The following is a 55448-nucleotide window of genomic DNA, read 5'->3' on the forward strand; positions in this document are numbered from 1 at the left end:
CCCAACGACTGGCTCGGCGTGCGTGCGGCGCGGCCAAGCGGGCCGCCGCTGCAAGCGGCGCCGGCCAGGGCCGCCAGGACGCCCAGCGCGCCTGCGCCGGCGATCCTCAGCGTCGCCGACCTGACCTTCGATTTCGAGGACTGACCATGACCGTCCACGCCCCCGAAACCCAGGCGCGCAAGGCCCAGGCCCTGGCGCACGCCTTGGGACCGGTCATCGCCGAGGCCCTGGCCGCCCCCGACGTGGTCGAGGTGATCGTCAACGCCGACGGGGCGATCTGGATCGAACGGGCCGGTGCGGGACGGGTCCATAGCGGTCAGATAATCGCTCGAGCTGACGCCGAACGGGTGCTGCGCCTGGTGGCTGACCATGCCGGCGATGTGGTCAATCACGACAACCCCCTGCCCAGCGCCACCCTGCCGGGCGGCGAGCGCTTCCAGGGCGTCTATGCGCCGGTGTCGGCGGGCCCCGGCTTCGTGATCCGCAAACGCCCGCAGACCATCTTCACCCTGGCGGACTATGTCGACCAGGCGGTGATGAGCAGCGCCCAGGCCATGGTCCTGGAAGCGGCCGCCCAGGCGCGGGAGAATATCCTGATCGTCGGCGGGACGGGCACGGGCAAGACCACCCTGGCCAACGCAATCCTGGCCCTTCCAGCCTTCGCCCAGGATCGCGTCATCCTGATCGAGGACACCGCCGAACTGCAGTGCGCGGCGCCCGATCAGCTGGCGCTGCTGACCCGCCGCGCCGACCCTCCGATCAGCATGGCGGACCTGGTGCGCACCGCGCTTCGTCTGCGGCCCGACCGGATCGTCATCGGCGAGGTTCGCGACGGCAGCGCGCTGGACCTGCTCAAGGCCTGGAACACCGGCCACCCTGGGGGCTTGGCGACCCTCCACGCCAACAGCGCCCCAGAGGCGCTCGACCGACTGGAGGACCTGATCGGAGAGGTGAGCCAGGCCATCCCCCGCCGCGCGATTGGCCAGGCCATCGGCCTGATCGTCTTTCTGCGACGCACGCCGGGCGGCCGACGACTGGAAAGCCTGGTGCGGGTCGACGGTTGGACGGTGGAGGCCGGCTACCGGTTGACGCTGATCTGACCCCTGCCAGGCGCCTGAGGTTGCTCAGGCGCGCGCGAGCAGCAGGTCGATCATGGCCTGGAACCGAAAGATCCGGGGCGTCCGTCGCGATTCATGTCGTTCTACCGAGCGGGCGCCCAATGGCCTCGCCTGGCTTCGCGGGCCTGGGCTTCTTCCTTGGCGTACGCGCCCTTGCTGTAGCGCCGGTACTCGGTCGCCAAGCCCGAGCGGATAAGCGCGGCGTTCACGTCGGGGGTCACCTCCGACCAGCAGCGGCCCACGAAGCGGCCATACCGATCCCGATCGACAAAACGGCAGCCGACCCGCCCGCGGGTGAGGCGAACGAGTTCGTCGCGAGCCGCGTAGGCAAGCGGTTCGGCTGGCGTTTTCCCGCGCCGAACTTCTGGCGCATCGACCCCGAAGAGCCGAACGCGCTCGGGCCCGCACCGCAGCGTATCGCCGTCATGAACGGTGGGCGCGGTGCAGGCGATGACGGCGGCGGCGAGCGAAGCAAGCATAGGGCGCTTGTCGCTGCAGCTAGCCTGTGGCGCAAGCTGTAGAGGGCGATGCTCGGGCCAGGCGGTTTGTTCGGGCCTACACGCGGGACGCTGCCTGGCCGCACGCTTGGCCTTCCTGCGGGTAGATCACCCCTGCCGCGGTCCGTTTTCCCGAGACCCGAAGGCCCCAGCAACACCAGGGTCTCGCCCCGTCCGATCTTCAGATCCACGTCCCGCAGCGCGTGTACGTCGCCAGCGCCGGTGGGATAGGTCTTGCAAAGGCCCCTAAGCTCGAATCCGGACCCCGGCGACGGCGACGGCGACGGGTCACTGACAGGCATGGTCGACCTCCACGCAATCGATCACCTGCTCTCACTTTCCGGCCAAGGACGGCTGTGATCGTGATCCGCCGCAAGTCCGCGCCGTGTCGCGCGAGCGCAGCGCTCCTCAGCTCAAAGATCGGCTTCGTGCCGCCCTAGAAATGCTCGCAATGGGGGTGTGAAAATAAATACATCTCAAGGGTGCGTGGTGTTGTGTTTTCCGGCTCAGGCAAGCGGTCGTGTGGGCGATCGCGAATGGGGACACATCATGCGCGCATCGATCCTCGGCAAGTTGGGCGCCGCCGTAGCCTTCACCCTCGGCGTGGGTTCGGCCGTGCCGGGCGGGGCCTTCACCCAGAGTGTCAGCCTGGGGCCCGTCAACGCCGTGCCGATGGGGCACGAATGGCTGACCCGCATGTCGGCCATCGAGCTGCTGGGTTATTCGCCGGCCAGCGCCCCCGACCTGCCCGACCCCAACGACCCGCGGCGCGGCTGGACCGTGGGCGGCGGCAGGGCCTGGAACACCGTCCTGAACGGTCCTGGCCAGGCCGAGGCCCAGCGCATCCGCAGCCAGCGATGGAACGACACCCGCTACGCCTCGCGCTACAAGGCCGTCTACGACGCCATCATCGGCGAACGCTGGGTCGATCTGGCCGGCTACAGCGTCGCCGAATCGAAGAAGTGCTGGGACGCCGTGGCCCAGGAGCCGGCCGAGGTGCAGTACGATCACTTCATGCGCCGCTACGACGACAACGGCCCGGACGGCGGCGTGCGCGCGGCCAAAACCTCGCAACAGCGCTTCGTCGATTACTTCGTCGCCGCCGCCACTGCGCCCAAGTCGAACATCGCGGTCTATGACGGCGGGGTGACCTCGTCGCTGGTGACGGTCGACCGCAACTACTTCCTGTTCGGCCGGGCGGTGCACCTGTTCCAGGATTCGTTCAGCTCCGAGCACACGGTGCGGACCGCCAGCGACAACTACATCAAGGTGCGCGAGGTGAAGAGCTACCTGTGCGCGCTGGGCTCCGAGCAGCACAGCCACTCGAACTGGGCCGTGGCCGTCGACTATTCCAGCGGCGACGTGATCTGGAAGGCCACGGTCGACGGCCGGCTAAACCCCAGCTGGGACGCCTACAAGGCCAGCAACATGAAGCCGACGGCCCTGGTCGCGACCGAAGCCAGCAAGGACCTTTGGGCCGCCTTCATCCGCACCATGGGCCTGCCGCCGGCCCAGCGCGCCGCCGCCGCCCGGGCCGAGGCCAACACCCTGGTCAAGAACTGGCTGAGCTACGACGAGACCGAAATGCGCGGCTGGTACGCCAACGCCGCCAACCGTGGCGACACCTATGTGCTGGCCGCCGGACAGAGCGGCAAGGGCATGACCCAGGCCCAGTGCATGAGCAAGCTGGACTTCGGAACCACCGACCAGGCCGCGGCGGTCCGCCAGCTGCAGGACACCCAGCGCCAGTGCCTCTACAACGCCCTGCCCAACCCCGGCTATGAGGACCAGTTCGATCCGCAGACCCGGATCTGGTACAACTGGCGCTGGCGCAACGGGCCGATCGCGCCCATGAGCCCCACGCCCGCCGGCTGGCAGATCCCGACCCAACCGGCCAGCACCAGCACGGTGGTGCGGATCCAGAGCGTGGCCAACGGCAAGTACATGATCGCCCCGGACGGGGTGGTCCCCGACTCGCTGATCTACAATCGCGACGGAACGCCGCTGGACTTCGCCCGGATCGGGCCCAACACCAGCACGATGTTCCGATCCGCCCAGGACCCGATGCTGTTCCTCGACTACCGGGCTGTGACCGGCGCGGTGAAGCTGTTCGCGCCCGGCAACGGGACCCAGCCGGCCACCTACGACCTGCAGAGCGCCGGCCAGGGCACGTCGATCCGCAACACCTACTGGAACCAGTACATCTGGCTGTCGGGCGACGAGCCCTACCTGACGCGCACGGGCAACCCGAAGAACGCCAACGCCCAGTGGCGCATCCAAGCCCAGCCTTAAGGGCTGGCATGACGTGCGTTTGGCCCATCGCGATAAAGCCGTGCGGCGAGGTCGTGTCGGCGACCACGGCTCTACCACGCACCGCCGCGCGCATGACCTGGCGTCCACGGCGGCTGTCGGCGGTGCGGGGTCCGCCGTTCTGCCCTTTTTGCTGGTTCTCGGCGAAGAACCATGTCCAGGCGGGCGGAACGCGAGGAGCGCGCCTGGAGAGCCTTGTGGACGTCCGCTATGTGGGGCTTGATGATCCCTGCAACACCGGCTCGATCGCGGGCGAACTGCGTCGCGCCCTTGACGGAGGCGGCTTTGGGCGTGGTCGGTCGATACGCCTGAAGAGCGTACGGCGGGGACGTTGCGCAGACGCGTAGTAACGGGGGCTAGAATCTCAGCAGCGCGAGGTCCGTCCGGGGGAGCTCGCCGACCGCCTGCAGGTCTAGGGCGCCTGTGTTTACAGTCGGCGTTTACGGTGCGATGTCACAGGAGGGACTATGGCTCGCATTCTGATAGTCGATGACGACGAACTGCTGCGTCAGGTCTATGCCAGCGCACTCGATGGGGCGGGACACTACACCGAAGAAGCCGAGCACGGCGGTCGCGCCATAGAGAAGCTGGAGCGTATCGCCTTCGATTTGGTCCTAATCGACCTGCTGATGCCTGTCCGCGAGGGCATCGAGACCATAATGGAGGTGAAGCGGCGCTGGCCGAGCGTGAAGGTCATCGCCGTGAGCGCAGGCGCGGGCCGACTTCACCCAGGAACCCTTTTGGATCTGGCCTCGGGTCTGGGGGCCGATGAAACGCTGATGAAGCCGGCAAGCCGGGACATGCTTTTGACAAGCGTTGCGCGCCAGTTGCGTGAGTAAATCTTAACCGGAACCGCCGCCGGGGTCGTGGTCGGCCTGCCCGGCATAATCACTGTGGGCGGCGAGTGAGGCCTCCGACTGGTGAGCATGTGGACGATGCCCGAGACCACGCGACGATCGTCCACGCGATGCGCGCCCTTGCGTCCGCGCGGCAGCAGCGGCTCGATCCGAGCCCACTCCTCGTCGCTAGGCCACTGAACCTGCTTGGCCATCTCAAGGCTCCCTTTCAGAAGCCTTGAATCGGCAACCCCCGATTACCGCCAGCGCTTATTGAGTACCGACCCTAGGCGTCCGCGGCGCTGATGGGCGAGCATGCGAGCCTGAAAATCGAGCTGGATCTGACTGAGCGGCTGGCCGATCCGGTGCAGGACCGGCTGGACGCGGTCATCCGCATCGGCCAACTGACCGATATCGCCCTGATCGCCAACAAGCTGGCGGACCAGATGCGATTGGTGGTCGCCGCGCCGGACTACCTGGCCCGCAGCGGAACACCGGGTTGCATCCAAGACCTCCGCGGCCACCGCTTGCTCGACAAGATGCATGGCGCGGACCATCCGGGGATGGGCCGACCTCCTGGGCGGCCCGGCTGGTCATTCTAGGCTGCAAGGTCGCGCCTAACCCGGCGCCAAGAGAGCGGCATTAGCCACGCACGGTTGAGACTTGTTCGTCCCAGCGTCGGATGTGATAGGCAGGGCTGGGTGGTCAGCCGTGTTGGTTGATCAGGGCTTACGTTGGTCGGGCCGCCAGCGCGGAGACCCGCGCCATGCTTGAGCGCCCCCGCAAGCTGTCCGTCTTACGAGAACTTCTGGACAGCGGAGCCGCCGGCGGGCTCCTCCTCATGGCCGCCGCCGTGCTCGCGCTTTTCGTCGCCAATTCACCGTTGGCGGACAACTACTTCAGCGCGCTTCACACGTCGTTCGCCGGTCTCGACCTTCTCCATTGGATCAACGATGGCCTGATGGCGATCTTCTTCCTGTTCGTTGGGCTTGAGATCAAGCGCGAGTTCCTGGACGGGCAGTTGGCCACCTGGTCAAACCGGGCGCTGCCGTGCATCGCCGCGGCCGGCGGCGTCGTCGTTCCCGCACTCATCTATGCCGGTTTGAACGCAGCAAGCGGCGACACACTTCGCGGCTGGGCCATCCCGACCGCCACGGACATCGCCTTCGCGCTCGGCGTTCTCTCGCTCCTGGGTCCGCGAGTTCCGACGAGCCTCAAGGTCTTTCTGGCGACGCTCGCCATTGTTGACGACCTCGCGGCGGTGCTGATCATCGCCGTGTTCCACACCGCCGAGCTCAATGTCGCGGCGCTTGCGGGGGCAGTGATCGCAAGCCTGTTGCTGGTAGGCCTTAATCGGCTAAAGGTAACGAGGCTCGCGCCCTATCTGGTGCTCGGCCTGGCCCTTTGGTGGCTCGTCCTGCTGTCGGGCGTCCACGCCACGATCGCCGGCGTGATCCTGGCCATGACCATTCCCTTGCACGCCTCAAAGGCCGCGCCGGACGATGCGACCTCGCCGCTCCATCGCCTGGAACACGGGCTGGCGCCCTGGGTGGCGTTCCTGGTCGTCCCGATCTTCGGCTTCGCCAATGCCGGCGTCTCCTTCGCCGGCATGACGGCTGCGGTGCTTTTCCAGCCTGTCACGCTGGGCGTGGCCTTGGGTCTGTTCCTGGGCAAGCAGGCCGGCGTCTTCTTGGCGGCATGGCTAGCGATCCGCTTGCGGATCGCGTGCTTGCCAGTCGCGGCCTCCTGGCTCCAACTCTACGGTGTCAGCCTGCTGTGCGGGATTGGTTTCACAATGAGCCTCTTCATCGGACTCCTGGCATTCAAGGATGCCGCGCTTCAAGACGAGGTGAAGGTGGGGGTTCTTGTCGGCTCGCTTGTTTCAGCGTGGCTTGGAGCCGCCCTCTTGAGCCGTTCCAAGAAGCGCCTGCCAGTTGCGGCTGAAACGCCTCAAGCGCGATAGCCGAGCGTTTCGTGGCCGGTGATCACTCGATGAATCTGCCCCGCGAAGGTCGTGTTCCTGGAGCCGGCCCAACGGCGGCTACTGGCGCGCAGCGGCGCGGCGTCGGTGATACGGCGCGGTTCTTCTTCCGCTGACGCGAAGCTTGGCCCGCGCGCCGGCCGTTCAGGCGTCGGCGCGTTCCCCGCGCCGCAGATCGAGCTTGCAGCGATCTGAACAGGTCTTCACCAACGCCTAGTCGCGGGCCCACTTCCTTCGCCATGAGAATGGCCGGCCACACACCAGGCACACCTTGTCTGGCGTGGTCGATTTGGGTCGGCGAGACGTCTTCACCGGGTCCTGCCAGGCAGGCTCACCACCACGGGGCGGCCCGATCAGCTGGCGTCGCGGGTTTGGCGCTCCATAGGAATACGAAATTGCGGTGCTCGGCCCAGGTCTGCCCTTCCACTGCGCCGCCCCTCAGGCAGGCGGTCGTATGATAGGGCCCTTTGCCGTCGCTGGTTCGAAAGCTTACGCAAATGCGGCTCCGCGCCGTCCGCCACCGGCCCGCCTCGATCGCGCTGTCGTAGAAGCTGCCCGTCACCCGTCCGTCATCCTCCAAGACTAGGCTCATGCCCTTGAAGTAGGGCGCGCTGTCGCTCGCCGAGAGGTCGACGACCCAATCTCCCGCAAGGGACGTGGGTTGGAGCGCCGACGGGGGCGAGGGCGTGGCGGCCAGGAGTAGGGCGAGGGCGACCGAGAGCATCGAAACCTCCTTTATGCGAAGTCGACCTAGCTACGCGCCAATCGCCGGGCCGGACGCGTGGCCGGGCGCTTGCGCCCGCATCCTCTCGCATCCGATCCCACATCCCGCCGCCTCAATGCCTCGTATCTTAGGGCGGAGGACAGACATCATGCGCAAGCACATGCTCATCGGCCTTTCAGCGCTGGCCATCGCCTCTGGCGCCCGGGCCCAAGACGACCGGCCGATCGATCCAGCCGAGCACTATTCCGGTGTCTGGCTGGAGGTCGGCCGCACGCCGATGCGCCTTACCGACGGCTGCGTGGCGGGGACCACGCGCTATGTCCTCAAGGATCCGACCCATGTCGAGGTGGTCGACGACTGCCGACAGGGCGGTGTCGACGGCAAGCGGCGCGCCATTTCTGGCCGTGGACGAATAGAGGACCCAGGCGTCAACCGGCGGCTGAAGGTCGCCTACGCGCCGTTCGTCACCTGGCGCTACGTCGTCATGGACCGAGATCCCGAGGGGGAATGGTTCATCGCGGCAAATCCCAAGCTCAGCAAGGTCTTCCTCTACACCCGCGCGTCGCCGTCCAATGAAACGCTCGGCGCGCTCGAGGCGAGGGTCCGTCGTCTCGGCTACGCGGGCGCGCTAGAATTTCCCGCGAACGCGGTCGCACCGTCGGGCGAGCCCGTTGCACAGAAGCGATGAACGCGGCCTGGAGGAGGGCGAGCCGTGAAAACCTTGCGCCTGGTTCTTGGCGATCAACTTTCCAGCGGGCTCTCGGCGCTCGAGGACGCCGAACCGGGCCGGGACGTGGTCCTGATGATCGAGAGTCGGGCCGAGGCCACCGCCTGGAAACACCACAAGCAAAAGCTCGTCCTGGTCTGGTCGGCCATGCGGCAGTTCGCCGAGCGCTTGCGGCGGGAGGGTTTGGACGTCCGCTACGTGGGCCTCGACGATCCCGGCAACCGCGGTTCGATCGCGGGCGAACTGTGTCGCGTCCTTGACGAAGGCGGCTTCAGGCGTGTGATCCGTACGGCCTGCGGCAAGTGGGGTCTGGAGCAAGCGCTGCTAAACCTCGATCTGCCCGTGCCCGTCGAGACCCGGGAGGACAGCCGCTTCCTTTGCTCGAGATCCGAATTCGCGGGCTGGGCCGAAGGCCGCCGTGAGCTGCGGATGGAGTATTTTTATCGCGAGATGCGGCGGAAGACGGGCCTCCTGATGGACGGCGGCGAACCGGCCGGCGGCCGCTGGAACCTCGACGCCGATAACCGCCGCAAGTTACCCGCGGGGCTCGCGCCGCCTGAGCGCCTGCGCGTAACGCCCAACCCCACGACCAGGCGCATGATCGACCGGGTCGCCCACGGCTTCGACGATCATTTCGGGGCGATCGAGCCGTTCGGCTGGCCGACCAATTCACAGGAGGCGGAAGCCGTCTTCCAGCACTTCCTGGACGATCTCCTGCCATCCTTCGGCGACTGGCAGGACGCCATGGCTTGGGAGCGCCCTTTTCTGTGGCATAGCCTGATCTCACCTGCTCTCAATATCGGCCTCCTGGACCCCCTGGACATCTGTCGGCGCGCCGAAGCGGCCTATCGCCAGGGACGCGCGCCGCTCAACGCCGTCGAAGGCTTCATTCGCCAGATCATAGGCTGGCGCGAGTTCGTGCGCGGCGTCTACTGGCTGAAGATGCCGGAATATGGGCGGCGCAACGCTCTGGACGCGCACGGCGCGCTGCCGTGGTTCTACTGGTCGGGCGAGACCGACATGGCCTGTGTGGCCGACACCGTGCGAGCGGCGCGTGACCACGCCTACGCCCATCACATCCAGCGGCTGATGATCACCGGAAACCTCGCCATGCTCCTTGGGGTGGATCCGGATGCTGTCGACGACTGGTACATGGTCGTGTTCGCCGACGCCTACGAGTGGGTGGAGATGCCCAACACGCGCGGCATGGCGACCTTCGCCGATGGTGGCATCGTTGGCTCCAAGCCCTACGCGGCCAGCGGGGCCTACATCGACCGGATGAGTAATTACTGCCGCGGCTGTCGCTACGATGTCAAAGATCGGCTTGGCGACAACGCCTGTCCGTTCAACGCGCTCTATTGGGATTTTCTCGACCGCAATCTCGGTCGATTGCGAGGACAAGGGCGCATGATGATGCCGCTGCGCGCTCTTGAGAGGATGGGGGAAGGCGATCGTCGCGCCCTCCGCGCAAAGGCGAGCGCGCTGCGCGAAAGCATGGGCGTTTTCTCCCGCTGATCGTCTACGACTGATGGAAGGATAAGTCGCGACAGCCACGGCAATCAGCTTTACGACCATCGGTGTGGGCTGACTACGCGCCGCGATCCATCGCGCGACGACAGCTACCAGGCCTGGCTCGACCGGTTGCATCCGGACGATCGCGATGAGACGGTGGCGTTGATCGAAGCGGCTCGCGATAGCCGGTCGACTTTCCATCATGAGTTCCGCGCCCAGTGGCCACCCATTTCACTCAATCCGACTATTTCAACGTACGTTGAAAATGCGCAATCCAGTGAAACTGCGGTTGACATTTTTCATTGTATGGCGCATTTTCAACGGATGCTGAAAGTGCACGATCCATTGAAATTTGAGCGGGAGGCGGTTGAAGCGCTAGAAGCCCTCATCGAACTCATTCCGATCGCCCGCCTGGAGGGCGTCCATTTCGAGCAAGACGATCCCGACGTCGGCGCCGACGCAGTCTTGAACCTGACCGTGGGCGATCGCCCCTATCTCCTGGTCTGCGAGGTCAAGAGCAACGGGCACCCGCGAGCGACCCGAGATGCTATCCAGCAGCTCAAGCACTGGAAGTATCATTCCATGCCTGCCGCGCCGATTTTTCTGGCCCCCTACATCTCCGAACAATCGCGTGCGCTCTGCGTGGAGGCTGGCGTCAACTATTTCGACCTGTTTGGAAACACCCGCCTGCATCTGGACAACCTGTTTCTCGAACGCACGGTCGCCGACAAGCCCGCCAGCGAGCGCCGCGATCTGAAGTCGCTGTTCAAGCCCAAGTCGGCCCGCGTTCTGCGCTGGCTGCTGCGCGACCCGGTCACCCCGGTCCGACTGCAGGAAATCGCCGACGGCGCCACCGTCAGCCTCGGCCAGGTGCACAACGTCAAGGAAGGCCTGCTGGCCCGCGAGTGGGCCCAATCCACGTCCGAGGGACTGATCCTGACCGATCCCGACAGCCTGTTGGACGCCTGGCGCGACGACTACGAAGCCCCACCTGGGCAGACGCGCAAGTACTACACCATCCACCATGGCGAGGCGCTGACGGCGCGACTGAAGGGGCTGATGGCGAACGATCGCGTCGAACCGGTGCTGATGCTGGGGTCCTATTCGGCCGCCAACTGGCTTGCCCCCTACGGCCGAAACGAGACGACCTTCCTCTACGCCTGGCCGGAGGTTCTGCCGGAGTTGGAGGCGGCGTTGGCGCTTGAGCCGGCCGCCAAGGGCGCCAATCTCCTGGTCAAGGTGCTTGAGGACGAAAGCGTGCTGCTGGACGCCGTCGAACCGACGTCCGACCTCTTGGTCACCTCGCCCGTCCAGACCTATCTGGATCTCTACAATTCCGGTGAGCGTGGTCGTGAAGCGGCCGAGTTCCTGCGTCGAAAGGGACTCTCATGGCCAAGGGCATGACCGAAATCCATCCGCCCGCGCACGCCTATGACGACCGATCGATCCAGGCCGTCAAAGCCGTTCTTCTAGAGATCGGGCAGATCCTTGGCAGCTATCGCAACAAGTTCGTCGTCATCGGCGGCGCGGTGCCATGGCTGCTGCTGGACAATCCGCAGATGCGCCATATCGGCTCGCTCGATGTCGATCTTAGCCTGGACCCCATCGCCCTTGGCGACGGTGAATATGCGGGCCTTATCGAGGAACTGAAGAAGCATGGCTATGCGCAGGGCGAGGACCTGAAGAAGTTCCAGATGGTCCGCGTCATCGACGCTGCGGACGGCGGGCCGCCGATCTCGATCATCGTCGACTTCTTGATGCCGCGCGACGCTGTCATCGAAAAGAACGTGCCGCCCCTGATCGAGAACTTCGCCGTCCAGAAAGCCGATGGCGCGGCGCTGGCGCTGAAGTTCAGTGAGAGCTTCCTGCTGGAGGGTGTCATGCCCAAGGGCGGTAAGAACGGGATCGAACTCAAGGTCGCCTCGATCCCGGCGCTCCTCGCCATGAAGGGATTTGCCCTGGCTGGGCGCTCCAAGGACAAGGACGCCTACGACGTCTACTACTGCGTGCGAAACTACGAGGGCGGCGTCGCGGCGCTGGTCGAGGACTGCAGGCCGCTGCTGGACGACCCCGAAGCGGTGAGCGCCTTCAAGATCATCGCCGAAAAATTCGCCGACCGCGATTTTCACGGACCCGAGACGGTGGCGCGCTTCGCCGTCGAGGCCAAAATCCTCGGCGAGCGCACTCGAGATCAGTGGCAGACCGACGCCTACGGGCAGGTTTCTGCGTGGCTGAAGGGCTTGGGCCTAGTCTAGGCGCCGGCGTCGCGATGCTCTCGCGGCTAGGCGGGCCAGCATTCTAGTGCCAGCTTACCAGCCCCCTGGCCGACAGGGACGCAGGCGTGGAAAGTCGGCTTCGCCTCATCGGATAAGAGCGGCGGTTAGCATTAACCGGGGCAGACCTAAGGCGATGCAAGAGAAAGACTTCCCGCTTTCAGAGGGCGGGCTCTGCTGACGCTGGGCCGGGAAAATCCAGTGTGCAGACAAACGCGTAAGGCCCAAAGGGGCCGGACGCTTCAATCTTGCCATACGCTCGAACGCCCCCCTCCGCCGCTCAACCATCTCACAATCGCGCCCCCCTCAATCCGACATCGCGTGCCTTGAGGCGACGATAATCCTGTCCATTCACGAAACCCGCCTCAAGGCAGCCCAGCCGTGTGAACCCGGCTCCAGTCACGTTTGACCAGACCGCTCCGTCGGGACGCATGGCTAGAAAGGTCGGCCAGCGCGTTGGCTGAGGCTTGGCGCTAATGATGCGGATTAAAACCTCATCGCGGCCTAGTTCGATCGACGCCAGATCGCGCACGTCGTAGCGGCTCCCGATCCGTACCTTTGATCCACCGTCCAGATCTCGGCGGTCACCGAAGCGATGCTTTGGCATCCACGCCATATGGCGTGCAACGCCGCTCACTGAACGACGTCGCACTATCCGCGCTCGCCGGCGCGAAGCCTCATCGGCAGATCGGGTTACGCCTTACTTGCGGCCCAGAATCTGCGACATCGATCGGCAGAGGCTAAGCGTCGGATCAGCATCCGAACCGAATGCGCGCCACGCAACGACGCCATCGGGGCGGATCAGGCAGGCGCCCTGCGAGGAGACCGTAAAGGTCGCCTCGAAGCTGCGATCCTCTGGGAAGCACACTTGCTGGCCAACGGCGATGCTACGCAATGGGACATCCAGGTCGCGCGCCACGGCGAGGCCAGCATTGATCCATCGGACGTCCGGGCTCATCAGGACGAAATCTTGGGAAAAGAGATCGAGCGTGGAGAGGGTCCGGCCGTCGAAGCTGATCCACACGTGAGGCGCCCGGGCGCCAGGCTGCCCAGCCCAGATATCAGGATGCGCGGCGGGTGGAAGGTCCTCGTCATTGGAGATGACGGCCGTTGAGCTGACCCTTTGACCAAGCTCCATCGCCTCGGCGCCGAAGAGGGGGTCGCCCGCCAGCTGGTCGCCGGCCCAGCGACGATAGTCTGGCCTTGCGAAGGTTTGCTGATGTCGCAGCCAGCCGATGGGCTGGCGCTCGGCGCTGTAGGTGTCCAGCAAGGCGGGCGAAGCCACGCCACGAAGCACAAGGTCAAGTTTCCAGGCTAGATTGTAGGCGTCGTCGATCCCGGTGTTTGCGCCGAATCCGCCCCGGGTCGGGGGGAGCTGGTGGGCGGCGTCGCCGGCCAGGAAGACCCGCCCCCGGCTGTAACTGCGCGCGATCCGGCCAGCCATCTCCCAGCGCCCTGTCGTGATCAGCTCCACGGGCAGATCCTGGCCCAGGGCGCGCCGGATCGCGGACCTCAGCTGGTCCTCGGACCGCTCCTCGTCGTCGCTGAACATCAGCACCCAGCGGCCATCTGGGTAATGCGTAAGGAACGCCTGGAAGCCGGGCTGTTCAATCTCGAACTGCTGGATGCCCCGCTCGAGGTAGGGCTCGGCGGCCTCGCAGCGGAAGAGGACGCTACGGATCGTTCGCAAGAATCCGACGCCGTCGCGCCCTATCCCGAGGTGCTCGCGGATCGGGCTGTCGGCGCCATCCGCCGCGATGAGGTAGTCTGCGCGGATATCATAAATCTCGAACGTGTCGCGGGAGCGCACCTGTGCGGTGACGCCGTCCTTGGTCTCGGCGAACGACAGCATCTCCACGCCAAGCCTGAGGTCGGCCCCGCGATGCAAGGCCTGCTCTCTCAGAATGGGCTCAAGCCTATCTTGGGCGATCGCGGCCCCGGTGCAGGGAGAGACTTGTCCCTTGTCGGGTTCGGCCTGTCCGGGCGTCCAGGGCGTCTCCTCGCCCCAGCGGCCGGTCAGGCTTTCGACCTTGGCGCGCCGCAGGCGATTGTCGGGGCGGGCCTGGGGGATGAGATCGGCGATCCCGACGGCGCGGTAATGCTCGAGCGTCAGTTCAGTGAAGCCGATGGCGCGAGGATGTGGCGAACTGCCCCTGTGCTTTTCGACCCCTCCTCGCCGGGGACCGACACACCGTCCGTCCCGGTGGCCCTCAAGGCCAAGCGTAGCGGAGCCTGCTCCACCGCCTGACGGTCCTCGGCCCAGGCCAGGATCGTCTCAAGGTCGCCGAAAAGCCGGATGTCCAGACCACCACGCTTGCCGGTCGGCGTCACCACGATCTTTTCAATCAGACCCCGCAGGGCCGTGGCCGCAAACGTGCGGTCGGCCGGGTCGTTGAGCGCCTCGGTCAGCCGCTCGACCTTGCGGCGGTAGAGGTCGGCGACGTTGGGGTGAACATCGGGAATGTCGCGCGGCGCCTGGGCCAAGGCCGCTTCGATCGCCTCGACGTCGCCCTCAAGCTCCTTGAGCCGAGCCATGAGGGGGCGGCTATAGCCGCCGTCCTCAATGGCGGAGACGATGCCGGCGATAGCCCGGCGGGCCTTGTCCAGCCGTGCGCGGTCTGATGCCTCGTTGGCCCGGCGCATATGATTGAGCCGGTTGGTCTCCTCAATAAACGCCCGCATGGCCTCAGCCGCCACCTCAGGCGTCAAAAGCCGTTCCTTCAGCCCAACCAAAACCCGCGCCTCCAGGCGCTCGGCCAGGATCGTCGCGCCGTTGATGCAGCCGGTGCCCCGGACGTGGCCGGTGCAGGCCAACCTCTCGTTGCCGCGCCGGGCGTAGGACCCGCCACAGGCGCCGCAGGTGACGAGACCAGACAGCAGGGTCGCAGGCCGGCGAGCGGTGCCAGCGGCGGTGAAGCCGCGAGCGCCCCTGGCGACGGCCTCCTCATAGACCCGGCTGAACTCCTGCTGACGGGCCTTGGCGGCCTCCCACAGGCCGTCCTCGACGATCCGCAGATGTGGAACATCGACATGCACCCACTCGCTCTCGGGATTGGCCCGGCGGTGGACGGAGCCGGTGTCAGGGTCGCGGAGATCCTTGGCCCGGTTCCAGATCATCCGGCCGACATAGAGGGCCTGGTTGAGTATGCCGGTATGCTTGTTCGACTTGCCCCGGATGGTCTGCTCGGTCCAGGCGCCGCCTCGTGGCGCAGGCACGCCGGCGGCGTTGAGATCCAAAGCCATCTGACGGGGGCTCTTGCCGGCGATGTAGTCGGCGAAGATGCCCCGGATAACCTCGGCCTCCTCGGGGATAATCGCACGCTCTCCGGTGGTCACCCTGCCGGCCGCGTCGATCTCGCGAACGACCCGGTAGCCATAGCACTTGTTGCCGCTGGCCTTGCCGGCTTCCACGCGGCCTCTGAGGCCCCTGTGGGTCTTGGCCGCTAGCTCCTTGAGGAACAGGGCGTTCATCGTGCCCTTGAGGCCGACATGCAGTTCCGAAACCTCGCCCTCCGACAGGGTGAAGATCGGCACGCCCGCAAACTGCATGCGCTTGAAGACGGAGGCGATGTCGGCCTGATCGCGGCTGAGCCGGTCCATGGCCTCGGCAAGGACAAGGTCGAAGCGGCCGGCCATGGCGTCGCGGAGCAGCGCCCGAACGCCTGGGCGAAGGATGACGGTCGAACCGGAGATCGCCGCGTCCGAATAGACCTCGACCACATGCCAGCCCTGCTTGTCGGCGTGCATGCGGCAGACCCGAACCTGATCCTCGATCGAGTTGGGGCTCTGCTTCTCGTCGGAATAGCGGGCGTAGACGGCCACACGGGTCATGACGATCTCCTAGAGCTAGCCTTCGTTGGTGTCCTGGCGTTGGGCGTTGTCGTTCGACGCGGCCAGGGCGCGCTGGAATTCCTCGCGAGCGATCTGGCGGCCAAGCAGGCGCGCCAGGGTCATCACCGGGTCGGTGTCCTGATCTCGGAAGCAGCCACTGTGGAGGCCGTATTCGCCCTCGTTAGCTGCGCGATAGAGGTCTTTGCTGGTGCGTGGTTCGTCACTCATGGCGGCGGGTTCCTGGGGGGCGGAACGCCAAGCCTTGATCCATGCCCACAGGGCCTCAACTACGGTTACGCCGCACCTCATGCACTTCCGTCCCGGCCGGCCCGCACCGACCATTCAATCCAGCCTTCCAGCACGAGGGGGCGGTTGCAGTCCGGGCAGCGCATGGCGGCCAGATCCCGCACGACGCCGGTCAGCAATAGGTGTGCCGGCTCGTTGTCCTCGGGATCTACCAGCCGGGCCGCAGCGGCCACCTTGGCGGCGATCTCGGTCGGGGTAGCAGCGGCGACCTTGGGCAAGGCTTCGGTCAGCTCGTGCCGCTGGCGGAAGAGGTCGGGGAGGATGGCATCGATGCGGGCCATTTCCTGGCCCTGAGGCAACGCAAGCTGCTCCTCTTCGGAGAGTTTCAGCCAGTTATGGTTCTGAAAGACGTCGCTCTCCAGATCGGCCCAGCGGTTCACAAGGCGGCAGATACGAAGGTCGAGCGCGACGAAGGTCCCGAAGCGCACCAAGGCAGGGTCACCGCCTGACAGGAAATCGACAGCGCCGACGGGCAGCGCTGGCGCCGTGGCAGCGGCGCCGATTACGGCGCGGCGGGAAACTGGGGATCTATCGACCTTGTTTCTAGGCATGGGGGCGCTCCCGGCGCAGGCGCTCGGTCCGATCAGTGTTATGATCGGTGAAGTTTTGGTACGGTGTACCAAATATTTCGCACGTAGACTCAATCGAGTCAATACGTGGTATGAATTTTGTCGCACGAGGTGTGAAGTTGTTGACGCCTATGCAGGTTCGACTAGCGAGAACCGCTCTGGGGCTTGGCGTGCGAGAGCTGGGTGCGGCAACAGACGTGTCGCCCTCCACCATCCAGCGCTTTGAGTCTGGCATTGGTGGCATGCAGACGCGCACGCTCGACAAAGTGCAGACTTTCCTCGAAGCGGAAGGGATCAAGTTTCTCCCCGCCACCGAGACAGAAGGTCCTGGCTTGCGCCTCAGAAAGTAAGGGCGGCACGAGCGCCGCCCTCCGCGCCAGAGCCTAAAGCGGGGCGCAAAACTTCCACCTCAGCTCCCCCAAACCTGATTGAGCACCTGCGCCACCAGGGCGGCCTTATCCTGCGGCAGGAACCGGCCGTAGTGCTCGGCTATGGTGTCGGGCGTGTCCTGGATGGCGTAGCTGGCCTGCTCGTAGGAGCCGGTCTGCTTGAGGACGTGGGTGGCCAGGACGTCGCGCACGTTGTGTGGGCCGTGCGGTAGCAGCCCCTCGATGGCGCCTTTGCCGGTGTAGGGGTTGTAAATGCCATAGCGCTGGATGATCGAGCGCCAGGCCTCATAGAACTTGTGCTGCTCGTAGGCGCCGCTGTTGCTCTTGTTCTTCACCGTCTTGACGAAGAAGGTTCGCGGGTCGGGCTGGGTCTTCAGCAGGGCCTTCCGGTCCAGGCGTAGCCAGACGTCTATCTCTTCGTAGAGGCCCGACAGGTCCGGCAGGATCAGGCGTAGCGGGCTCTTCCTGAAGAAGGTCGATCCGGCGTTCTTGAAGGCCACGGCGGGCACGAAGACCTCCCAGCCGCCGTCTCGGTCGCTCCATCGCAGCTCGCCCCGCTTAAGGGCTTCGAGCTGGCGCTCTGGCGTTGGGCTGCGACCGCGCGGGACGACGAGGAGCTGGCGGAGGTTCTTTTGCCGAAGCCCTAGATGCAGGCCCATGCGGATCATTAGATATCCCCGCGTCGCCTCGGCGGCCGCGACGGGAAAGCGGCGTCGATCGGGCCGGCGCCGGCGCACCTCCTCGGCGATCTTGCGATACTCGCCTAGCGGGCTGTCGGCCTCCAGGATGGTCAGGATCGGCTCGAACGGATCGCGATGCACTCGGGCTACTCGATCGACCTCCTTGGCCCTGACGATCGCGTGCCGGTGGATGGTCTCGCAGACGCCTTCCCAATCCTCGGTCGCCGCCACGATGTCGGCTGGGGTGATGAGGCCGGCGATGGGTCGCAGGTAGCCGGCCAGGTGCGGCGACTGGCGAAGCCAGCCGGTGCCCTGGCGCGTGAGACCGGCGACGACGGTGAGCATCTCGCTTTCCCAGCGGGTGAAGAACCCGCGCTTGATCTCCCGCCAGCGCAGATACCAATCCCACACGGCCGGGAAGAGAAGGACCGCGAAGGTCATGCAGCGGACGGGCGCGCCATACCCGCGAACCTCCCCCTCGGGGCAAGCCGCCAGCGCCCCGAAGAGGAGCCCTAGGTGCTCCATCTTCTGGTTGGCGGTCTCGTCGTTCCAGACGCCGTTACGACCCCGGCCGCCGGTCGTCAGGGTCGCGGTCTTGAAGAGCCGCAGGTCGCGGGCCTCGGTATCGAGGATGATCGGCGCCCGCTCGGTCTGCACCGGTCTGCCGGCCTCGGGCTCGCCACTGTCGGCCAAGCGCTCCTCAAGCGGCCGGGGCTTGGGGAACGGCAGCGGCAAGGCGCCTTCCGAGAAACGGAATGAGAAGCGATGGAGGACCGCGTTGGCGTGGTAGCGGCGATATTCGGTGGCGCCGGAGATAATTACCGTGCGCACCCAGGCCAGGATCTCCGCTCGCTTGGCCCTGGGAAGGAGGTCGAAGTCGTCGGGCAGGTGCCAGGCCAGGCGCCGGCGCTCGACAACGGAGAGCTTTTCCAGCCCGCCGCCGGTGATCATCCGGCCGGGGTGAGCGAGCTTGGATGAGAAGTAGCCATCAGGCAGGCGATATCGCCGCTCGATCGCCTTAAGAACGCGAAGGCCCGTGGCGCTGCGCGGCTCCTTCTCGCCGCGCTTCCATGTGTAGAGGGTCTGAGGATCGATCTTGAAGCCCTGGGCGGTGATCGCCTTGTGCAGCCGGTAGACGTTCTCGCCGTGTCGCTCGACATGGAGCTGGAAGGCCTCTGCGAAGTCGTCGGGATCTTCCCACTCGGTCCACACCGGCTCGGGGTACATGACCACCGGCCGGCGCTTGTAGGGTCTCCTGGTCTTGGTCGGAGAGGCCTCGGTCTCGGTCGCTTGGGCCGCAGCGGCGCCCGTGAGCGCTGTCTTGAGTTTAGGTGGCATAGGTTCGCACTGACGCGCGGAGCCATTTGTCCGCTGGCGTAAGACCCCTGAGCGAGACCTCCACCCTACCGGTCTAGAAAATTGAATCCGGGCGTGGGCCGCCGGCCACAGGCAGGGCCTGACTTAAAACCTCAAGCGTGCTTGCATTGCGGCTTAAGCCGCATGCCGAGCCCAGGTCGGGCGACGGGCGGCCGGTCAAGGGTGGCCGAAGGCCATCGCCGAAGGCGACGGCGCTAGCCGCCCTTGAGGGGCTGCCCGACGGCTGGCCCCACTCCGGCGAAGCCGGGAAAGAACAAAGAAAATCAGCCGATTAGCTCGGAAACGGCGCCAAACCGGCGCCAAGTTCGAGGGCGTGGCGCCAAACCGTCGCGCCGAAAAACGATGTGCAGACAATTACTTACGGCAGCCGACCCGAGGGGTTGGCGCCGTTGCTTTATCTTGCCTTAGTAAGCAATCGCCCCCAAAGGCGATGTCGCTAGAGCCCGCATTCGACCTTAAGCTTACGCAGGTCCTCAATAAATCGCTCCCGCATCCCTGTCGTGTAGATGCGAGCAATTTTTCCTTCGTTCTGGCGCTCAAGGATCTTGCGAAGATCCGAAGTGCGCTCCTTCCAGGTGAGACCATCGGTTACAAAAAGGAGAGTCGTATCGCGCCGCATGGCTTCGATGATCGCGTCGAGATCGCCGATAACATCCGTCATTTTCGACCCGGTCGCGCCATACCCTTTAACCTCGATAAGGATGCGAGGCCGGACCCGATCTGGGACAGCGAAATCGAACTTCGCGGTCTTGCCGTGTTCGCCGACGAACGTTCCACGAGGAATGTATCCGCCCTCCCCAAACACTTCCCGCACGATGCTTTCGACGAAATCCTCCAGGCCGCGCCCTCGCTTCTGGCCCGAGATGGCCGAACCGCGTCCAGCCCGAAGGCGCTCCACCAGAATATCACTCCAAACTGGAGCGTAGTTGATGGTCGCTGCCATCTTCTCAGGAAGACCGAGCCGCACCAGGGCGTCTAGGTAGGCCGCTCGATCAGCGTTGAATCGCTTCACACCCAGACCGCCGGCTGACCCAAGCTCGCCCGCAAGTGCTGAGCGCATTTGGTCCGACGACAGAGCCAAGAAGAGCCGCGAACAAAGGAGACCTTCGTTGAAGTTTTCTTCGAGCAGCGTCTCAATGTCGGATCGACTATAGCTCGGCTTGTGCTCGAGCGCCGTCAGGCGCGCTATAGCGTTGGCGGCCATCTCGTCCATCCACTCAACGTCGAGCGGGCTCAGGCTGCCAAGCACCTCCTCAAGCGATTGATCAACAACCTGCATCAGCGGCCCACGACAAGATATTCAGTGACAGCCGCGCGCTCGACGCCCCCGTGGGTGCCGAAATGGTAACGGTGGGGCTTCTCAAAGACAGTCACCGCCGACTTGTGCCGCTCCATCAGGGAAACAAGTTGGTCAAGATCTGGGAAGCCATTCGAACTATAGGATAGGACGATCGTACTCTTGGCGAACCGAGCGAACATCCGATCAAAGGCCTCTACAGCGGTACGGCGATAGCTGAACGGCGTGTAACGCTTTGCGATCTTTTTGACCTTGGTGTTTTCAGCGATCGGCAGACCCTGCCAGTAGCAAGAAAGCCCTTCTAGAAAATGGTAACGCTTAATATAGCAATTGTCGTCAGATCTAGGAACGTAGGGCGGGTCTAGATAGACTAGGTCGACGGCCTTTTTGGGCAGTTCGAATACGTCCGACCGCATGGCATGATTTCGGCGACCGTTGTCAAAAACCGCCGCGTTGAAAACTTCAATCTGCTCAAGCAGGTGCTCCTCAAGTGAGAGGCGAAGGTCGCGCCGGCCGTCGTCGTAGCGAGAGAGGTCACCCGAGACGGTGAATACGCCGCGTGGTTGCCGCTTCAGGCACGAGCGGAAAAGAGCTGCGTAGGCGAGAGCTTGCTCGTAGGGGCTCTCAAGGTGCCGGATATTGCCTGAGACGCGGTCAAGGAAGCGGAGGTCCTCAGGCGTGAAAAACACGCCATCGAAGGTCTTCTCGATGAAACCGTGTGCGCTTGGCGTGGGGTCCAGAAGGCGCTTTATGGCCTTCCCGTCGAGTCGCACTGTGTTGTTCTCGATGGTGGCGCGCGCCACAAGGCTGGTGAAGTTGAGAAAGTCCGATGCGATGACTCTTCGCCCCATCGTTTTCATGAGGTAGCCAACGCAGCCGGTCCCGGAGAATGGGTCGTGCGCGCTCTCAAAGTCGAGCGTGTCCAGCACGCTATGGATCCAAGGCAGTAGGCGCTTTTTCGACCCCATATAGCGCAACTCTGGATACCTCCCAGCCGCCAGAGGCATAGGCTGGGCCGGGGATAGCTGCGGCTTGAACGGAATGATCTGCGCTGACGGCGTGAGCTTCAGTGCTGAGGCGTTTTTCATAGATCAGAGTACCGGAAGCGGACGAGATTGATTCGCGACCACGTGTCGGCCGTAAAGTGCGCACCGCGCCGCTGGAAGCCAAGCAAATACCCAGCCGGTACGAACGGCTTGCGGCCGATCCTGACGCAGGTGCCCTTGTGCCTGTCCGCGGAAAATCGGGACGAATTTAGCGCGGCTGGCCTGTGACGGCACGTGCTAGTCCTTGTCGAATTTTAGCTTGTAGAGCTTCCTGAGCACAATCTCTACAACGGAGCGAAACTCCTTGATGTCTTGATCGCTGATGCCGGCTGACGCGCGCTTGTGAACCAGATCGCACCGAATATTGTAGTAGTGCCCAATTTTCTTCCATGTAGAATCCGTTATATTTACCAGCTTCTTGATCTCATTGTGCACAAGATGTCTTTGTTTAAAAATATTGTTTAACTGTGAATCTGAGTAATGCGCGCCGGAGTCGTTAACTAGATATTCCTTAAAAGCAATTTCTAGCGTGCTATCCAGCAGAATCAGCACAATTCTATTCTTTTGCTCGAGCTTCTGCTTTCCAATCAAGTCAGCAGCGATAACACCTTCGTACAAACCTCGAACCCAAGGCTTTTGTTTGGCTAATCTCGAATTGGTTTGAGTTATCACGTCGCCGTAACGGGGGCGCGATTTCGGTGCCGGAGCCAGGTATGATTTCTTGGCCGTTGGAAAGTCGTCGATCTCAACATCGACAATTTTTCCAGCTGTATGGCGAAAAACCTGCTCCGGCCACTCACCTTGCCAAGCTCGCGATACACTGGCGTAGTCCTTTACGACTGTAACAAGCCAAGATTGTAGCGCGATAAAAATTGGATGATTGGTGCTTAGGTCTGACTTGCTGCTGTTCCACGGCATGGAGCTGGCTTCGCCGTGAAGGGAGACGATCACCTTGGTGAGGGAGACCTTTGGGTGAGGAAGGCCGGCAAGTCCCCTTGTGAACCCCATCTCAAATGTTTTCATTCCTCGGGCAAAGAGGCGATCATTCCCATAGAAATAGACACCGTACTCGCCAGAAACGGGGCTTGATTCATTGCTCAAGCCGGCCAGGACCTCGACCTTCACCTTCGTGCCATCGTCAGCTGGGATTTCTCCCTTGTACCGATGCGGGAGATAATTTGGGGGATAGGCCCAGTTGTCGAAAAACGCCGGCTTCACAGGGTCATTGTTGACTCGGATCGCCACCTGACCCCCGGCGAGGAATTTTGCATAAGTGGCGCCTAGGTGGAGCCTCAGCCCATCAATCACGGCCTCATTGATCAAGACGCGTAGCTTGAAGAGTTCAACCTTAGTGGTGCCCTCGGAGATTTGATCGACCTCATAGTAGGGCACATCCCAAGTCGTCTCGTCGTCGATCCATGGGTCGTCGAATTCAACCCTAAATGTGGCAGCCTTCCCAAAGCGGGTGGTGACTCGAATGTCCTGAGCCAGCGCGACCATTGCCCGCTTGGTGCCTACGCCGAAGAATCCAATAATTTCATCGCCCTTGGCAGAGCCCGTTTGGCCTGGGCCGACGATGACGCTCAGCGCGCTCTCCGCCACGCCTCCCGCGTTATCCTCCACACAAATCGTCTTCTGGTTCTCATCAAGAATAACTTTGACTAGAACGTTGCTCTTTCGACCGCTGCGCACCCAGACATCGAGGCCGTTGTCGATCATTTCGCAGATCGATTTGTTAAGATCGTAGTCTGCGATAATGGACTGATAAACACGCTTGGATGGCACAGCGCTGACGGTGCCGACGTATTTCTTCATTCTCACCCCCACCCCGAGTGGCTTGCTAGGCCGAGGAGTGGAGTATCTACAATTGCGTAGCGCAGGCAATGCACGCGATGATTTCCGCCCATGAACGCATGGGCTAGAGCCCGGCCACCTGCTAAGATCCGCCCGCTCGACCGATATCCTTGAATACACAGTCCACGAGGATGCCAGTGATGGCGTCAAGCCAACTCGCCAAGGCTTCGACGAGATTGTCATCCTGAACAGCTTCGGCTTCAAATCCCAAAGCATCTGCTTCCAGTAAGCCGTAAGCTTGGTGCGCAATCCAAGAAAGAGGCGAATAGGCAGCATTGTAGAAGCCTTCGCCCAGTGGAGAAATGCGAGCCTTCTCGATCACTGAACCTAAAAGACGGTCATAACCACCTAGCGCACGTTCGGCAGAATCGGTCGCCTTCAATGCCTCCTCTTCGCGCGAGCGACCAAGTCCAGAGATCGCAGATACAAGCTGGAAACGCGGCCCAAAGAATGACGGTGACAGCCAATCAACATAAAAGCTCAAAACTGCTTCATACGCCATGCGCACAAGCGCGGCGGCATGTTCCGCCCTGCCGCCGGCAACTAGATTCTCGACTGAATCAAGGAGCCTTTCATGTCTTAGAAGTAGGGCGTGGAGCATCTGGTGATAATGAGGGGCGCTTCGATCATCGACGTGAAACGCTAGGATGCGCTGCCTGCACTCACCGCAAGCGGACTTTAAAGTATCAATGACGTCCGAAATCGGAAGGTGGCGATCATTCACGAATGAAGTGTAATGATTGTTGGATGAGGCTATAGCGCGAAAATACTCTATTCTGCCATTTAACTTTTTGCCCCAAATCGCACCTTCGGCGCGCCTGACATCTGCAGGACCATAGATCAAGCAGGGGGCATGGGTGATGCCTAATTCCATATAGGCCGCGAGGATTGCCTCATCATCAGCGCAAACAAATTTACTTTCGGCTGAAGATAGAGAACTCCAATATATTGTAAGCGGAGGTCTTTGCCCGCTCTGTATGGCTCTGCGGACTGGCGGAATCCAGTCCGATTTTAGATTTGAGATATGCTGGACACTGCCATTCTCATGCCTGAAGAAGCCGGTAGTGATGTCAGTAAGCGGCAGCCTCGTCATTGCTACGGGGATCGAGCCAGCCTCAACCTTTTTGAATAACTTGAGATACTGATCGTCGTGCCGAAATCCTTGGGGAACGACAAGTCGGTCTAGTGCGACTTTGTGTAATTCGGGAGTTCGCCTGTGGAGCGCGATATCGGTAGAAGTCATTGGATCTAGCTGCAATTTGGAATCTGTGAACAACTAAGTGTTTTTGGCGCACATCGCCGCCTGGCCGATAATCCGTTCAGCACGGATGGAGAAAGGACGGCCAGTTGTGTCAGAGGTGATCGGTTTCAAAGTCTCGATGACCTCGTTGCTCTGGAATCTTCCATGCAACGGGACCTGGCATCGTTACACAGCTCGCGCGATCTCGCGCCTTAAGGGCGACCTCTGGTGCAAACAATCCATGACCTTCTCCGGTGGTGCGATCTGGTCGTGCTGACAAGCCTTGCAGGCGATAATGCAATGCCGGGGACGTCATCGCTCATCCGTCCCAACCGAAGAGACGACGCGAAGGTCCGTCTCAGAAGCAGCAAGCAGGTTTCGCAGCCGAAACCTGTTGAGGTCAGATTCAGCAGCGAGGATCTGCAAGGCATCGCTCAAGCGCGGCAGGGCTTGTGGTGCATGGGCTTGAGCTTTCACCTCGCGATAGAGGCGCTCCACAGAGCCACCAAATTGTTTCAGTGCTAAAGCGACATCGGCGGGATCCGCGTGGCCGAGTTGTTCCAACTCTCGAGCGTGGTGCGCGTCGCTGACTATGAACCGAAGGATTGCGGCGAGCGATCGTTCCTCGGTCACCGGCTGCCGGTGTGCGTGTATGAGAGCCTGCATGCCCTCTGCGAACTTGGAGAGGTCGTAAAACAGGATTGGGTGAGAGGGAGCCACCTGACTTAGGTACTCCCGGGCGCTGCTTTCGGCGATATTTGGATAGCCAAGCTCGGTCAGAGTGCGGAAAGCAAGATCCACGTCGCCGAGGTACAGGTCAGCCGCTGCGGATCGCATGGCCTGAAGTAGCCGCGGAACAAACTCGTCCACTGAGCCACCCCAGCCGATTTCAAGTTCGGTCATCACATCCTGAAAGTCGCTGCGCTTGACCATGCGCCGAACGCGCTCGTTGCCTTCGCTGCACAGCTCCTGAAGCGCTGCGCCGTCGAGGGCTCGACCGCCCAAGAGGCCCTGGATTAAACGGTCCAAATCGCTGAGACCCGAGAAGCGCAGAGCGCGGAGTTGCTCCCTCCAACGCGTCTCTTCTGGAGTCTCAGGCTTGGTCGGCCCGCCCAGTAGGCGCAGGGCTCGCTCAGGGCGGCTTTCGTCGATGAACTCCAGCGGCGGCGCGTGGTCAGGGTCGAACATGGACCAACCCAGGACAACAAGCGATCGCATAACCTCATCGATGACCGGCTCTTCGCTACGCGCCAAAGCGTCATCGATTTGCTGGGCGAACCGATCGAGCTTCTGAAGCAGGCGAATGTTGCTGATCTCAAGAGTCCGGGCATGCACCTTCAGCGCCCGGGATGCGCGCGTGTCACGGGTGACACCGATGTCCAGAGCCTCGTCGATCGACGGCTCGAAAAGGACCGATGCGTCGAACACCTTCTCGAAGTAGCGGCGGAATTCGGGGCTTTCTTCTTTGAAGGCTTCATCGTTGACAATCACAGCGACCTTGCAGCCGCACTCCTCTTTGAGGAACGACACAAGGCCCATAAGATCAGCGAGCTTGAGCGTTGGATTACGGCGTTCCAGGTCGTCAAAGCAGATAAGGTTGTCTTTCACGAACCACCCAAGAAACGTGGCGGTGTCAGCGTCCTTCAGATGCGGGATAGCCCGCTCAGCGACGCCGTAGACCTTCTTCAGCCTCTTGTCGGCCACATGCCGCAACTTGCTCAGGATGTCCGTTGAGGAGGCAGGCTCCGGTGCCACCGCGTTAAGAAAGATGGTGCGCCGCACCGCCTGGATGTCCGACAAGCCGAAGAGGGAGACGTAGCTGTAGGGCGGTAGCTTCACCTTGTGGCTTGCGGCATAAAGCGCACGTCGCCAAGTATAAGTCTTCCCAACGCCCCAGCGCCCGGTGACTGCCACGCTTTGCCCCATCGGACCCAGGAGAAATGATTCCAAGGCCTGTCTCGCGGTCGAGATCGTCATGATGGTTACCCCGTCGATCAGAGGAGACCACCCTGGCGAGCTTCGAGGGTCAAGACGCCTTGCATCCTTGCCTTTGTCGCCCCTCGGCTCGGTATGCATCTGGTGAGGGTAGCAGCGGCCTAGCCCCGGTAGGCGAACGTCAGGGCGTTCCGGTCTTCCTGTCCACCCAGTTAAACGGCCTGGCGTTTGCCGGAATGCGCGAGAGCTCCAGCCAGACGGGCGTGGATCGGAAATCCTAAATTGCGATCGATACTGCCTGTCGGTTTGAGGGGGGGAGCGACCAGGATTGTCCTGACGCCCCGGGAAGAGAGGAATAGCGCCGCGGAGAGGCCAACGAGGCTCCCTCCGACGATCAGGACTTGGGTATTGTTCGGGGTATTGTTCTGCACGGCGTGCGATCCTTTCGCTCGACGTCGCCGAAGGCGACGAAAAGGACTGGCCGCTTTTTCGCGACGCACAGGACCGATCGGCCGGGCATAGTGTCGATCATTCCAGGGCCTTCGACGAGAAAACGGCGCAAGTCCGCTTCTGTCGTGGTCCGCGGCCCTCAGGGCTGGAATATCGCTACCGCTTGGATAGCTGACCGGGGCTCACCACGTCCGGTCCACCTTTTTCGACAGGACTCCCTTACCGTCGGGCGCCCCGCAGTGCAACAGCACGGTGACCCGGCGAGAGGGCTCCGTCCGGCGCCGGCCTCTTGGCCTCGCCGATGAAATCTGCCTTACGCTACCGCATGAAGCAGGCCGCATCGCTGCGGCCAAGGGCCCTTACGGCTGCGTCCAGTGCGGCCTGCGACCTTGGTCCCCGACTGGCGTCGACAGTGACGCCGTGCGTGGCCAGGAGGCGGTCCGAATAGAGGATCATGACCGGATCGGGCGTCGGGCACAGCGCCAGGCGTCCGTCCTCCGAGAGATCATTGAAGCCCGCCATCCAACGAAAGAAGTTCACGTCGACACCGGCCCGTCTCAGGAACGCGTCCTGCCGATCGATCTGTTTTTGGACGCCGGCGCGAACGCCGGCGACCTGCGCCTCGACCTGCTCGGTCGCGACCTGCGCCGCGATTGCCTTGCGCAGCTGGGCCTCGTCGAGCCGATGCGCCCCGCCGTGGAACAGCAGCAGGGCGTCATCGTCGATCACGCGACGGTCGCCGGCCGTGAACAGGTAGTTGGCGCACGAGGACGCACAGACCTTTTGGGCCACCACCGTGGTCTGGCGGGGTATCAGCACCTCGCCCATGGCCATGCCGGCGTTGATCTCGCCGCCGCCCGAATTGACCACGACCACGACAGGGGCCGAAGGCTCGAACTTCGACAGCGCGCTGACGAACGCCGCCGATGTCTCATCGTTGATTGGGCCCGAGAAGCACAGGCCGTCGGACGCGATCTGGCGCACGGGCTGTGATTGGTTATCGGAAGAACGGCTCCACGTCCGGCAAGCCTCGATGATCGCGGTCTCTCGATCCAGGCTGGCGGGACCGGTCATTCCGAGGAAGGCGATTAGAACTGAAAGCCACATGGTCATTGCCGGGTCAGAAGGTCCTCGCCAGCGGGATGCTAGGGACCGGATCGCAGTTCGTTGGCGGGCTCAATCGCGAGAGCCGCCTCGCCCGCCAACGACCCAGGGCGATCAAGCGCCTTGAGGTTGGTGGCGGGCCGCCCAGCCCGACGAGGCTCGGGCCTTTACTTGGCGTGGTCGACGACGTGGGCGTGCTCGACGAGCGTCTTGCCCTTCTCGACGATGTAGGTGGCGAGCTCGGCGCCGTTGGCGGCCCCAGGATTGCGCGCCTTGTGCGCGACGCCGGCCGGGACGAACAGCACGTCGCCGGCCTTCAAGGTGACAGGGCTCTTGCCCTCCAGCTGGTACTCCAGCACGCCTTCGAGGACGTAAATGACTTCCTCGCCGGGGTGGCGATGCCAGGGGGCCTCGGCGCCCGGCGCGATGTCGATGCGGGCCTGGATCGTCTCGCGGCCCGGGATCGACAGGTCGTGGCGCTGCAGGTCGGTGCGGGTGACAGGCTGGGCGGCCAGGGCCGGCGAGGCGAGCAGCGTCGCGGCGACGATGGCGCCGAAGAAGTTGGACATGGTGGTCTCCTTCCAGATCCCGGCCCCGTCGGGGCCGGGTTTTCGTTGATGCACTTAAGGGCGCGTGGCGCCCTGGCTGACGCCTTGGGCGGCGGCTTCGATGACGCCGGCCACGGCCTTGGGCTGGGAGGCGAAGACGACGTGGCTTCCCTTCACCTCGGTCGCCTTGGCGCCGATGCGCTGGGCGGTCTTGCGCAGCAGCGCCGGGGCGATGGCGCCGTCCTCGGTGGCGACGACGGCCCAACTGGGCTTGGTCTTCCAGGCCGCGACGGTGAGCTTGGCCTTTAGCGCGGCCATCGCGACCGGGTTCTGCGAGGCCTGCAGGAAGGCCGCGTCCTTTTCCGACAGATCGGCCGCGAAGCCGGCGCGGAACGTCTCGGCCTTCAGGAACGCAAAGCCATCGGCGGTTTCCTGGGGCTGAAAGTTGGGCGGCGGAGGGATGTCGGCGTACTGGTCGAGCACCGACTGGCCTACGTCGGGGGCGAAGGCGGCGACATAGACGAGGCCTGCGACCTTGGGATTGTCACCGGCCTGGCTGATCACCGCGCCGCCATAGGAGTGTCCGACCAGGATCACCGGCCCATCCTGGCGGGCGATGACGCGATTGGTGGCGTCGACGTCGGCCTCGAGCGAGGTCAGCGGGTTTTGCACGATGCTGACCTTGTAGCCGCGGGCGGTCAGCTGGTCGTAGACGCCGCGCCAGCCCGACCCGTCGGCGAAGGCGCCGTGAACCAGGACGACGTTCTTGACGGCAGGGGCGGCCGGCTGGGCCGAAGCCGAAGCGGCGAGCGAGAGCGCCAGGGCGCCAGACAGCAGAGCAGACTTGAGCATCGAAGTTATCCTTGAGGTGGGCGGCTGCGCCGCCGAAATGTCGTGAGGGGTCTGGCCTCGACACCCGCCGAGGCCAGATGTTGGGCGAGGTCAGGCGCGGAAGAAGGCCAGCAGGTCCTTGTTGATGACGTCGGGATGGGTCGACGCCATGCCGTGCGGCAGGCCCGGATAGGTCTTCAGCGTACCCTTCCGGACCAGCTTGATGGCCAGGTGGGCGCTGTCGGCGATCGGGACGATCTGGTCGTCCTCGCCGTGCATGATCAGCACCGGGACGTCGACCTTCTGCAGGTCCGGCGTGAAGTCGGTCTCGGAAAAGGCGACGATGCAGTCATAGTGCGCCTTGGCCCCGCCCATCATGCCCTGGCGCCACCAGTTGTCGATCAGGCCCTGGCTGACCTTCGCGCCCGGACGGTTGAAGCCGTAGAAGGGCCCGGCCGGAACGTCCTGGAAGAACTGGGCGCGGTTAGCGGCCAGCGCGGTGCGGAAGCCGTCGAAGACCTCGCGGGGCAGGCCGCCTGGGTTGGCGGGGGTCTTCAGCATGATCGGCGGCACCGCGCCGACCAGCACGACCTTGGCCACCCGGCCAGGCTTGGCGCGGGCCGCGTAGTGGATCGCCTCGCCGCCGCCGGTCGAGTGGCCGACATGGATGGCGTTCTTCAGGTCCAGGTGGTCGGTCAGCGCGATGACGTCTGCGGCGTAGGTGTCCATCTCGTTGCCGGTGTCGGTCTGGCTCGAGCGGCCATGGCCGCGACGGTCATGGGCGATCACCCGATAGCCTTGGGCCAGGAAGAAAAGCATCTGGGCGTCCCAGTCGTCGCTGCTCAGCGGCCAGCCGTGGTGGAAGACGATCGGCTGGGCGGTCTTGGGACCCCAGTCCTTGTAGAAGATCTGCGCGCCGTCCTGGACGGTAACGTAGCCGCTGCCCGTGGTCGACTTGGCGGCCTTCGCTGGCGTTGCGGCGGCGGGCGACTGGGCTGCGGCGGCGATCGGCAGCGCCGCCGCCATGAGGCCGGCCCCGGCGGTCATCAGGCCACGGCGTGAAGCTTGGACGGAGGTACGGTTGGACTGGCTCATCTGGATCCCCTTAAGAAAGTTTCCGCGATATCTGTTATCGCGATATCGATATGCCTAGAGGTGCTGCGGCGCGCTGTCCAGCGATTTATTTATCGCGATATCATTTTTCGTGGTAAGGAGCGTTGGGTAGCCCAGAGAGGAACAACCGTGCCTATCCCGCTCGACGACCAGGTTTGCTTTTCGCTCTACGCCACGAGCATGGCGATCAACCGCACCTACAAGCCCATGCTCGATGCGATGGGCATCACCTATCCGCAGTATCTGGTCCTGAACGTTCTGGGCGAGGCCGACGGCGCCACCGTCGGCGCGATCGCCCAGCGGCTCTTCCTGGAGTCCAGCACCGTGACGCCCCCGATCAAGCGCCTTGAGCAGGCGGGTCTTGTCGTGCGCCAGCGAAGCGCCGCCGACGAGCGCCAGGTCCAGGTCCGCCTGACCGACGCGGGGCGAGCCCTGCTCAAGGAATGCGACTGCCTGGGACAGACCCTGGCCGCCAAGTCGGGACTGACCGCCGAGGACCTCGATGGCTTGAACAAGCAAGTGCAGCATCTTCGCGCGAAGCTGGCGGACTAGCCGGGACGCCCCCGGGGCGCGCTGCAAGAGATGGGGCGCCAATCCCCAACGGGCGCGGGTTATGGCGGACCTGCCTGCGGCAGGGAATATCCCTGTGAGCCTTGGTCTGGTCCTATCGTCAAGCGCGGCCGGGTCGGAAGGCATGGGAAGCTCGTTGTGTCGATAGCGCTGCCAGGATCTGATCTTCCCGCGCTGCAGGTAAGACCCGGGACGGCTATGGCGGGGCTACACTAAAGTGCGGCCGCAAGGGCGGACGCGAATAACCCGCTGGCCGAAGAGATGGGCGTCGAGGGAGTAGCCGCCTGAACCGGCCGGCATGATCGCTATTGCGTGCAGGGCGTTGACCGCCAGAAACGCCCGCGCGGCCCCCTCAGCGCGAGAAGCATGGTGAAGGCGATGGCCAGGACGAGGGCTGCGATCCTGCCCAAAAGGCCAATGATCAATGCGGCCGCGCTCAGCAAGGCCAGAACGCGCCCAGGCGCCCCGCGCCCGGATCATCGTCCTGACCACCTATGCGGGCGACGTGCGGGCTCTGCGCGCCCTCAAGGCCGGCGCTAGCGGCTATCTGCTCAAGAGCAGCCTGCGCCGCGAGCTCATCGACACGATCCGGGCCGTCCATTCCGGCAGGCGCCAACTGCACCCGCAGGTGGCGCACGACATCGCAATCAACGCCACGGCCGAACCCTTGAGCGAGCGCGAGATCGACGTGTTGCGTCGTGTCTCCACCGGCCAGGCCAACAAGGAGATCGCCGGCGGCCTGGCCTTGTCCGAGGACACGGTGAAGGGCCACATGCGCAGCATCTTCAACAAGCTGGAGGTCACCGACCGCACCCAGGCGGTCACCGTCGGCCACCGCCGTGGGATCATCCAGCTTTAGAGCATTCCATCGACGTCGCTGACCCGACAAGGGGGCATTGCCATTCCATTAGGCGCTGACAGGCGGATAGTGCCGATGTCCACAACGGGCCGATCTCGCGCCTGCGCATGGCGCGCCGATCGTACAGTTTCTGGAGCCAAGCCAATGTCGGCTTCCGGGGAGACGCCGCACGTGTCGCTAAGCCGGCTTGCGACCAAACTGCTGGCGCAGTTCATCCTTGGCGGCGTTGAGCACCTGTTTGCGCTCGGCCGACAGGTTGTCGCCTGCGCGGTTTATGCAGAAGGTGAGCATCGACATCGCCGACTGAAACGGCGTGCCCTTGCGCCGGTGGCTATGCTCGGCCGAACGCTTGAGGGAGGCGGCGATCCTGGCCGGATCGTCCTGCTCGAAGAGGTGAGCCTTCAGGCCCGAGCGCATCACTCGTCTTGGTGACCTTGGCCGACCATTTATGGTCAGCGACCTTGGACATAACTAATCCCCTTATCTTTTTGCCAATGGCTCTTCATCCGCTCACCTCCGTTTAGGACCGGACTTGAAGGTGTCGCCAACGTCCGCGGATGCGCCGCCATCGGGCCCCGCCTTGGCTTGTGACCGCTTCCCCGTTCGCTCGACCGCTTTCCTCCCGCCCAGGGCCGTGAATTCGCCCGGGGCCTCCGCCTCGTTAGCCTTTCCGCCTTCGGCGTTCCGATCGGACATGATTTGTCTCCGTTCCAGGGCCCGCGCCTCGGCAAAGGCGTGGGGTTAGGCCTGGGCGTACGACCCGACTGGCAAGATCGGGTCGCCTTGCGGCATCCACTCACCCGCCAATTGGCGCCTTAGATCCAAAACCCGCACGCGCGCGCCGCCGGGATGCTTCGCGGCCAGCCGCCTGGCTTCCCGCTCGGCCTGTCCGCCCGTTTCGAAAAACAGAACTTCACCGGTGTCGCAGAGCTTGACCGACCAGCCCCCCTCAAACGGGGAGACCTCGAAAACGCAGGTCATCGTCGCCTCCGATTTCGCCGCGTCGATGGCGAAAGCTCACCACGTACGGGCGCGCGATCAAGATGGTGGACGGAAAGAGGGCCGCTCGAGAGCGGTCCTCCGAAGGCTCAACGTTCAGCGCCGCCGTCGGGGCCCGGACGGATGTCGCCGTTACCGCCAGTGACGCCGCCGTTGCTCAGACCGTCCTGGTCCGTGCCTTCGACGCCTTCATTGGGGCGGCGTTCACGATCGGCCTGCTGGTTTTGCTGGCCCGGCTGAGCCTGCTGAGGGTTCTGGTCTTGCTGCTGGGGCTGGCGCGTCTCGCCCTGCTGGTTCTGCTGCCCGGCCTGCTGGCGCTGGGCGTCGTTGGGCTGTTGCTGCAGGCCTTGGTTGTCGCGGTTCTGGCTCATGGTCATCTGCTTTCCATCTTGATGTTGGCCGCGCGATGGACGTGGCGAGAGGCAAACGATGGATATCCTCTGCCTGTTCCTCTGTCGGAAATGCGACATCCAAACTCGAGCTAAGCGACTGACTTTACTGTGGGAACGGGGTGGGGCGGCGGGAATTTTGTGGGCGTTGCACCACCCATCTCAACGGAGACGTCAGATGCCTCAAGGTGACAAATCGAAATACACCGGCAAGCAGGAACGCAAGGCCGACCACATTGCGCAAGGCTATGAGGCTAAGGGCGTTTCAGAGAAGGAAGCCGAGCGACGGGCCTGGGCCACGGTCAACAAGGATGACGGCGGCGGCAAGAAGCAGGGCGGCTCCGGACGCGGAAAGTCCACGGGTCATCCGGCGGCGCATAAGGGCGGCAAGGCGGGGGGGCAAAGCGTCGGCCCATCGCAGCGCCGCCGACCGCTCGGCCTCGGCCAAGAAGGCGGCCGCGACGCGCAAGCGCAACGCCGAGCATCACGCCCACAACTAAGGGGGTTTAGCACCTCGAACGGCGCCGAAATCTCGGAAACGGCTTCTGGCTTTTCCGCTGTCGGCGCTGATTGGAACCGCCGCTCGCCAGACCGGGTTTCCGCCAAGACTTGATCCCTGCCGCTTGCCGAGGAGTCCTCCCATGCCCGATCAAACCCTGGCCGGCCGAAAGGTCGCCGTGCTCGCCACCGACGGCTTCGAGCAGTCGGAGCTTGAAAAGCCGGTCGAGGCCCTGAAGGCCGCCGGCGCGCAGGTCGAGGTCGTCTCGCCCAAGGGCGGGCAGATCCAAGGCTGGGAACACCATGACAAGGGCCGCACGGTGCTTGTCGATCGCGAACTCTCGGCCGCCAAGCCTGAAGACTACGACTCCATCGTCCTGCCGGGCGGGGTGATGAACCCCGACGCCCTGCGGCTGGAGCCCAAGGCCATCGACTTCATCAAGCATTTCGTGACGACGAAGAAGCCGATCGCCGCGATCTGCCACGGGCCCTGGACGCTGATCAACGCCGGCGCCGTCAAGGGTAAGGAGATGACCTCGTGGCCGTCGCTGGAAGCCGACCTGACGAACGCCGGCGCCAATTGGGTGGACCAGGACGTGGTGGTCGACAACGGCCTGGTCACCTCGCGCAAGCCCGACGACCTACCGGCCTTTTGCGCCAAGATGGTCGAGGAATTCGCCGAAGGCCGCCACTAGGCGCATTTCTCCGGCGACCATTTCAAGATGGGAAGCCGTGCTGAGCGCGCGGCCTCCCCAGGCTTTCGCGTTTGGGGACTGAGGCGACCAGGCGCAAGGTCTCACACGGGTCGTGTTTGGTCGCCGAGATCACCGCTCAGGATGATCGTTGACCTAATCTCCAACAGTGATGCACAGCGGCGAGGTTCAGCCTCGGGTTCAGGCCGTGCAAAGCTTCGGTTCAAGGATCGAAAAATTTCTGATGCGAGCGTCTTGACGCTTTTCGGCCGCGCCCTAATTCATCGCCTGCTTGCCGGGCGCCGACGGGGCCTGGCCCTGGGGCGCATGGCGCTTGGCTCGGCGCCCCTCATGTCCAACTTGCTTTCGAGGAGATGGAAATGAGCACCGTTTTTGATTTCAACCCTCTCTACAGCTCCATGATCGGTGTGGATCGCATGGTCGATCTCGTCGAGACAGCGCTTCGCACCGAAGGGAGCGCCAGCTATCCTCCGTACGACATCGAGAAGACCGGCGAGACCGCCTACCGCATTTCGTTGGCGGTCGCGGGCTTCGCGCCCAAGGATCTCGAGGTCGTGGCCGAGCCCAATCTCTTGGTGATTAAGGGGCGAAGGGCGGCGAACCAAGACCAGGGCGCGCGAACCTTCCTGCACCAGGGCCTGGCCCACCGCGCTTTCGAGCGCCGGTTCGAGCTGGCCGACTATGTCGTGGTCAAGGACGCCTTCCACGCCCATGGCGTCTTGTCGATCGATCTGGTCCGCGAGGTGCCTGAGGCCTTGAAACCCAAGCAGATCGCGATCGGGGTCGGCGCGGGCCAACAGGCGCTGGAGCTCAAGCCGGCTAAGACGCGCAAGGCCGCGTAAGGAGCTGGCCATGCGCACGCACACCCATGCAAACGACCGGGCTCGGCCATGGCCGGTTCGGCCGGCGTTCGGCTTCCTCCACCCCTTGGAGGTGCTGAAGGATCAGGATCTCGGTCTCGCCGAAAAGCGCGAAATCCTGGCGGCCTGGGCGTCGGACGCCAGCGCGGTCGAGCACCGGCCCAGTCAGAGATGGCTCTTGGGAACGCCCGCGCCTGTGCCGCTCAGCGAGGTCCTGTCCGCGCTGCGCCGCCTGGACCGCGACATGTTCTCTTGAGTTGGGGCGGAGGGCCGGCCGCCACTTCGCTCCGCTCACTGTTTTGCGCTATGACCATGCCTTGTTTCATCTTTGTCGAGCCGTCGAGCGACGGCTGGATCGTTCGCGGCGACTTTAGCGGCGGTCCCCTCCAGTTTGCCACCGGCGCCCGCGCCGAGCAGGCCGCGCGTGACTTGGCCCATCGCCTGGCGGACGCCGGCGAGCCTGTGATCTTGGAGATCCGACTGCGTGATGGCGCGCGCGCCGGCCGCTTCTTGTTTCCACCTCACGGGGCGCAAACCGGGGCGGCCTTGGCGCGGCGCGCTTAGCTAGGCCGCAACCGATCCAGCCGTCGCCCGCATTCGCCTCAAGGCGGCGGCTAAGTCCGCAACCGCCAGAACGAAAGGCGATCCCTGCCGAAGCGATCTTCGAGCCTCGGTCCACTGCCCGCGATTGATCTGGTCGGCAACCAAACCCGCCTGCTGGTGGAAGGCGCGATGGCTTTCCAGCAAGCCTAGGAAGGCATGGTTGCCGGCCCAACGCCGGGCGCCCACGCCGTGGATCCAGCAACCGAGGGGGCAATGTCGATCCGATCGCAAGGCGGCGGGATCGACGGGGCGGCGCTCATTGAGGGCCGCGGCGAGCGCTTCGCGAATGTGGTGGTGGTGGTGTGCGTGTTCCTGAAAATCCATGACCAAACCTCACGGCTTAATCCAAGGGCCGGGTTGTCGCGCAGGATGGTTTCCGGTTGGTTTTCGCTGGATCGATGTCCACAGTTTGATAGGTCTGATGCACGGCCTTTCAAGCTTTCGCGCCGCGTTTCTTCCTCGCGAACCGTCGCGCTGTCAGATATGCGCGGAAGGTCCAGTTGCGGGAGATGCGCCAACGTCAGCGACTGGCGCTGAAGGTCTCGTTAGCCCTGGGCATCGTGCGGCTCCCGGCGCCCCCCAATGTTGTTGGCAGAGCCTGGGCCAAGGACCTGTGGTTCCTCTCCCGTGCGTGTGTCGGCTATCCGATGCGCCGCCAGACTGCGCCCCGGTTCGCCGCATGGGAACTGAACTTAGCCTTGTCTTCAGCGTTACTCCGGCTGTGCGCCGCATAAGGGGGCAGGCGCGTCGTTTGCGGAGCGAGCATGTCTGAAGCCAGGGTCGAGAGCCGTGTCAGCACCGGAGTGCCGGGGCTTGACGACATCCTGGGCGGCGGCCTGACGCGCGATCGCATCTATCTGGTCGAGGGCACGCCCGGCTCGGGCAAGACCACCCTGGCGCTGCAGTTCCTGCTCAAGGGACGGGAGTTGGGCGAGAGCGGGCTCTACATCACCCTCTCGGAAACCGAGCCCGAGCTCAGGGCCGCCGCCGCCAGCCACGGCTGGTCGTTGGACGGCATCGACCTGTTCGAACTGGTCAGCGAAGAGGGCCTGGATCCCGACAGCGAGCAGTCGGTTCTGCACCCCTCCGATGTTGAACTGGGCGAAACGACGCGCGGGGTGATGAAGCAGGTCGAGGAGACCAAGCCGCTCCGCGTCGTCTTCGACAGCCTGTCGGAGATGCGGCTGCTTGCCCAGAACCCGCTGCGCCACCGCCGCCAGATCCTGGCGCTGAAGCATTTCTTCGCCACGCGCCGTTGCACGGTGCTGTTGCTCGACGACCAGACCGCCGAGGACGGCGACCTGCAGCTGCACAGCATCGCCCACGGCGTGATCAGTCTGCGGCGGATGACCCACGAATATGGCGCCCAGCGCCGCCAGCTCGAAGTGGTCAAGATGCGGGGCATCAAGTTCCGCGGCGGCTTCCACGACTTTTCGCTCGACACAGGCGGCATCCGGGTCTTCGAGCGCCTGGTGGCGGCCGACCATCCCGCGACCTTCACTCAGGAAATGGTTTCGACCGGCGCGCTGGGCATCGACGCGCTGCTGGGCGGCGGGCTTACGCGCGGCACCAATACACTGATCAGCGGTCCGTCGGGCGTGGGCAAGACAACAACATCGGTCCGCTGCTCCCTAACCGCCTTGGAGCGCGGCGAGAGGGTCGCCTACTATCTGTTCGACGAAGGCCTCACGACCCTGCTGACGCGCTCCAAGGCGTTGGGCATGGATCTGCAACCCCATATCGATAGCGGCCGTCTGCTCGTGCGCGCGATCGACCCGGCCGAGCTGTCGCCGGGCGAATTCGCCTTCCACGTCCGCGACGCGGTCGAGCGTCTGGGCGTACAGACGGTCGTGATCGACAGCCTCAACGCCTACCTCCAGGCCATGCCTGGGCAGAAGTTCCTGCTGCTGCAGATGCATGAGCTGCTGACCTATCTCAACCAGCAGGGCGTGGTCACCCTGCTGATCCTTGGCCAGCACGGATTCATCGGCGAGGTCCGCAGCGACATCGACCTTAGCTATCTCAGCGACGGCATCCTGCTGTTTCGCTTCTTCGAGGCCGCCGGTTCGGTGCTGACGGCGATCTCGGCGGTCAAGAGCCGCACCGCCGCGCATGAGAAGACCATCCGCGAGATCCGCCTGACCGAGCACGGCATCGAGGTGGGCCAGGCGCTGACCGACTTCCAGGGCGTAATGTCCGGCTTGCCGTCCTACCAGGGCAAGATCGACATGCTGGGCGAGGAGAACAATCGGCCGACGAATGCCTAAGCCGATCCTCATCCTTGCGCCGCGGGGGCGCGACGCGACGGTCATCGCCGAGACCCTGGCCCATGTCGGTCACGCCTCGCAGATCTGCGGCGACCTCGGCGGGCTGACCCAGGCGCTGGGGGACGAGGCCGGCGCGGCGATCCTCACCGAAGAGGCCCTGGCCCAGGGCGCCACCGACGCCCTGACCGACTGGCTGGCCCAGCAACCGACCTGGTCGGACTTCCCGTTTATCGTGCTGGTCACCAAGCAGCCCGGCAAGCGCACCCAGGCCGACGCCGAACGCCTGCGGGCGATCGGCAACGTCGTGCTGCTGGAGCGACCGATCAACGCCGAGACGCTCATCAGCGCCGCGCATTCGGCGATCCGCGCCCGGCATCGCCAGTATGGCGCGCGCGATCACCTGCTCGCCCAGACCAAGGCCGAGGAGCAGCTGCGTTTCGCCCTGGAGGCCGGCAAGCTAGGGGCGTGGGATCTGGATCTCGACAGCGGGGCCCTGACCACCTCGACGGTGGCGCGCGCGCATTTTGGCCACTCACCCGACCAGCCTCTGACGCTGGCCAGCATCGAGGCGGCCGTCCACCCCGAGGACATGGCCCTGCGCGCGGGCGCGCTGAACGCCTCGATCGCCCGCGCCGAAGACTACGACGTCGAGTACCGGATTTTCTGGCCGGACGGCGCGCTGCACTGGGTGCAGGTGCGGGGACGGCTCAACCGAATTCAACCCGGCAAGCCGCGGCGAATGTCGGGGATCAGCCTCGACATCACCGCTCGCAAGACCGCCGAGGCGCAGCTGCGGCTGCTCAACGAGACCCTCGAGCAGCGCATCGCCGACAGCGTTGGCGAGCTTCAGCGCGCCAACGAGCGCCTGCTGGCCGAGATCAGCGAGCGCGAGCAGGCCCAGGCCGCCCTGGTCCAGGCCCAGAAGATGGACGCCATCGGCCAGCTGACCGGCGGGATAGCCCACGACTTCAACAACCTGCTGACCGCCATCGTCGGCAATATCGACATGATCGAGCGGCGCAGCGACGACGAGCGGGTCAAGCGCATGGCCGCCAACGCCCGCGAAGGCGTCGAGCGCGCCACCAAGCTGACCGCGCAATTGCTGGCCTTCTCGCGCAGCCAGCAACTGGACCTGCAGCCGGTGGAAGTCGATGCGCTGATCACCGGCATGGACGATCTGCTGACCCGGACCCTGGGCCACACAGTCGAGGTCCGCATGGCGCTGGGCGCTGGAACGGCGCGGGCCAAGGCCGACGCCAACCAGCTGGAACTGGCGGTGCTGAACCTGGCCATCAACGCCCGCGACGCCATGGGCGACGGCGGCACGGTGAGCATCTCCAGCCGGATTTCCGATGAGTGGCACGAGGGGCTGCAGCCCAGCGACCACGTCGTGATCGCCGTCAGCGACACGGGCCATGGCATCCCCGAGGATCTGCTCCAGAAGGTGTTCGACCCCTTCTTCACGACCAAGAGCGTGGGTAAGGGAACAGGGCTGGGTCTAAGCCAGGTATACGGCATCGCCACCCAGTCAGGCGGCGCAGTGCGGATCGACAGCACCGTCGGCGTCGGGTCAAAGATCGAGATCTGGCTGCCGATCACCGAGGCGGACGATCGCGTCCGGCCCAGCGACATCCCGCCAAACGAGGCCCCTCTCAGCGCGGGCGAGCGCGTCCTGGTGATCGACGACGACCCCAGCGTGCGCCGGTTCCTGGTCCAGTGCCTGAGATCGCTGGGCTACCGCGTCACCGAAGCGGCGAGCGGCCAGGAGGGACTTGCGCGCCTGGTCGAGGATCGGCCGGACCTGATGGTGGTCGACTTCGCCATGCCGGGCATGGACGGCGCCCAGGTCGCCAGACAGGCGCGGCAAGTCATTCCCGACCTTGGCATGCTGCTGATCACCGGCTACGCCGATGCGAGCGCCATTCGAGAACTGGTGGATTCCGAAGCCGTCCTGCGCAAGCCCTTCAAGGTCAGTGACCTGGCCGTCGCCGTCCGCAAGGCGCTGGACGAGCCGATCAGCGCCATGGGCGCCTAGCCGCGGTCGGGAGCATTGCGCATGGTCGAATCGACGCACTGCCTGAGCGCGAAGCCCATCACATAGAGGTCTTCGATCCTGTTGTTGCGCAGGTAGCTGTCCAGGGTGGTGGCGGCAAAAGCGCTGCTGCCCCCACCCCGTGCGCTCGCTGATCATGTACTTCTTGGGGGCCAGTTCGAAGCCGGGGAAAGGTCCCTCTGCTGGCCCAGGAAGGAGCCGTAGGCAGGCATCATGGCGCGCAGCCCTTGCTTGGCGCGGCCCGGCCAGTCCTTGGATTTTCGGAAGCGGCCGGGCAGGAGACCAGGCGTTGCGCTTAGCTAGGCTGCAAGCGATCCTTACACGTCGGTCAACGTCACGACGCTGGCCGAAGATGGCGCAAGTTTGCCCGCAAGGGTGGGCAAGCGCGGCAAGCGGAGGTCGCTGGCCAGAAGCTCACCAGCCCGATATCGCGCCTCTGGGCCCGGGCTCCTCGATCAAGATCGTCTGGGCTTGGCCTGGCGGGAATGCGTAGTCGATAAGCGAGATGATCCGTGGCGTCGCCTTAAGCACCGCTATGCTGTTGGCGCCCGGGTGAGGTGAATACGCCTTCCCGGCGGGAGTGTTCCACAACAAGGTGTTCAGCTGCGCGATCTGCTCACCCTCGGTCACTTCCGTGACCATGGCCGCTATCGAGAGTCCCGAGGTTTGAGATTTCCTCGCGCCGCCAATCGTGATCGACACCCGGCCGTCCTGCTGGATATTCGCCAGCTTTTGGCTGTTGCGGGCGACGACGAAATACAACAGGCCGCTATTATGGAGGTAGTTTACCGGCGTGGCCTGAGGCCAACCGTCGGGACGGTTCGTGGCCAGCGTCATGACTTGGTTGTCGTCGAGAATAGCGTTTATGCGTCGTCTTTGCTCGGCGGAGATCTTACCTGCTTCCCCTCCAGAGCAGCTGAGGCTGTCGGTGGGCATGGCGTTGTTCCTGGTCGCTGGGGGTTAATGCGGCCGCCGCCAGCGCACGGACATCGCAGCCGCTCAATGCTAATGCGTGCAGAACCTTAATGCTGCGCCGGCCAAGGCAATGTCCAGAACCGGACGAGTCATGGAGGCTTGGTTGTGGGCCTGGACGACGACTGCGCGCCATCCAAGAATAGCGCCCTGGATCCGAATTGACGTGTCCGATGTGCGATCAACCGCCGGCGGCGACCCGAAACGGCGCGGGCTCGCCGGCTGCGTCCGGCACGGTGAATTCCGCCCGCAGGCCTGTGGGCGGCCAGTCCAGACGCGCCTGGCCGCGCAATTGGCGCTCGATGATCGCGGCGACCATGGCCGAACCGAAGCCCGCCGTGCGTTGCTGGCGCGGCGGCGGCCCGCCAGTCTCTTCCCAGACCAAGTGAAAGCCGCTGGCATCATTGTGCGGGGCCCAACGCACGGCCAAGCCGCCGGCCGGCGCCGACAGGCAGCCATGGATCGCGGCGTTGGCGATCATCTCATGGAATACCAGAGCCAGAGGCTGGATCAGCGTCGCCCTGACCTGAATGTTGGGCCCGTCCAGAGTCGCACGGCCCAGGCCATAGGGCTCGATTTGCAGCCGCAGGACGTCTTCCAGCGGGGCGGCCTGCCAACGTCTCTCGGAGAGAAAGGCATGGGCCCTGGCCAGGGCCTGCACCCGTTGCTGCACCGCCGCGGCGTATTGCTGGATGTCTTGGGCGCGGCTGAGCCGCACGATGCCCTCGACGATCGCCAGGGCGTTCATCGCCCGATGGTCGATCTCACGCAGCAGGATGCGGTTTTCCTCGGCCTCGCTGGCCTGCGCAAAGCGATGTTGGGTGACGTTGACCTGCGAGCCGAAGAAGTAGATCAGCCTGCCAGCCTCGTCGTGCACGGGGCTGAGGTTGACCCGGTTCCAGAAGGTCGAACCGTCCTTGCGGTAGTTGAGGATCTCCACCTCGACGTCGCGCGCCTCCCGCACGGCTTGGCCAATGGCGTCGATCGCCGCGCGGGCCGTCTGGGGGCCTTGCAGCAGACGGCAGTTGCGGCCGATCACCTCGGCGAGCGCATAGCCTGTCAGATCCAAGAAGGCCTGGTTGGCCAGGATGATCGGGTTGTCGATCTGCCGCGGATCGCAGATGACCATCGGCGTGCGCGTACGATCCACGGCGACGAACACCAGGTCCCGCCGATCGATCGGGCCTTGGTCCTCCAAGGACAAGGTCGCGTCGCTCAAAACAAATCTCCAACCCGATCAGCGCTTTCCCCGGGGCAGGACAACGCCAGGGTTTGGTCAGGGTTGCGATCTGTTCGCGAGACAAAGGGGCCGTGTCTCCGAAGGTGCACGGGATGGCTTTTGGCCATGGCGCCGAAGCCCGGGCCTGGGAATGATTATCCAACGGCGACGCAACTAAAACGCTCGCCTCGGGTTATGTCGGGTAGTCGACGTTGCTTGCGCCTTTCGGCGCCAGGTCGCGCCAGAGGCATTTCGATGGGCAGTGAGGGCGGCGAGACCGCGGACGGAGCCCGCGCGGCGCCGCAAGTCGTGCTGGTCGTCGAGGATGAGGTGCTGGTCCGCATGCTGGCCTGCGACATCCTGGAAGACGCCGGCTACGACGCCTTGGAAGCCGTTGACGCCCGCGAGGCGCTCGTGCTGCTGGACGCCCGACCCGACATCGCCTTGATGTTCACCGACGTGGACATGCCCGGCGAAATCAACGGCCTGGGGCTTGCGCGTCTGGCGGCTCTGCGTTGGCCCAAACTGCCGATCATCGCCACCTCGGGGGCGGCTGTCCCAAAGCCCGTCGACCTGCCGGCGAACGGTCGATATCTTCCCAAGCCCTACCGGCCTTCGGCGCTTCTTGATCTGGTCATCGCCATGATGGCGCCGACGCCGATAGTCGACGCATGAATTCTCGTAGGGCCGAATAAGAGGCCCGCCCTTCCAAGCTGGACGTGATGTGGTGCTGGCCTCATCCGCATCGAGTTCACGAGCGGTCTCCAAGATATTCCAAGCCAGGTATGGCTTTCGCTTCGCGAGCCTCTGGTCGGCGAAGGACAGCCATGGCTGCCCACCCCATTCTGCACGTCGACGCCGGCCATGGCCTGGCGATGGCGATCATCGCCAGCGCGTCCGAACCGACCCTGCTTCTAGGTGATGATCTGATCGTCATCGCCGCCAGCGCCAGCTTCTGCCGAGCCTTCGAGGTCGACCCCGGCCAGACGGGCCGCCACGAGGGGGAGACTCGCGATCGATTTGATCTCGTCGATCGACTTTTCGAGCCCGAACTGTTCGGCTATCGCTACGGCTCAAAGAGAGTGGGCCGTGGACGATTTCAAAGCCGATGCTCAAGTCCCGAGGCCTGCGGTTCCTCGCCAGTTGCAGGGGGGCGGCGCGGTCGGCGATTTGATCCGCGCCCATGAATGGAGCGCGACCGACCTGGGGCCGATCGCAGCCTGGCCGGCGGAGCTTTTCTTCGCCGTGCAGACCGTACTGTCCTCGCGCGTGCCAATGGTGGTGCTTTGGGGAGCCGAGGGGCGCCTGATCTACAATGACGGCTATGCCGAGGTTTGCGGTCCCAGGCACCCGGCGTCCCTAGGCGGCAAGCTCCTGGAGATCTGGCCCGAAGCCGAGGGGTTCAACCGCAACGTCCTCGAAAAGGGCTTGGCGGGCGAGGCGCTCCACTACGCCGCCCAGCCCCTCGAGCTCTGGCGGCTTGGTCGCGCCGAGCAGGTCTGGATGGACCTTGAGTACACACCTATTCGCGACGACGCGGGCCGCCCGGTCGGCATTCTGGCTATGGTCTTCGACATCACCACGCGCGTCGTGGCGGAGCGGAAACTGGCCACCAGCGCGGGGGTCTTCCAGTTTCTCGACCATCTCGGGCTGGCGCTCAGCGCCTACAGCACCGCCGACGAAATCCTTCAGGTTACGACGCGCATGGTCGGCGAGCATCTGGGCGTCTCCAACTGCGCCTATGCCGATATGGACGCGGACGAGGACGGCTTCACGATCCGCGGCGACTGGCACGAACCTGGCTCGCCCTCGATCGTCGGCCACTACCGTCTAGCCGACTTCGGGGTCTTGGCCGTTCGGGAGCTTGGGGCGGGGCGTCCGCTGATCGTCAACGATAACCTCGCCGAACTTGCGCCGCACGAAGCCCAGACGTTCCAGGACATCGGTGTCGCCGCGACGATCTGCATGCCGCTGATCAAGGCCGGGCGCCTGGTGGCCCTGATGGCCATTCACGACAAGGTCCCTCACGCCTGGACCGACGACGAACTGGCCATCATTCGCGCGGTGACCGAGCGCTCATGGGCCCACATCGAACGCGCCGGCGCCGAGGCGGCCCTGCGCCGGCGCGAAGAACAGCTGCGGCTAGCGACTGACGCCGCCGAGATCGGTCTTTGGGACGTCGACGTCGTCAACGACACCCTCTACTGGCCGCCGCGCTTGAGGGCGATGTTCGGCCTGCTGACGGACCGTACCGTCACCCTGGCCGACTTCTACGCCGGTCTTCATCCCGATGACCTCGAAGCGACGGCGCGGGCCTTCGCCGCGGCGGCCGATCCCGCCGTGCGTGACGTCTACGATGTCGAATACCGCACCATAGGTCTGGAAGACGGGATCCTGCGCTGGGTCGCGGCCAAGGGCCGAGGCCTCTTCGAAGGCGACCGCTGCCTGCGGGTTATCGGCACGGCGATTGATATCACCGCGCGCAAAGCCAATGATCAAGCCTTGCGGGAGCTGAACCAGCACCTGGAGCGCCGGATCGCCGAGGGGATCGCCGAGCGGCGTCTGCTCGTCGACCTCGTGGAGAACACCGACGCCATCATCATTGTCATGGACCGGGACTACCAGGTGCTGGCGATCAATCGAGCCGGGATGGACGCCTTCGAGCGGGTCTACGGCGCCCGGCCGCAGGTTGGCGACAACATGATCACGCTGCTTGGCGAGCGACGAGGAGACGTCGCCGATGTCAGGGCCTCTTGGGATCGGGCGCTCGCCGGTGAGGAATACACCGACATCCGCGAATTCGGGAGCGCGGGGTATGAGCGCCGGTGGTTCGAGATGACGTTCCGCAACTACCGCGACGCCTCAGGCCAGATCGCCGGCGCCTATCAGTTCGTCTACGACGTCACCTCCAGGGTCGCCGAACAGCGCCGCCTGGCCGACGCCGAGGAGCAATTGCGCCAGTCCCAGAAGGTCGAGCAGCTTGGCCAACTGACCGGTGGCGTGGCCCACGACTTCAACAATCTTCTGACCCCGATCATCGGCTCACTCGACATGTTGAGCCGAAAGGCGCTGAACACCGAGCGCGAGCAGCGCCTGATCGACGGCGCCCTGCAATCGGCCGAGCGGGCCAAGACCCTCGTTCAGCGTTTGCTCGCCTTCGCCCGGCGACAGCCCCTGCAGCCGACCGCTGTCGACACGGCGAGCCTCGTGGCGGGCATGGCCGACCTGGTGTCGAGCACGACCGGGCCACAGGTGCGGGTGGTGACCGACATCGCGCCAGACTTGCCCATGGCCCACGGCGATCTCAACCAGCTCGAGATGGCCATCCTCAATCTCAGCGTTAACGCACGCGACGCCATGGCTGACGGCGGCGAATTGAGCATCTCGGTGGGTATGTCGGCCTTGGATGAAGCCAAGCCTCAGGGCCTCACGGACGCGCGCTATATCAAGATCACGGTGGCTGACACCGGCGCTGGCATGGATGCGGCGACCATGGAGCGGGCGATCGAGCCGTTCTTCTCAACCAAGGGCATCGGCAAGGGCACGGGACTTGGGTTGTCGATGGTTCATGGCCTGGCCCTGCAGCTCGGCGGTGCGCTCGATATTGCGAGCCGGATGGGTGACGGCACCCGGGTGACGCTCTGGTTGCCGGTTAGCCAAAAGCTGAGCGCGGCGCCTATCGAAGGGCAGGGTGAGCCTCGAGCGGCAAGCGATCGGCACGGCGTTGTCCTCCTGGTCGATGACGAGGAGATCGTACGCGAGAGCACCGCCCGGATGCTGGAGGACTTGGGGTTCGAGGTCATTGAAGTTGGATCAGCCGAGCGCGCTCTGATGCTGATGAGGGAACGCGACGACCTCGCCTTGCTGGTGACAGACCACTTGATGCCCGGCATGGACGGTGCCCAGCTCGTGCGCGCCGTCAGATTCTCTCGCCCCTCCATGCCGGCCCTGATCATTTCCGGCTATGCGGAGGAGCATGGCATCGCGCCGGATCTACCGCGTCTGACCAAGCCTTTCCGCTCTCAGGAGCTGTCCGACGCCATCGCTGATCTTGGCCTCTAGGACGCAGAGGACGTCCGCTCCCAACTCGACAGTTCGATCAACGGCGGGGGGCGATACGCGGTTTCGGGCCTAACTGTTGGAGTTCCGAAGATGGCCGAAGGTCGGCTGTTGGCGCAACCACGCCGCAAAAGCGGACGGCCTGACCGTCAGGGAAGGAGTGGCTCAGGCGGGGGGCGGGCGCTGCTGTGTAGGGCTTTCCCAGCGCTCGGAGGCCAGCAGCGTGAACCTTGCGAACAAGCCTTCGAGGCTGGGCCGCGTCTCGATCCGGCGCTTGGATCTCACGACACCTAGGACGTGATCCTCACGCCGCTGAAATGGGCCAGCGTGCCCGGGCCGATCCAGAGCGCTACGGCGCCCTTGGCGTCGGCGCCGTGCTTGAGGTCGCCAACGATCAGGGTCGGCTGCTCTGCGCCGTCAACATGCAGCCGAGCCTTGGAACCCGCCACCACAATCCGCATGAGCGTCCACCGCCCAGGTTCGAGATCGACGTAGGTCTCATACCTGGACGGGGTTTCGGCGCGCAGCCGCTCCCAAGGATAGTTTGGGTGAGAGATGTACTGGACGGCATGGTTGCGGCGTAACTGGTCGTCGGACCGGCCGTTGGTTGGACGCAGATAGATGGCCTCCAGCTGAGCTTCGTCGCGCACCCGGAAAGCCAGGCCCACGAAGCCTCGCGCCGTGGCGCTGGCTGTAGCGCTCGGGGCGCCGCTTATCCAGGCTTCGATGACGCCGTCGCCGAAGGCGGGCGTGTCGAGCACCACCAGCCGATCGAGCTCTGGAACGTTTTCCAATGCCGTGGCGCGTAAGGCCGGACGGCCCATATAATTCGTCCGCACCGTGTCAACGCCGATGGCCCGGATCGCTCCAGTCTCCAGTCCCGTCCCGCCGACGGCGCGTGGTGCGGCTAGAGCCGCCAGGGAGCTGGCTGAGGCCATTGTCAGCGCTGCGCCGCCGATCGCGGCCCGACGAGTTTGATCGTTGCCGGACATTGGACACTCTTGGTGGTGGACGAAGCCACTTTCATCGTCGCGCATGTCCGGATCAAGGCCATGCTTTGCGGGGGCAACCCCGACTAGGCGTGGATGAGAAGACGACTTCACCACTGTCCGCCTGACGTGACCCCCTGCTAATTCGGCAATTGGCGCGACCTCGCCAAAGACTAAGTAGTCAGACGCCGCCTAGGTCGCTGATGATGCGCTAGTTCGCAAAAGCGTCAGCGCCGCTTCTTGACCCGCCGCGAGAATGCGATCGGACATCTCCGTGCTGTCGACGGCGCGCGCGATTTGCAGCGTGCCGATGCAGGTCGCCAGCAGCGCCGTGGCGGCGGCTTCCCGGTCCGAGGCGTGCGGCGGAAGGTAAGCAGCGACCAGCTCGGCGAACGCAGCGACGCGCCCGGTGTAGGCGGACCTGGTTTCCAGAGGCTCGCGCGCGATCTCGGCGGCAAGCGCGGAGGTGGCGCAGCCGTCCTGCGGATTGTCGCGGTGCTTTGGGGAGAGATAGGCCGCAATCAGCCCTTCGAGACCGTCAGCGGCAAGGATCTGTCGCATTTGGCCGGCCTGCGCGTCGAGGGCGGCGACCAGGCTTTCGCGCACCAGTTCGGCCTTGGACTCGAAGTGTGGATAGAAGGCGCCGTTCGTCAGGCCAGCGTCCTTCATGACGCGCGCCAGGCCGGAGGCGGCGATGCCGTCGGCCCGGAAGCGTCCCGAAGCCGCCTGCAGGATGCGCTCGCGCGACGCGTCCCGATGACCTTTTTCATAGCGCATGTCCTGCCTCCGAGATTCTCATTGCATTACGATCATACTTTCACATTATGATCGTAATGCAATGAGCGGCGTCGCTTTTGCGCCTGCTGCCTACGGGAAGGCCCATGACCATTCAACGCAAGAAGATCGCCCTGGTGACCGGAGCGTCCGCCGGCATCGGCCTGGCCAGCGCTCAAGCTCTGGCCGCGAGCGGTTACACGGTCTATGGGACCAGCCGCCGACCGACCGTCGCTGCGCCCAATGGGGTTCGTATGGTGGTGTGCGACGTCACCGACGATGCGTCCGTCCGCGAACTGGTCGCCGAAGTGCTGGCCGAGGCAGGCCAGATCGACGTGCTGGTCAACAATGCGGGTCTTGGCCTGACGGGCGGGGCCGAGGAAAGCTCGATCGGTCAGGTCCAGGCCCTGTTCGACGTCAACCTGTTCGGCGTCATGCGGATGACCAACGCCGTGCTGCCGTCGATGCGCGCCCGGCGCCAAGGTCGTATTCTCAACATCAGCTCGGTTCTTGGACTGATCCCCGCGCCCTATTCCGCCCATTACGCAGCCACCAAGCATGCCCTGGAGGGCTATTCGGAGTCGCTCGACCATGAGGTTCGGGCCTTCAATGTCCGCGTCTCCCTGATCGAGCCGGGCTACATCCGCAGCACCTTCGACCAGAACGCCGCAGAGTCGGACGCCCACATCGCCGTCTACGATCAGGCGCGGGCGGGCGTGCGGGCGCTTTTGGACGAGGTCATGCCGACCGCCGAGTTGCCCGAGGTGGTGGCCGCGGTGGTTCGCGCGGCCGCGGTCGATCCGCAGCCGCGCCTGCGCTACCCGGCCGGCAAGCTGGCCAAGCAGATCGCGCTGTTGCGCCGGTTCGCGCCGGCCAAGGCCTTCGACAAGAGCCTGCGCAAGCAGATGCGACTGCCCGCATAGCCTCGCGCTTTGAGACCCCCGAACCCCAGGACTGCCGAAATGACCGACCAGGCTCTCGAAATGCACATCCCTCGCAAGGGATCGGCGATGGTGCTTACCGCGGTCGAGCGCTGCCTGCCGCCACCGGCCGCCGGTGAGGTCCGGGTCGCGATCGAAGCGGTCGGCGTGGCCTATGCCGACATCATGATGCGGCAGGGCGTCTATGCGGGACACAAGCCGCCGATCACGCCGGGTTATGACCTGGTCGGCCGGGTCGAGGCGATCGGACCAGGGGTCATGAACCTGACCATCGGCCAGCGCGTTGCCGGGATCACCGTCTTAGGCTCCTACGCGACCCGCCGCAACGTCGCGGCGCAATGGCTGGTCCCCGCGCCCGAGGGGGTGGATGCGGGCCGTCTGGTTGCGGCGGTCCTGAACGGGGTGACGGCCTGGCAAATGCTCCATCGCATCGCCAACCCCGCGCCAGGCGAATGGGTCCTGGTGCACGGGGCCGGCGGCGGCGTGGGCGGTCTGCTGCTCGACATGGCGCGCATCGCCGGCGTGCGCGCCATCGGAACCGCCTCGCGTGGCAAGGCCGACGCCGTCGCCCAGCGCGGCGGCGAACCGATCGACTACGCGCGGGAGGACGTCGTCGCCCGGGCCATGGCCCTGAGCGGCGGCGGCGTGGCCGCGGCGTTCGACCACCTTGGCGGAAAGCACTTCAAGACGGTCTCGATGCCGGCGCTGCGTCCTGGCGGCGTCGGCGTGTTCTACGGCGCCTACGATGTCAGTCGAGGCGGCAAGGTCAATCCGCTGGCGGTGGCCGACCTGCTCCTGAACGCGTGGTTCTCCAGCCTTGGCCTGTTCGCCAAGGGGCAGGGCGTGGTCGCCTACTCCAGCGAGCCCTGGCGCGATGGACGGCCCAGCGCCTATCAAAACGATCTGGCCGCCGTGCTGAAGTTGGTGGCGGATGGCGTCGTGACCCCTGAGGTCGGCGCGACCTATCCGCTGCGGGCGGCGGCGGAGGCTCATCGCGCGCTCGAGGCCCGATCGGTGACCGGCAAGATCGTGCTCCTCAACGACTGACCGCGCCTGGGCGAGCGTCGAGTTTCTGGAGACTCGCCAACGGCCGCTTTTGGCGCTGCCCCGCCGCAAAGTGGACACGCCAATCGACCGGGGAGGGTGCCTATGTGACCTTAAGTCCAAGCCCGCTCAGCAGTAGGGACGCCTGAGCTTTGGAAATGATCGCACCTTTGAACCGGCTGGCGTCGGCCAGGCGAAGGGAGCCCAGGTCCGCGCGTCTTAAGTCCGCCCCCTCGAAGCGCGCCTGAGACAGGTTGGCGTCTCGCAGGCTGCAATCGAGAAATACCGCGTCGCGAAAATCGCATCCCGCGAGATCGGCGCCCTGGAAATCAATGCCTTCGAGTATTTGCTTGCGGAAGGAGAGGTTGCGGGCACGGGCGTTCACGAGCAGGCACCGGGAGAAAACCGTGGCCAAAGACGATACTTCCTCGAATTCGGCCCCTGTCAGCTTGCTGTCCGTAAATTGGGTGGCGGAGAGGCGCGCCCCACGCCACATGGTGTTGCTTAGATCGCAATGGTCGAAGACGGTCTCGGTCAGGTCCGCATGTGAGAAGTCGGCTTGAGCCGCTCGACATTTCGTAAAGTGGCAGCCGTGTAGGTCCAGACCATCAAGCTCCGCTCCCGGCAAAGCCCAGCCTATAAACCGCGTAGGCCCTCTCACCGCGCGTAGCGCAGTTTCAAGATCGGCTCGAGTGGCTGGGTGAGGTGGTGCCGGCGCATCGGGCAGACGCTGCATGACCGCAAACTCTTGAACTGGCAGATTTATCTCTAAGCTGGCCGGCAAAAGACAAGCCTGGGTCCGGCCGGAGGCCAGTCCCAGGCATTCGCGGTGACTGCGAGCCGACGTCGGCGCAAGTTCCAAGACGCTGTCGCGCCTAGCCGATCACGAACTTGTCGCGGTGCTGCTCGATGAACGCGTCAAGCGAAGTCAGCGGCACGCCCCAGCTACGGGCAGCTTCCAGATCGACCTTGTAGCCCTCGACGTTGTTCCAAGCCTCAGAACTCGTGAAGAGCTCCCCCCAGTGTCTAGCCAGGGCCTCGTCTTGCGACAGCGTTACGGCAGTAACAGCCTTCCCCGTGGCCTTAGCCATTTTGTCGGCGACTACCGGAAGCGTGAAGGTCTCAGAAGCGAGGTCGATCTCATGGCCGTGGAAACGCTCCGGCTCGGCGAAGGCCGCTGCCGCAAAGGCGCCGATGTCCGCTGCTGCGATCCAGTCAATGCCGGTATTGGCGTCGATTACAGTCTCGAACCGGCCGCGGGTGCGGAGCGTGGGGAACTGTAGGTCCGCCTGCGGCGGCAGGATGTCCTCCATGATCATGGCCGGCTTCAGGATCGTCCAGTGAGGGAAGCCCTGGGCCTTGACCATGTCGATCACAGCCGCCTTGTTGTTCCAATAGAGCGGATCCCACCGCCCTTCATCCCAGCCGACGAAATTCTTCTGATCACCCGCGCGGGCGACAGAGGTGTGCACGACGGTGTCGACACCCGCGCGTTTGGCGGCCTCGATCAACGCTTTGCCGGTGACGATTTCAGTCTCTGGGTCCCCGGGATGCGATCCCATTTGCATGGAGAACACGCCATCCACCCCGGCAAGCGCGGCATCGAGGCTTGCGGCATCATTGAAGTCGCCTTTCACAACCTCTACGCCCTGCGCTGATAGCGCCTGCGCGGCGGTCGAGTTAAGATCGCGCGTCATCGCCCGCACTGGGCGACCTGCCGCCAACAGAGCCTGGACGACTGCGCCTCCCTGCTTGCCCGTGGCTCCGGTCACCAAGATAAGGCCGTGCGTAGAATTCGACATAGGAAACCTTTCATCGGCGCTGAACACCAACAGCGTCGCCAACTGAAACGGGGCGGCGGCTGGCGCAGCAGCGGCTTGCCCTTGCCATATGCTCCAGCGATTTGCGAAACTCAAGAGTATCGAAACGAAAGGGTTTCGTTTACAGGGTATCTTGATGACTGACCAAACTCACATGCAGCCGCAGAGGCGGCGCCCGGTCTCCCAGCGCGGCCGTAGGCAAGATGCTAGTCGTGACGAACTCATTGTCGCTGCCGCGCTCAAGCTACTGAATTCGGTTGGGTACCAAGCCCTGACGATGAGCGATGTGGCTTCGGAAGCCGGGGTCTCGAAGGCCACGCTCTACAGGCGCTGGACTACGAAGTCCGACCTCGTGGCTGATGCGGTAGACACGCTTAGTCCGTTTGATCGGCCGAGATACACAGGGGCGTCGCTGCGAGATGATCTGCTTGCGCTGATGCAGCAGGCCGGTGACTGCACCGCTAGGCCCGACATCGTGATCGCGACCTTCGAGATGGCGCGGTCCTCGCCCGATTTATATCAGACGCTTAGCGAGCGCTTCGCGGTCTACATGCGCGAGGAGTTTGCGTTCCTGGCGGGGCGCGCTTCAGAAAACGGAGGCGGGCAACTGTCTGACGACCAGGTTGAAATCATTGCGGATACCGCTGTCGCGCTACTCGCCCATGAGGCGGGACCGACCGGGAAGTCGATTTCGAGGGAGCGCATGATCACGCTGGTCGACAACGTGTTGATGGTCCTGCTGGCGAGAACGGGTGTTGTTGTGGGAGCCGCTTCCCCTGAACCAACGGACCTATAGAACAGGACTGAATCGGCATGAACATCGGCCTTATCGGCAGCGGCGACATCGGCAAGATTCTGGGCCGATCAAAGCTTAGGTCTGGGTGGCGGTCGTAAGCGGACCCTCGGCTCGTAGCCGCCGCCGTTTCCAGCCGTGTTCACGGGCCAACCGCCGGCGCGTCTGGCGCGCCGGCGGCTGGCCCATCGGGCCCCGTAGTCGGTCTAGGTCCTACTTCGCCTTGGACAGGGCGGCCTTGGCGGCCTTGTCGATCACTTCGGCCACCGCTTGCGGCCGGCTGAGGAAGACGATGTGGCTGCCCGTAATCTCCACGGCTTGCGCGCCAATGCGGGTGGAGGTCTTGCGCAGGAGCTTGGGATCTATTGCGCCGTCCTCGGTCGCCACGACGAACCAGCTGGGTTTCACGCGCCAGGCGGCCTTGGTGACCCTGTCGCCGAAGGCGGACATGGCGATCGGCGCCTGGCTGTCGCGCATAAAGGCCGCGTCGGCGTCATTGATGTCGGCGGCGAAGCCAGCCTTGAACTTGGCGAGGTTGACGAAGCCGAAGCCGTCCGATTGCTGCTCGATCACGAATCCAGGAGGGGCGGGGACCTCGGCAAACTGGTCCCCGGTCGACTCGCCGGCGTCAGGACACGCAATCAGACGGTCGGCACTGTGCCGCCATCGACGACGAACTCGGCGCCGTGGATTGCGGCGGCGCGATCCGAGGCCAAGTAGGCGATGAGGTCGGCGACCTCGATCGGTTCGGCCCCGCGACCGATCGAAATGCCGCCAAGGCCCTGCAGGACCAGTTGGCGCGCGTCCTCGATCGTTCCGCCGTTGGCGTCCTGCAGACGCTTGAGAAACACGCCGGTCGACTCCGTCATGATCCAACCAGGCGACACGGCGTTCACCCGCACGCCCTTGGGGCCCAGCTCCTTGGAGATCGACTTGCTGTAGGTCCTGAGCGCGGCCTTGGCGGCGGCGTAGGCCGTGGTCGCCTCGGGAAGCGGCAGCACAGACTGGATGGACGTAACGTGCACGACTGCCCCGGCGCCGCGCTCGATCATCTGCGGGATCAGCAGGCGATCGAGGCGGACCGTGGCCAGAAGGTTCAGGTTGAGTTCGGAGAGCCAGTAGTCGTCCGTCAGGGCGACAAAGCCGCCGCCCGGCGCCGACGAGCCGCCGACCACGTGGGCGAGGATGTCGATCCCGCCCAGGCGCTCAAGCGCCGCCCTGGCGAAGGTTTCCCCGCCCCCGGCCGTCGTCAGGTCCGCCTGGACGAACTCGACGCCGTCGATGGGCTCCAGGCTTCCGCGGGCGGCGGTGATCACCCGGGCGCCGCCGGCCAGGAAGCGGTCGACAGTCGCGCGACCCAGGCCCTTTGAGCCGCCGCTGATGAGCACGCGCTTGCCGGCGAACTCGGTCGGATCTGCCTTGAAGGTCATACGGTGATCTCCAGGGCCTTGATGCCGCCGTTCTCTAGCGTGAAGCGGTAGGTGAAGCGGATCGGGCTGCCTGGGAAGTCACCGTGGGCGGGGCCTTCGACCATGACCTGCCCGCCCTCGTACCGGGCGGTGTCGGGCATGAAGATCGCCTTTACGGGGACCACTTCGTGTTCGAACAGGGACCTCAGTTCGGCGTGCCCGCGAAGCACCGCGCCATTATCCGTGACGACGGCGTCGGCCGCGAAGGGCTTCAGCATGGCGTCCACATCGAGCTGGGCGTTCGCGGCCACATAGGCGGCGATCGGAGATGGAAGGTCGAGCGACATCGTCTTTGTCCTGCTTTCAGCGCTGGCAGCCAGGCCGGCTGGAAGTGCGCTTGCCAGACAAGTTAGACGTCGCCAGTTTGCGTGATAATCCGGTCAATCAGGGACGCTTCATCACGAAAGGCAGGACAATGGTCCAAGGCAGCCTTACCGAACTGGACGCCGTCCTGATGGTCGCCCGACGGGGCAAGTTCCGCACGGCTGCGCTTGAGCTAGGGATGTCGACGACTGCGCTCAGCAACGCGATCGTAAAGCTGGAACGTTCGCTCGGCGTACGGCTCTTCAACCGCACGACGCGAAGTGTCTCCCTGACCGAGGCTGGCCAGCAATTCGTTGCGCAGGTCGCGCCCGCCGTGCGCGACATTCACGAAGCGATGGACATTGCGCGCTCCCAGAAAACGGCCCCTTCGGGCACGCTGCGCATCAATGCCTTTCCCACAGCGGCGCGGGAAATCTTCTCCTGGCTCGTCCTTCCCTTCCTGCGCGTGCACCCGCAGGTTCACATCGATATCGTCACGGAGGGGCGCCTCGTGGACATCGTCGAGGGCGGCTTCGACTTCGGCGTTCGCAGCGCCGACCTTGTGCCCGTCGACATGATCGCGCTCCGGCTGGGTGGCGCGCGGCGCAATGTCGTGGTTGGCTCACCGGGCTATTTGAAGGTGCACGGGACGCCCGTGATCCCCCAGGACCTGGCGGAGCATTCCTGTCTCCGCGTCCGGCTTCCC

54 protein-coding genes and 2 pseudogenes (1 of these 56 running past the window's edge) are annotated in these 55448 nt (G+C 64.4%); 24 read left to right on the plus strand and 32 right to left on the minus strand.

All coding sequences use genetic code 11. The features are described 5' to 3' along the window. The first annotated feature begins 146 nt into the window (after positions 1–146). Positions 147–1100: a P-type conjugative transfer ATPase TrbB gene (trbB, locus tag ACODR1_RS03130; RefSeq protein ID WP_488879160.1), complete on the plus strand. Its 954-nt coding sequence runs from the start codon at positions 147–149 to the stop codon at positions 1098–1100. A 101-nt stretch (positions 1101–1201) separates the two neighbouring features. On the opposite strand, the gene ACODR1_RS03135 is transcribed toward trbB, so the two are convergent. Then, complete coding sequence (locus ACODR1_RS03135) at positions 1202–1597, minus strand: thermonuclease family protein (RefSeq protein ID WP_488879161.1); 396 nt, start codon at positions 1595–1597, stop codon at positions 1202–1204. A 567-nt stretch (positions 1598–2164) separates the two neighbouring features. On the opposite strand from ACODR1_RS03135, the gene ACODR1_RS03140 reads away from it, so the two are divergent. Beyond that, positions 2165–3907, plus strand: coding sequence for a hypothetical protein (locus ACODR1_RS03140; RefSeq protein ID WP_488879162.1), 1743 nt, complete (start codon positions 2165–2167; stop codon positions 3905–3907). 485 nt (positions 3908–4392) lie between these two features. Continuing rightward, the gene (locus ACODR1_RS03145; protein WP_488879163.1) at positions 4393–4764 is read left to right on the plus strand and encodes a response regulator; all 372 of its coding nucleotides are present in this window, start codon (positions 4393–4395) and stop codon (positions 4762–4764) included. A gap of 77 nt (positions 4765–4841) precedes the next feature. Here the strand turns inward: ACODR1_RS03145 and ACODR1_RS03150 are convergent. After that, positions 4842–4976 (minus strand): annotated as a pseudogene (locus tag ACODR1_RS03150) (transposase); the annotation flags it as partial. Positions 4977–5066: 90 nt separating this feature from the next. Between ACODR1_RS03150 and ACODR1_RS03155 the strand changes: the two are divergent. Together ACODR1_RS03155 and nhaA are read left to right on the plus strand one after the other, a co-directional pair. Continuing rightward, a complete protein-coding gene (locus ACODR1_RS03155; RefSeq protein ID WP_488879164.1) occupies positions 5067–5363 on the plus strand; it encodes a LysR substrate-binding domain-containing protein in 297 nt (98 codons plus the stop codon). A 164-nt stretch (positions 5364–5527) separates the two neighbouring features. Continuing rightward, a complete protein-coding gene (gene nhaA, locus ACODR1_RS03160) occupies positions 5528–6724 on the plus strand; it encodes a Na+/H+ antiporter NhaA (RefSeq protein WP_488879165.1) in 1197 nt (398 codons plus the stop codon). Positions 6725–6955: 231 nt separating this feature from the next. Here nhaA and ACODR1_RS03165 read toward each other — a convergent pair whose 3' ends face one another. Beyond that, the gene (locus tag ACODR1_RS03165) at positions 6956–7054 is read right to left on the minus strand and encodes a DUF2256 domain-containing protein (protein WP_488879166.1); all 99 of its coding nucleotides are present in this window, start codon (positions 7052–7054) and stop codon (positions 6956–6958) included. Positions 7055–7614: 560 nt separating this feature from the next. Between ACODR1_RS03165 and ACODR1_RS03170 the strand changes: the two genes are divergently transcribed. From ACODR1_RS03170 to ACODR1_RS03185, 4 genes are all read left to right on the plus strand, one after another. Then, the gene (locus ACODR1_RS03170; protein ID WP_488879167.1) at positions 7615–8154 is read left to right on the plus strand and encodes a lipocalin family protein; all 540 of its coding nucleotides are present in this window, start codon (positions 7615–7617) and stop codon (positions 8152–8154) included. Positions 8155–8178: 24 nt separating this feature from the next. Beyond that, a complete protein-coding gene (locus ACODR1_RS03175) occupies positions 8179–9708 on the plus strand; it encodes a cryptochrome/photolyase family protein (protein ID WP_488879168.1) in 1530 nt (509 codons plus the stop codon). Between the two features lie 126 nt (positions 9709–9834). Beyond that, the gene (locus ACODR1_RS03180) at positions 9835–11109 is read left to right on the plus strand and encodes a type IV toxin-antitoxin system AbiEi family antitoxin (protein ID WP_488879169.1); all 1275 of its coding nucleotides are present in this window, start codon (positions 9835–9837) and stop codon (positions 11107–11109) included. Beyond that, on the plus strand, positions 11094–11960 hold the full coding sequence (locus ACODR1_RS03185) for a nucleotidyl transferase AbiEii/AbiGii toxin family protein (protein WP_488879170.1): 867 nt from the start codon (positions 11094–11096) through the stop codon (positions 11958–11960). Before ACODR1_RS03180 ends, ACODR1_RS03185 begins: the two co-directional genes overlap by 16 nt. Before the next feature lie 718 nt (positions 11961–12678). On the opposite strand, the gene ACODR1_RS03190 is transcribed toward ACODR1_RS03185, so the two are convergent. The 15 genes from ACODR1_RS03190 to ACODR1_RS03260 all read right to left on the minus strand — a co-directional run bounded on the left by ACODR1_RS03190 (position 12679) and on the right by ACODR1_RS03260 (position 30530). Further along, entirely contained in the window at positions 12679–14106 is a 1428-nt protein-coding gene (locus tag ACODR1_RS03190; RefSeq protein WP_488879334.1) for an FAD-dependent monooxygenase, read from the minus strand. After that, the gene (locus ACODR1_RS03195) at positions 14088–15809 is read right to left on the minus strand and encodes a recombinase family protein (RefSeq protein ID WP_488879171.1); all 1722 of its coding nucleotides are present in this window, start codon (positions 15807–15809) and stop codon (positions 14088–14090) included. The genes ACODR1_RS03190 and ACODR1_RS03195 overlap by 19 nt, the downstream gene beginning before the upstream one ends. 15 nt (positions 15810–15824) lie before the next feature. Further along, entirely contained in the window at positions 15825–16037 is a 213-nt protein-coding gene (locus ACODR1_RS03200) for a hypothetical protein (protein WP_488879172.1), read from the minus strand. Positions 16038–16114: 77 nt separating this feature from the next. Beyond that, positions 16115–16666 carry a helicase gene (locus ACODR1_RS03205; protein ID WP_488879173.1) on the minus strand — a complete coding sequence of 184 codons (552 nt, stop codon included), beginning with the start codon at positions 16664–16666 and terminating at the stop codon, positions 16115–16117. 427 nt (positions 16667–17093) lie between these two features. Beyond that, complete coding sequence (locus ACODR1_RS03210; RefSeq protein ID WP_488879174.1) at positions 17094–19091, minus strand: hypothetical protein; 1998 nt, start codon at positions 19089–19091, stop codon at positions 17094–17096. 475 nt (positions 19092–19566) lie between these two features. Beyond that, positions 19567–20409 (minus strand): DpnII family type II restriction endonuclease, encoded by an 843-nt coding sequence (locus tag ACODR1_RS03215; protein ID WP_488879175.1) that lies wholly within the window; start codon positions 20407–20409, stop codon positions 19567–19569. Continuing rightward, the gene (locus ACODR1_RS03220) at positions 20409–21515 is read right to left on the minus strand and encodes a DNA adenine methylase (RefSeq protein WP_488879176.1); all 1107 of its coding nucleotides are present in this window, start codon (positions 21513–21515) and stop codon (positions 20409–20411) included. Before ACODR1_RS03220 ends, ACODR1_RS03215 begins: the two co-directional genes overlap by 1 nt. A 195-nt stretch (positions 21516–21710) precedes the next feature. Continuing rightward, positions 21711–23288, minus strand: coding sequence for an ATP-binding protein (locus ACODR1_RS03225; protein WP_488879177.1), 1578 nt, complete (start codon positions 23286–23288; stop codon positions 21711–21713). Between the two features lie 121 nt (positions 23289–23409). Beyond that, positions 23410–24570, minus strand: coding sequence for a hypothetical protein (locus tag ACODR1_RS03230; protein WP_488879178.1), 1161 nt, complete (start codon positions 24568–24570; stop codon positions 23410–23412). A 309-nt stretch (positions 24571–24879) separates the two neighbouring features. Continuing rightward, complete coding sequence (locus ACODR1_RS03235; RefSeq protein ID WP_488879179.1) at positions 24880–26544, minus strand: hypothetical protein; 1665 nt, start codon at positions 26542–26544, stop codon at positions 24880–24882. Positions 26545–26714: 170 nt separating this feature from the next. Continuing rightward, positions 26715–27002, minus strand: a complete 288-nt coding sequence (locus ACODR1_RS03240) for an FAD-dependent monooxygenase (RefSeq protein ID WP_488879180.1) — start codon at positions 27000–27002, stop codon at positions 26715–26717. A 268-nt stretch (positions 27003–27270) separates the two neighbouring features. Beyond that, entirely contained in the window at positions 27271–28065 is a 795-nt protein-coding gene (locus ACODR1_RS03245) for an ATP-dependent Clp protease proteolytic subunit (protein ID WP_488879181.1), read from the minus strand. 158 nt (positions 28066–28223) lie between these two features. Continuing rightward, entirely contained in the window at positions 28224–28625 is a 402-nt protein-coding gene (locus ACODR1_RS03250; RefSeq protein ID WP_488879182.1) for a cupin domain-containing protein, read from the minus strand. A gap of 54 nt (positions 28626–28679) precedes the next feature. Then, entirely contained in the window at positions 28680–29456 is a 777-nt protein-coding gene (locus tag ACODR1_RS03255) for an alpha/beta fold hydrolase (RefSeq protein WP_488879183.1), read from the minus strand. A gap of 90 nt (positions 29457–29546) precedes the next feature. After that, on the minus strand, positions 29547–30530 hold the full coding sequence (locus ACODR1_RS03260) for an alpha/beta fold hydrolase (RefSeq protein ID WP_488879184.1): 984 nt from the start codon (positions 30528–30530) through the stop codon (positions 29547–29549). 147 nt (positions 30531–30677) lie between these two features. On the opposite strand from ACODR1_RS03260, the gene ACODR1_RS03265 reads away from it, so the two are divergent. Together ACODR1_RS03265 and ACODR1_RS03270 are read left to right on the plus strand one after the other, a co-directional pair. Further along, positions 30678–31100 (plus strand): MarR family winged helix-turn-helix transcriptional regulator, encoded by a 423-nt coding sequence (locus ACODR1_RS03265; protein ID WP_488879185.1) that lies wholly within the window; start codon positions 30678–30680, stop codon positions 31098–31100. Positions 31101–31542: 442 nt separating this feature from the next. Next, a complete protein-coding gene (locus tag ACODR1_RS03270) occupies positions 31543–31977 on the plus strand; it encodes a LuxR C-terminal-related transcriptional regulator (RefSeq protein WP_488879186.1) in 435 nt (144 codons plus the stop codon). Positions 31978–32154: 177 nt separating this feature from the next. On the opposite strand, the gene ACODR1_RS03275 is transcribed toward ACODR1_RS03270, so the two are convergent. From ACODR1_RS03275 to ACODR1_RS03285, 3 genes are all read right to left on the minus strand, one after another. After that, complete coding sequence (locus tag ACODR1_RS03275) at positions 32155–32394, minus strand: DUF3175 domain-containing protein (protein ID WP_488879187.1); 240 nt, start codon at positions 32392–32394, stop codon at positions 32155–32157. Positions 32395–32718: 324 nt separating this feature from the next. Next, a complete protein-coding gene (locus tag ACODR1_RS03280) occupies positions 32719–32958 on the minus strand; it encodes a hypothetical protein (protein ID WP_488879188.1) in 240 nt (79 codons plus the stop codon). A 107-nt stretch (positions 32959–33065) separates the two neighbouring features. Further along, entirely contained in the window at positions 33066–33353 is a 288-nt protein-coding gene (locus tag ACODR1_RS03285; RefSeq protein WP_488879189.1) for a hypothetical protein, read from the minus strand. Positions 33354–33543: 190 nt separating this feature from the next. On the opposite strand from ACODR1_RS03285, the gene ACODR1_RS03290 reads away from it, so the two are divergent. From ACODR1_RS03290 to ACODR1_RS03305, 4 genes are all read left to right on the plus strand, one after another. Continuing rightward, a complete protein-coding gene (locus ACODR1_RS03290; RefSeq protein WP_488879190.1) occupies positions 33544–33978 on the plus strand; it encodes a hypothetical protein in 435 nt (144 codons plus the stop codon). A 28-nt stretch (positions 33979–34006) separates the two neighbouring features. After that, positions 34007–34558, plus strand: coding sequence for a type 1 glutamine amidotransferase domain-containing protein (locus ACODR1_RS03295; RefSeq protein ID WP_116490011.1), 552 nt, complete (start codon positions 34007–34009; stop codon positions 34556–34558). Positions 34559–34935: 377 nt separating this feature from the next. Continuing rightward, positions 34936–35418 (plus strand): Hsp20 family protein, encoded by a 483-nt coding sequence (locus ACODR1_RS03300; protein WP_116490012.1) that lies wholly within the window; start codon positions 34936–34938, stop codon positions 35416–35418. 10 nt (positions 35419–35428) lie between these two features. After that, positions 35429–35692: a hypothetical protein gene (locus ACODR1_RS03305; RefSeq protein ID WP_488879191.1), complete on the plus strand. Its 264-nt coding sequence runs from the start codon at positions 35429–35431 to the stop codon at positions 35690–35692. 308 nt (positions 35693–36000) lie between these two features. On the opposite strand, the gene ACODR1_RS03310 is transcribed toward ACODR1_RS03305, so the two are convergent. Next, the gene (locus tag ACODR1_RS03310) at positions 36001–36363 is read right to left on the minus strand and encodes a CZB domain-containing protein (RefSeq protein ID WP_488879192.1); all 363 of its coding nucleotides are present in this window, start codon (positions 36361–36363) and stop codon (positions 36001–36003) included. A gap of 440 nt (positions 36364–36803) precedes the next feature. Here ACODR1_RS03310 and ACODR1_RS03315 point away from each other — a divergent pair, with 440 nt between their 5' ends. Both ACODR1_RS03315 and ACODR1_RS03320 read left to right on the plus strand, forming a co-directional pair. Further along, positions 36804–38306 (plus strand): ATPase domain-containing protein, encoded by a 1503-nt coding sequence (locus tag ACODR1_RS03315; protein ID WP_488879193.1) that lies wholly within the window; start codon positions 36804–36806, stop codon positions 38304–38306. Next, on the plus strand, positions 38299–40341 hold the full coding sequence (locus ACODR1_RS03320; protein WP_488879194.1) for a hybrid sensor histidine kinase/response regulator: 2043 nt from the start codon (positions 38299–38301) through the stop codon (positions 40339–40341). Before ACODR1_RS03315 ends, ACODR1_RS03320 begins: the two co-directional genes overlap by 8 nt. Here ACODR1_RS03320 and ACODR1_RS03325 read toward each other — a convergent pair. The 3 genes and pseudogenes from ACODR1_RS03325 to lov all read right to left on the minus strand — a co-directional run. After that, positions 40338–40454 (minus strand): annotated as a pseudogene (locus ACODR1_RS03325) (isochorismatase family protein); the annotation flags it as partial. The gene ACODR1_RS03320 and the pseudogene ACODR1_RS03325 overlap by 4 nt on opposite strands. Before the next feature lie 319 nt (positions 40455–40773). Continuing rightward, positions 40774–41295, minus strand: coding sequence for a pyridoxamine 5'-phosphate oxidase family protein (locus ACODR1_RS03330; RefSeq protein WP_488879195.1), 522 nt, complete (start codon positions 41293–41295; stop codon positions 40774–40776). A 217-nt stretch (positions 41296–41512) separates the two neighbouring features. Continuing rightward, positions 41513–42550 (minus strand): blue-light-activated histidine kinase, encoded by a 1038-nt coding sequence (gene lov / locus ACODR1_RS03335; RefSeq protein ID WP_488879196.1) that lies wholly within the window; start codon positions 42548–42550, stop codon positions 41513–41515. A gap of 255 nt (positions 42551–42805) precedes the next feature. On the opposite strand from lov, the gene ACODR1_RS03340 reads away from it, so the two are divergent. From ACODR1_RS03340 to ACODR1_RS03350, 3 genes are all read left to right on the plus strand, one after another. After that, positions 42806–43225, plus strand: coding sequence for a response regulator (locus ACODR1_RS03340; protein ID WP_334349008.1), 420 nt, complete (start codon positions 42806–42808; stop codon positions 43223–43225). Positions 43226–43377: 152 nt separating this feature from the next. Continuing rightward, positions 43378–43737, plus strand: coding sequence for a hypothetical protein (locus tag ACODR1_RS03345; protein WP_334349009.1), 360 nt, complete (start codon positions 43378–43380; stop codon positions 43735–43737). After that, positions 43640–46612 carry a PAS domain-containing protein gene (locus ACODR1_RS03350; protein WP_488879197.1) on the plus strand — a complete coding sequence of 991 codons (2973 nt, stop codon included), beginning with the start codon at positions 43640–43642 and terminating at the stop codon, positions 46610–46612. The genes ACODR1_RS03345 and ACODR1_RS03350 overlap by 98 nt, the downstream gene beginning before the upstream one ends. 287 nt (positions 46613–46899) lie before the next feature. Here ACODR1_RS03350 and ACODR1_RS03355 read toward each other — a convergent pair whose 3' ends face one another. Both ACODR1_RS03355 and ACODR1_RS03360 read right to left on the minus strand, forming a co-directional pair. Then, positions 46900–47601 carry a hypothetical protein gene (locus tag ACODR1_RS03355; RefSeq protein ID WP_488879198.1) on the minus strand — a complete coding sequence of 234 codons (702 nt, stop codon included), beginning with the start codon at positions 47599–47601 and terminating at the stop codon, positions 46900–46902. 189 nt (positions 47602–47790) lie between these two features. Continuing rightward, complete coding sequence (locus ACODR1_RS03360; RefSeq protein WP_488879199.1) at positions 47791–48375, minus strand: TetR/AcrR family transcriptional regulator; 585 nt, start codon at positions 48373–48375, stop codon at positions 47791–47793. Between the two features lie 104 nt (positions 48376–48479). Here ACODR1_RS03360 and ACODR1_RS03365 point away from each other — a divergent pair, with 104 nt between their 5' ends. After that, positions 48480–49295 carry an oxidoreductase gene (locus ACODR1_RS03365; protein WP_488879200.1) on the plus strand — a complete coding sequence of 272 codons (816 nt, stop codon included), beginning with the start codon at positions 48480–48482 and terminating at the stop codon, positions 49293–49295. Positions 49296–49334: 39 nt separating this feature from the next. Further along, a complete protein-coding gene (locus ACODR1_RS03370; protein ID WP_488879201.1) occupies positions 49335–50360 on the plus strand; it encodes a zinc-binding dehydrogenase in 1026 nt (341 codons plus the stop codon). Positions 50361–50460: 100 nt separating this feature from the next. Here the strand turns inward: ACODR1_RS03370 and ACODR1_RS03375 are convergent, their stop codons facing one another. Next, entirely contained in the window at positions 50461–51093 is a 633-nt protein-coding gene (locus ACODR1_RS03375; protein WP_488879202.1) for a pentapeptide repeat-containing protein, read from the minus strand. A 139-nt stretch (positions 51094–51232) separates the two neighbouring features. Further along, complete coding sequence (locus ACODR1_RS03380; protein WP_488879335.1) at positions 51233–52186, minus strand: NmrA family NAD(P)-binding protein; 954 nt, start codon at positions 52184–52186, stop codon at positions 51233–51235. 127 nt (positions 52187–52313) lie between these two features. Here ACODR1_RS03380 and ACODR1_RS03385 point away from each other — a divergent pair, with 127 nt between their 5' ends. Further along, the gene (locus tag ACODR1_RS03385; RefSeq protein WP_488879203.1) at positions 52314–52973 is read left to right on the plus strand and encodes a TetR/AcrR family transcriptional regulator; all 660 of its coding nucleotides are present in this window, start codon (positions 52314–52316) and stop codon (positions 52971–52973) included. 210 nt (positions 52974–53183) lie between these two features. Here the strand turns inward: ACODR1_RS03385 and ACODR1_RS03390 are convergent, their stop codons facing one another. The 3 genes from ACODR1_RS03390 to ACODR1_RS03400 form a co-directional block, all read right to left on the minus strand. Next, positions 53184–53543 carry an alpha/beta fold hydrolase gene (locus ACODR1_RS03390; protein ID WP_488879204.1) on the minus strand — a complete coding sequence of 120 codons (360 nt, stop codon included), beginning with the start codon at positions 53541–53543 and terminating at the stop codon, positions 53184–53186. A gap of 68 nt (positions 53544–53611) precedes the next feature. Next, positions 53612–54400 carry an SDR family oxidoreductase gene (locus ACODR1_RS03395; protein ID WP_116569757.1) on the minus strand — a complete coding sequence of 263 codons (789 nt, stop codon included), beginning with the start codon at positions 54398–54400 and terminating at the stop codon, positions 53612–53614. After that, complete coding sequence (locus tag ACODR1_RS03400; protein WP_488879205.1) at positions 54397–54726, minus strand: nuclear transport factor 2 family protein; 330 nt, start codon at positions 54724–54726, stop codon at positions 54397–54399. The genes ACODR1_RS03395 and ACODR1_RS03400 overlap by 4 nt, the downstream gene beginning before the upstream one ends. A 50-nt stretch (positions 54727–54776) precedes the next feature. Here ACODR1_RS03400 and ACODR1_RS03405 point away from each other — a divergent pair, with 50 nt between their 5' ends. After that, positions 54777–55448, plus strand: the 5' portion of a protein-coding gene (locus ACODR1_RS03405) for a LysR family transcriptional regulator (RefSeq protein WP_488879206.1). The gene runs 330 nt beyond the window's last position; the window shows 672 of its 1002 coding nt (coding positions 1–672); it begins with the start codon at positions 54777–54779; its stop codon lies off the right edge, out of view.

This window comes from Caulobacter sp. FG7 (assembly GCF_057808875.1).

Excerpts from the sequence above, each read along its gene's own strand:
- ACODR1_RS03140 (WP_488879162.1), top strand. The coding sequence starts at position 2,165 with ATGCGCGCATCGATCCTCGGCAAGTTGGGCGCCGCCGTAGCCTTCACC.
- ACODR1_RS03215 (WP_488879175.1), bottom strand. The coding sequence starts at position 20,409 with ATGCAGGTTGTTGATCAATCGCTTGAGGAGGTGCTTGGCAGCCTGAGC.
- ACODR1_RS03295 (WP_116490011.1), top strand. The coding sequence starts at position 34,007 with ATGCCCGATCAAACCCTGGCCGGCCGAAAGGTCGCCGTGCTCGCCACC.
- ACODR1_RS03220 (WP_488879176.1), bottom strand. The coding sequence starts at position 21,515 with ATGAAAAACGCCTCAGCACTGAAGCTCACGCCGTCAGCGCAGATCATT.
- ACODR1_RS03170 (WP_488879167.1), top strand. The coding sequence starts at position 7,615 with ATGCGCAAGCACATGCTCATCGGCCTTTCAGCGCTGGCCATCGCCTCT.
- ACODR1_RS03275 (WP_488879187.1), bottom strand. The coding sequence starts at position 32,394 with ATGCGCTCGGGCCTGAAGGCTCACCTCTTCGAGCAGGACGATCCGGCC.
- nhaA (WP_488879165.1), top strand. The coding sequence starts at position 5,528 with ATGCTTGAGCGCCCCCGCAAGCTGTCCGTCTTACGAGAACTTCTGGAC.
- ACODR1_RS03235 (WP_488879179.1), bottom strand. The coding sequence starts at position 26,544 with ATGACGATCTCGACCGCGAGACAGGCCTTGGAATCATTTCTCCTGGGT.
- ACODR1_RS03185 (WP_488879170.1), top strand. The coding sequence starts at position 11,094 with ATGGCCAAGGGCATGACCGAAATCCATCCGCCCGCGCACGCCTATGAC.
- ACODR1_RS03395 (WP_116569757.1), bottom strand. The coding sequence starts at position 54,400 with ATGACCTTCAAGGCAGATCCGACCGAGTTCGCCGGCAAGCGCGTGCTC.
- ACODR1_RS03400 (WP_488879205.1), bottom strand. The coding sequence starts at position 54,726 with ATGTCGCTCGACCTTCCATCTCCGATCGCCGCCTATGTGGCCGCGAAC.
- ACODR1_RS03255 (WP_488879183.1), bottom strand. The coding sequence starts at position 29,456 with ATGCTCAAGTCTGCTCTGCTGTCTGGCGCCCTGGCGCTCTCGCTCGCC.
- ACODR1_RS03270 (WP_488879186.1), top strand. The coding sequence starts at position 31,543 with ATGCGGCCGCGCTCAGCAAGGCCAGAACGCGCCCAGGCGCCCCGCGCC.
- ACODR1_RS03195 (WP_488879171.1), bottom strand. The coding sequence starts at position 15,809 with ATGACCCGTGTGGCCGTCTACGCCCGCTATTCCGACGAGAAGCAGAGC.
- ACODR1_RS03200 (WP_488879172.1), bottom strand. The coding sequence starts at position 16,037 with ATGAGTGACGAACCACGCACCAGCAAAGACCTCTATCGCGCAGCTAAC.
- ACODR1_RS03280 (WP_488879188.1), bottom strand. The coding sequence starts at position 32,958 with ATGACCTGCGTTTTCGAGGTCTCCCCGTTTGAGGGGGGCTGGTCGGTC.
- ACODR1_RS03225 (WP_488879177.1), bottom strand. The coding sequence starts at position 23,288 with ATGAAGAAATACGTCGGCACCGTCAGCGCTGTGCCATCCAAGCGTGTT.
- ACODR1_RS03285 (WP_488879189.1), bottom strand. The coding sequence starts at position 33,353 with ATGACCATGAGCCAGAACCGCGACAACCAAGGCCTGCAGCAACAGCCC.
- ACODR1_RS03155 (WP_488879164.1), top strand. The coding sequence starts at position 5,067 with ATGGGCGAGCATGCGAGCCTGAAAATCGAGCTGGATCTGACTGAGCGG.
- ACODR1_RS03260 (WP_488879184.1), bottom strand. The coding sequence starts at position 30,530 with ATGAGCCAGTCCAACCGTACCTCCGTCCAAGCTTCACGCCGTGGCCTG.
- ACODR1_RS03305 (WP_488879191.1), top strand. The coding sequence starts at position 35,429 with ATGCGCACGCACACCCATGCAAACGACCGGGCTCGGCCATGGCCGGTT.
- ACODR1_RS03375 (WP_488879202.1), bottom strand. The coding sequence starts at position 51,093 with ATGCAGCGTCTGCCCGATGCGCCGGCACCACCTCACCCAGCCACTCGA.
- ACODR1_RS03340 (WP_334349008.1), top strand. The coding sequence starts at position 42,806 with ATGGGCAGTGAGGGCGGCGAGACCGCGGACGGAGCCCGCGCGGCGCCG.
- ACODR1_RS03210 (WP_488879174.1), bottom strand. The coding sequence starts at position 19,091 with ATGCCACCTAAACTCAAGACAGCGCTCACGGGCGCCGCTGCGGCCCAA.
- ACODR1_RS03290 (WP_488879190.1), top strand. The coding sequence starts at position 33,544 with ATGCCTCAAGGTGACAAATCGAAATACACCGGCAAGCAGGAACGCAAG.
- ACODR1_RS03245 (WP_488879181.1), bottom strand. The coding sequence starts at position 28,065 with ATGACCATGTGGCTTTCAGTTCTAATCGCCTTCCTCGGAATGACCGGT.
- ACODR1_RS03385 (WP_488879203.1), top strand. The coding sequence starts at position 52,314 with ATGACTGACCAAACTCACATGCAGCCGCAGAGGCGGCGCCCGGTCTCC.
- ACODR1_RS03345 (WP_334349009.1), top strand. The coding sequence starts at position 43,378 with ATGGCTGCCCACCCCATTCTGCACGTCGACGCCGGCCATGGCCTGGCG.
- ACODR1_RS03300 (WP_116490012.1), top strand. The coding sequence starts at position 34,936 with ATGAGCACCGTTTTTGATTTCAACCCTCTCTACAGCTCCATGATCGGT.
- ACODR1_RS03365 (WP_488879200.1), top strand. The coding sequence starts at position 48,480 with ATGACCATTCAACGCAAGAAGATCGCCCTGGTGACCGGAGCGTCCGCC.
- ACODR1_RS03145 (WP_488879163.1), top strand. The coding sequence starts at position 4,393 with ATGGCTCGCATTCTGATAGTCGATGACGACGAACTGCTGCGTCAGGTC.
- ACODR1_RS03360 (WP_488879199.1), bottom strand. The coding sequence starts at position 48,375 with ATGCGCTATGAAAAAGGTCATCGGGACGCGTCGCGCGAGCGCATCCTG.
- trbB (WP_488879160.1), top strand. The coding sequence starts at position 147 with ATGACCGTCCACGCCCCCGAAACCCAGGCGCGCAAGGCCCAGGCCCTG.
- ACODR1_RS03135 (WP_488879161.1), bottom strand. The coding sequence starts at position 1,597 with ATGCTTGCTTCGCTCGCCGCCGCCGTCATCGCCTGCACCGCGCCCACC.
- ACODR1_RS03370 (WP_488879201.1), top strand. The coding sequence starts at position 49,335 with ATGACCGACCAGGCTCTCGAAATGCACATCCCTCGCAAGGGATCGGCG.
- ACODR1_RS03230 (WP_488879178.1), bottom strand. The coding sequence starts at position 24,570 with ATGACTTCTACCGATATCGCGCTCCACAGGCGAACTCCCGAATTACAC.
- ACODR1_RS03250 (WP_488879182.1), bottom strand. The coding sequence starts at position 28,625 with ATGTCCAACTTCTTCGGCGCCATCGTCGCCGCGACGCTGCTCGCCTCG.
- ACODR1_RS03315 (WP_488879193.1), top strand. The coding sequence starts at position 36,804 with ATGTCTGAAGCCAGGGTCGAGAGCCGTGTCAGCACCGGAGTGCCGGGG.
- ACODR1_RS03310 (WP_488879192.1), bottom strand. The coding sequence starts at position 36,363 with ATGGATTTTCAGGAACACGCACACCACCACCACCACATTCGCGAAGCG.
- ACODR1_RS03205 (WP_488879173.1), bottom strand. The coding sequence starts at position 16,666 with ATGCCTAGAAACAAGGTCGATAGATCCCCAGTTTCCCGCCGCGCCGTA.
- ACODR1_RS03320 (WP_488879194.1), top strand. The coding sequence starts at position 38,299 with ATGCCTAAGCCGATCCTCATCCTTGCGCCGCGGGGGCGCGACGCGACG.
- ACODR1_RS03330 (WP_488879195.1), bottom strand. The coding sequence starts at position 41,295 with ATGCCCACCGACAGCCTCAGCTGCTCTGGAGGGGAAGCAGGTAAGATC.
- ACODR1_RS03355 (WP_488879198.1), bottom strand. The coding sequence starts at position 47,601 with ATGTCCGGCAACGATCAAACTCGTCGGGCCGCGATCGGCGGCGCAGCG.